At 67.7% G+C, this 55,975-nt stretch carries 50 protein-coding genes, 1 tRNA gene and 2 pseudogenes (1 of these 53 cut by a window edge); 14 read left to right on the top strand and 39 right to left on the bottom strand.

Features of this window, described 5'->3' with window-relative positions:
• On the top strand, positions 1-491 hold the final stretch of the coding sequence (locus AC3WQZ_RS21110; RefSeq protein ID WP_492301193.1) for a thioredoxin domain-containing protein. The gene continues 1,528 nt to the left of window position 1, outside the view; the window shows 491 of its 2,019 coding nt (coding positions 1,529-2,019); its start codon lies off the left edge, out of view; its stop codon occupies positions 489-491.
• A 79-nt stretch (positions 492-570) separates the two neighbouring features.
• On the opposite strand, the gene AC3WQZ_RS21105 is transcribed toward AC3WQZ_RS21110, so the two are convergent.
• Positions 571-4,485 (bottom strand): ATP-binding protein, encoded by a 3,915-nt coding sequence (locus AC3WQZ_RS21105; protein ID WP_492301189.1) that lies wholly within the window; start codon positions 4,483-4,485, stop codon positions 571-573.
• A 257-nt stretch (positions 4,486-4,742) separates the two neighbouring features.
• Here AC3WQZ_RS21105 and AC3WQZ_RS21100 point away from each other — a divergent pair, with 257 nt between their 5' ends.
• Positions 4,743-6,116, top strand: a complete 1,374-nt coding sequence (locus AC3WQZ_RS21100) for a tetratricopeptide repeat protein (protein ID WP_010808922.1) — start codon at positions 4,743-4,745, stop codon at positions 6,114-6,116.
• Between the two features lie 123 nt (positions 6,117-6,239).
• Here AC3WQZ_RS21100 and AC3WQZ_RS21095 read toward each other — a convergent pair whose 3' ends face one another.
• Positions 6,240-6,887, bottom strand: coding sequence for a ShlB/FhaC/HecB family hemolysin secretion/activation protein (locus AC3WQZ_RS21095; RefSeq protein WP_492301191.1), 648 nt, complete (start codon positions 6,885-6,887; stop codon positions 6,240-6,242).
• Positions 6,888-7,235: 348 nt separating this feature from the next.
• Here AC3WQZ_RS21095 and AC3WQZ_RS21090 point away from each other — a divergent pair, with 348 nt between their 5' ends.
• The gene (locus AC3WQZ_RS21090; RefSeq protein WP_010808924.1) at positions 7,236-7,589 is read left to right on the top strand and encodes a hypothetical protein; all 354 of its coding nucleotides are present in this window, start codon (positions 7,236-7,238) and stop codon (positions 7,587-7,589) included.
• A 31-nt stretch (positions 7,590-7,620) separates the two neighbouring features.
• Here AC3WQZ_RS21090 and AC3WQZ_RS21085 read toward each other — a convergent pair whose 3' ends face one another.
• From AC3WQZ_RS21085 to AC3WQZ_RS21075, 3 genes are read right to left on the bottom strand one after another with little or no spacing between them, the layout of a single operon-like run.
• Complete coding sequence (locus AC3WQZ_RS21085; RefSeq protein ID WP_492301187.1) at positions 7,621-7,989, bottom strand: hypothetical protein; 369 nt, start codon at positions 7,987-7,989, stop codon at positions 7,621-7,623.
• Positions 7,986-8,903, bottom strand: coding sequence for a DUF2950 domain-containing protein (locus AC3WQZ_RS21080; RefSeq protein ID WP_010808926.1), 918 nt, complete (start codon positions 8,901-8,903; stop codon positions 7,986-7,988). The genes AC3WQZ_RS21085 and AC3WQZ_RS21080 overlap by 4 nt, the downstream gene beginning before the upstream one ends.
• 20 nt (positions 8,904-8,923) lie before the next feature.
• On the bottom strand, positions 8,924-10,345 hold the full coding sequence (locus tag AC3WQZ_RS21075; protein WP_010808927.1) for a DUF3300 domain-containing protein: 1,422 nt from the start codon (positions 10,343-10,345) through the stop codon (positions 8,924-8,926).
• A gap of 340 nt (positions 10,346-10,685) precedes the next feature.
• Here AC3WQZ_RS21075 and ppk2 point away from each other — a divergent pair, with 340 nt between their 5' ends.
• Complete coding sequence (gene ppk2 / locus AC3WQZ_RS21070; protein ID WP_010808928.1) at positions 10,686-11,570, top strand: polyphosphate kinase 2; 885 nt, start codon at positions 10,686-10,688, stop codon at positions 11,568-11,570.
• Here ppk2 and AC3WQZ_RS21065 read toward each other — a convergent pair whose 3' ends face one another.
• From AC3WQZ_RS21065 to AC3WQZ_RS21045, 5 genes and pseudogenes are all read right to left on the bottom strand, one after another.
• Complete coding sequence (locus AC3WQZ_RS21065; RefSeq protein WP_010808929.1) at positions 11,571-11,972, bottom strand: hypothetical protein; 402 nt, start codon at positions 11,970-11,972, stop codon at positions 11,571-11,573. It abuts the gene before it with no gap.
• 83 nt (positions 11,973-12,055) lie between these two features.
• Entirely contained in the window at positions 12,056-12,310 is a 255-nt protein-coding gene (locus AC3WQZ_RS21060; protein ID WP_010808930.1) for a hypothetical protein, read from the bottom strand.
• A gap of 196 nt (positions 12,311-12,506) precedes the next feature.
• A pseudogene (locus tag AC3WQZ_RS21055) lies at positions 12,507-13,022 on the bottom strand (phosphotransferase); the annotation flags it as partial.
• Positions 12,995-13,087 (bottom strand): annotated as a pseudogene (locus tag AC3WQZ_RS21050) (hypothetical protein); the annotation flags it as partial. The pseudogenes AC3WQZ_RS21055 and AC3WQZ_RS21050, both read right to left, overlap by 28 nt.
• 145 nt (positions 13,088-13,232) lie before the next feature.
• Positions 13,233-14,963 (bottom strand): SulP family inorganic anion transporter, encoded by a 1,731-nt coding sequence (locus AC3WQZ_RS21045; RefSeq protein WP_439668699.1) that lies wholly within the window; start codon positions 14,961-14,963, stop codon positions 13,233-13,235.
• Between the two features lie 292 nt (positions 14,964-15,255).
• Between AC3WQZ_RS21045 and AC3WQZ_RS21040 the strand changes: the two genes are divergently transcribed.
• The gene (locus AC3WQZ_RS21040; protein WP_010808933.1) at positions 15,256-15,603 is read left to right on the top strand and encodes a hypothetical protein; all 348 of its coding nucleotides are present in this window, start codon (positions 15,256-15,258) and stop codon (positions 15,601-15,603) included.
• Positions 15,604-15,688: 85 nt separating this feature from the next.
• Here AC3WQZ_RS21040 and AC3WQZ_RS21035 read toward each other — a convergent pair whose 3' ends face one another.
• Positions 15,689-19,192: a pyruvate carboxylase gene (locus AC3WQZ_RS21035; RefSeq protein WP_492301186.1), complete on the bottom strand. Its 3,504-nt coding sequence runs from the start codon at positions 19,190-19,192 to the stop codon at positions 15,689-15,691.
• Between the two features lie 200 nt (positions 19,193-19,392).
• Here AC3WQZ_RS21035 and AC3WQZ_RS21030 point away from each other — a divergent pair, with 200 nt between their 5' ends.
• On the top strand, positions 19,393-19,689 hold the full coding sequence (locus AC3WQZ_RS21030; protein WP_439668696.1) for a hypothetical protein: 297 nt from the start codon (positions 19,393-19,395) through the stop codon (positions 19,687-19,689).
• Positions 19,690-19,816: 127 nt separating this feature from the next.
• On the opposite strand, the gene AC3WQZ_RS21025 is transcribed toward AC3WQZ_RS21030, so the two are convergent.
• From AC3WQZ_RS21025 to AC3WQZ_RS21000, 6 genes are all read right to left on the bottom strand, one after another.
• Positions 19,817-20,536, bottom strand: a complete 720-nt coding sequence (locus tag AC3WQZ_RS21025) for a glycine-rich domain-containing protein (RefSeq protein WP_010808936.1) — start codon at positions 20,534-20,536, stop codon at positions 19,817-19,819.
• A 53-nt stretch (positions 20,537-20,589) separates the two neighbouring features.
• Positions 20,590-23,997, bottom strand: a complete 3,408-nt coding sequence (locus AC3WQZ_RS21020; protein WP_492301183.1) for a bifunctional diguanylate cyclase/phosphodiesterase — start codon at positions 23,995-23,997, stop codon at positions 20,590-20,592.
• A 147-nt stretch (positions 23,998-24,144) separates the two neighbouring features.
• Positions 24,145-24,309 (bottom strand): YciI family protein, encoded by a 165-nt coding sequence (locus AC3WQZ_RS21015; protein ID WP_176844228.1) that lies wholly within the window; start codon positions 24,307-24,309, stop codon positions 24,145-24,147.
• Between the two features lie 23 nt (positions 24,310-24,332).
• Positions 24,333-24,773 carry a nuclear transport factor 2 family protein gene (locus AC3WQZ_RS21010; protein WP_492301182.1) on the bottom strand — a complete coding sequence of 147 codons (441 nt, stop codon included), beginning with the start codon at positions 24,771-24,773 and terminating at the stop codon, positions 24,333-24,335.
• A complete protein-coding gene (locus tag AC3WQZ_RS21005) occupies positions 24,766-25,485 on the bottom strand; it encodes an ABC transporter ATP-binding protein (protein WP_010808940.1) in 720 nt (239 codons plus the stop codon). The genes AC3WQZ_RS21010 and AC3WQZ_RS21005 overlap by 8 nt, the downstream gene beginning before the upstream one ends.
• Positions 25,486-25,487: 2 nt before the next feature.
• Entirely contained in the window at positions 25,488-26,294 is an 807-nt protein-coding gene (locus AC3WQZ_RS21000; RefSeq protein ID WP_010808941.1) for an ABC transporter ATP-binding protein, read from the bottom strand.
• An 89-nt stretch (positions 26,295-26,383) separates the two neighbouring features.
• Here AC3WQZ_RS21000 and AC3WQZ_RS20995 point away from each other — a divergent pair, with 89 nt between their 5' ends.
• Positions 26,384-27,526: an RNA-guided endonuclease InsQ/TnpB family protein gene (locus AC3WQZ_RS20995; RefSeq protein WP_246840210.1), complete on the top strand. Its 1,143-nt coding sequence runs from the start codon at positions 26,384-26,386 to the stop codon at positions 27,524-27,526.
• Here AC3WQZ_RS20995 and AC3WQZ_RS20990 read toward each other — a convergent pair.
• From AC3WQZ_RS20990 to AC3WQZ_RS20945, 10 genes are all read right to left on the bottom strand, one after another.
• Complete coding sequence (locus tag AC3WQZ_RS20990; protein ID WP_010808943.1) at positions 27,447-28,394, bottom strand: branched-chain amino acid ABC transporter permease; 948 nt, start codon at positions 28,392-28,394, stop codon at positions 27,447-27,449. The genes AC3WQZ_RS20995 and AC3WQZ_RS20990 overlap by 80 nt on opposite strands.
• 2 nt (positions 28,395-28,396) lie before the next feature.
• Positions 28,397-29,284, bottom strand: coding sequence for a branched-chain amino acid ABC transporter permease (locus AC3WQZ_RS20985; protein WP_010808944.1), 888 nt, complete (start codon positions 29,282-29,284; stop codon positions 28,397-28,399).
• A gap of 29 nt (positions 29,285-29,313) precedes the next feature.
• The gene (locus AC3WQZ_RS20980) at positions 29,314-30,468 is read right to left on the bottom strand and encodes an ABC transporter substrate-binding protein (protein ID WP_492294173.1); all 1,155 of its coding nucleotides are present in this window, start codon (positions 30,466-30,468) and stop codon (positions 29,314-29,316) included.
• Positions 30,469-30,504: 36 nt separating this feature from the next.
• On the bottom strand, positions 30,505-31,422 hold the full coding sequence (locus AC3WQZ_RS20975; RefSeq protein WP_439668694.1) for an NAD(P)-dependent oxidoreductase: 918 nt from the start codon (positions 31,420-31,422) through the stop codon (positions 30,505-30,507).
• A gap of 11 nt (positions 31,423-31,433) precedes the next feature.
• A complete protein-coding gene (locus AC3WQZ_RS20970) occupies positions 31,434-32,426 on the bottom strand; it encodes a Bug family tripartite tricarboxylate transporter substrate binding protein (protein WP_010808947.1) in 993 nt (330 codons plus the stop codon).
• 67 nt (positions 32,427-32,493) lie between these two features.
• Positions 32,494-33,132 (bottom strand): 3-isopropylmalate dehydratase small subunit, encoded by a 639-nt coding sequence (gene leuD / locus AC3WQZ_RS20965; RefSeq protein ID WP_010808948.1) that lies wholly within the window; start codon positions 33,130-33,132, stop codon positions 32,494-32,496.
• A 21-nt stretch (positions 33,133-33,153) separates the two neighbouring features.
• Entirely contained in the window at positions 33,154-34,569 is a 1,416-nt protein-coding gene (gene leuC, locus AC3WQZ_RS20960; RefSeq protein WP_492301181.1) for a 3-isopropylmalate dehydratase large subunit, read from the bottom strand.
• A gap of 37 nt (positions 34,570-34,606) precedes the next feature.
• A complete protein-coding gene (locus AC3WQZ_RS20955) occupies positions 34,607-35,551 on the bottom strand; it encodes a hydroxymethylglutaryl-CoA lyase (RefSeq protein WP_439668692.1) in 945 nt (314 codons plus the stop codon).
• Between the two features lie 36 nt (positions 35,552-35,587).
• Positions 35,588-36,799, bottom strand: coding sequence for a CaiB/BaiF CoA transferase family protein (locus tag AC3WQZ_RS20950; RefSeq protein WP_058696895.1), 1,212 nt, complete (start codon positions 36,797-36,799; stop codon positions 35,588-35,590).
• A gap of 121 nt (positions 36,800-36,920) precedes the next feature.
• Positions 36,921-37,808 carry a LysR family transcriptional regulator gene (locus AC3WQZ_RS20945; RefSeq protein ID WP_010808952.1) on the bottom strand — a complete coding sequence of 296 codons (888 nt, stop codon included), beginning with the start codon at positions 37,806-37,808 and terminating at the stop codon, positions 36,921-36,923.
• Between the two features lie 83 nt (positions 37,809-37,891).
• Between AC3WQZ_RS20945 and AC3WQZ_RS20940 the strand changes: the two genes are divergently transcribed.
• Positions 37,892-38,746, top strand: coding sequence for an IclR family transcriptional regulator domain-containing protein (locus AC3WQZ_RS20940; protein ID WP_010808953.1), 855 nt, complete (start codon positions 37,892-37,894; stop codon positions 38,744-38,746).
• A gap of 18 nt (positions 38,747-38,764) precedes the next feature.
• Here AC3WQZ_RS20940 and AC3WQZ_RS20935 read toward each other — a convergent pair whose 3' ends face one another.
• The 4 genes from AC3WQZ_RS20935 to AC3WQZ_RS20920 all read right to left on the bottom strand — a co-directional run bounded on the left by AC3WQZ_RS20935 (position 38,765) and on the right by AC3WQZ_RS20920 (position 42,498).
• Positions 38,765-39,604, bottom strand: a complete 840-nt coding sequence (locus tag AC3WQZ_RS20935) for a dioxygenase family protein (protein WP_011614945.1) — start codon at positions 39,602-39,604, stop codon at positions 38,765-38,767.
• 22 nt (positions 39,605-39,626) lie between these two features.
• Entirely contained in the window at positions 39,627-41,279 is a 1,653-nt protein-coding gene (locus AC3WQZ_RS20930; RefSeq protein WP_058696896.1) for a class I adenylate-forming enzyme family protein, read from the bottom strand.
• Positions 41,276-42,064, bottom strand: a complete 789-nt coding sequence (locus AC3WQZ_RS20925) for a citryl-CoA lyase (RefSeq protein ID WP_439668689.1) — start codon at positions 42,062-42,064, stop codon at positions 41,276-41,278. Before AC3WQZ_RS20925 ends, AC3WQZ_RS20930 begins: the two co-directional genes overlap by 4 nt.
• Positions 42,065-42,204: 140 nt before the next feature.
• Entirely contained in the window at positions 42,205-42,498 is a 294-nt protein-coding gene (locus AC3WQZ_RS20920; protein ID WP_011614942.1) for a hypothetical protein, read from the bottom strand.
• A 252-nt stretch (positions 42,499-42,750) separates the two neighbouring features.
• Here AC3WQZ_RS20920 and AC3WQZ_RS20915 point away from each other — a divergent pair, with 252 nt between their 5' ends.
• Complete coding sequence (locus AC3WQZ_RS20915; protein ID WP_051398466.1) at positions 42,751-43,401, top strand: TetR/AcrR family transcriptional regulator; 651 nt, start codon at positions 42,751-42,753, stop codon at positions 43,399-43,401.
• 139 nt (positions 43,402-43,540) lie between these two features.
• Here AC3WQZ_RS20915 and AC3WQZ_RS20910 read toward each other — a convergent pair.
• The 6 genes from AC3WQZ_RS20910 to cysS form a co-directional block, all read right to left on the bottom strand.
• A tRNA-Ser gene (locus AC3WQZ_RS20910) sits at positions 43,541-43,634 on the bottom strand.
• A 129-nt stretch (positions 43,635-43,763) separates the two neighbouring features.
• Positions 43,764-45,014, bottom strand: a complete 1,251-nt coding sequence (locus tag AC3WQZ_RS20905; protein WP_010808959.1) for an aspartate kinase — start codon at positions 45,012-45,014, stop codon at positions 43,764-43,766.
• A gap of 122 nt (positions 45,015-45,136) precedes the next feature.
• Positions 45,137-46,588 (bottom strand): tRNA lysidine(34) synthetase TilS, encoded by a 1,452-nt coding sequence (gene tilS / locus AC3WQZ_RS20900; RefSeq protein ID WP_492301179.1) that lies wholly within the window; start codon positions 46,586-46,588, stop codon positions 45,137-45,139.
• Positions 46,554-47,525 carry an acetyl-CoA carboxylase carboxyltransferase subunit alpha gene (locus AC3WQZ_RS20895; protein WP_010808961.1) on the bottom strand — a complete coding sequence of 324 codons (972 nt, stop codon included), beginning with the start codon at positions 47,523-47,525 and terminating at the stop codon, positions 46,554-46,556. Before AC3WQZ_RS20895 ends, tilS begins: the two co-directional genes overlap by 35 nt.
• A gap of 115 nt (positions 47,526-47,640) precedes the next feature.
• Positions 47,641-48,468, bottom strand: a complete 828-nt coding sequence (locus AC3WQZ_RS20890; protein WP_010808962.1) for a DNA-3-methyladenine glycosylase family protein — start codon at positions 48,466-48,468, stop codon at positions 47,641-47,643.
• Positions 48,465-49,853 carry a cysteine--tRNA ligase gene (gene cysS / locus AC3WQZ_RS20885; RefSeq protein WP_011614939.1) on the bottom strand — a complete coding sequence of 463 codons (1,389 nt, stop codon included), beginning with the start codon at positions 49,851-49,853 and terminating at the stop codon, positions 48,465-48,467. Before cysS ends, AC3WQZ_RS20890 begins: the two co-directional genes overlap by 4 nt.
• Positions 49,854-50,136: 283 nt before the next feature.
• Between cysS and AC3WQZ_RS20880 the strand changes: the two genes are divergently transcribed.
• The 4 genes from AC3WQZ_RS20880 (at position 50,137) to AC3WQZ_RS20865 (ending at position 52,891) form a co-directional block, all read left to right on the top strand.
• Positions 50,137-50,847: a tetratricopeptide repeat protein gene (locus AC3WQZ_RS20880; RefSeq protein WP_011614938.1), complete on the top strand. Its 711-nt coding sequence runs from the start codon at positions 50,137-50,139 to the stop codon at positions 50,845-50,847.
• Positions 50,848-50,921: 74 nt separating this feature from the next.
• Complete coding sequence (locus AC3WQZ_RS20875; protein ID WP_010808965.1) at positions 50,922-51,503, top strand: peptidylprolyl isomerase; 582 nt, start codon at positions 50,922-50,924, stop codon at positions 51,501-51,503.
• 23 nt (positions 51,504-51,526) lie between these two features.
• Positions 51,527-52,027, top strand: coding sequence for a peptidylprolyl isomerase (locus tag AC3WQZ_RS20870; protein ID WP_010808966.1), 501 nt, complete (start codon positions 51,527-51,529; stop codon positions 52,025-52,027).
• A gap of 66 nt (positions 52,028-52,093) precedes the next feature.
• Complete coding sequence (locus AC3WQZ_RS20865; RefSeq protein WP_010808967.1) at positions 52,094-52,891, top strand: UDP-2,3-diacylglucosamine diphosphatase; 798 nt, start codon at positions 52,094-52,096, stop codon at positions 52,889-52,891.
• A gap of 30 nt (positions 52,892-52,921) precedes the next feature.
• Here the strand turns inward: AC3WQZ_RS20865 and cysE are convergent, their stop codons facing one another.
• Positions 52,922-53,665, bottom strand: a complete 744-nt coding sequence (cysE, locus tag AC3WQZ_RS20860; RefSeq protein WP_010808968.1) for a serine O-acetyltransferase — start codon at positions 53,663-53,665, stop codon at positions 52,922-52,924.
• 305 nt (positions 53,666-53,970) lie between these two features.
• Complete coding sequence (locus AC3WQZ_RS20855) at positions 53,971-54,801, bottom strand: RNA methyltransferase (RefSeq protein ID WP_010808969.1); 831 nt, start codon at positions 54,799-54,801, stop codon at positions 53,971-53,973.
• 191 nt (positions 54,802-54,992) lie between these two features.
• On the opposite strand from AC3WQZ_RS20855, the gene AC3WQZ_RS20850 reads away from it, so the two are divergent.
• Positions 54,993-55,811: an inositol monophosphatase family protein gene (locus tag AC3WQZ_RS20850; RefSeq protein ID WP_010808970.1), complete on the top strand. Its 819-nt coding sequence runs from the start codon at positions 54,993-54,995 to the stop codon at positions 55,809-55,811.
• Positions 55,812-55,975 lie beyond the last annotated feature (164 nt).

Here is a 55,975-nt window from a genome sequence, read left to right as displayed (position 1 = left end):
GGCTGTATTTCACGCCCAATGATGGCGAGCCATTGATACACAGGCCTCGCGCGCCGCACGACGGCGCCTGGCCGTCCGGCATTTCAGCCAGCGTGTTCTCCTTCCTGCGCTTGCATGAACTCAGCGGCGAGGATCGCTATCGTGACCTCGCCGAGCACGAATTCCAGCGCTACCGGGCTGCCGCCAGCGCGGCCCCGGCCGGCTTCGTGCACTTCCTGGCCGCCGCGGACTTCGCGCAGCGCGGCGCGTTCGGGATCATTCTTGCCGGCGACAAGGCGGCGGCCGCCGCCTTGGTGGAAAGCGTTCACCGCACCTATCTTCCGGCACGCGTGCTGGCATTCGCCGAAGACGTTCCCGTCGGCCAGGGGCGGCTCCCGGTGGACGGCCGGCCGGCAGCCTACGTGTGCCGCCATCGCGCCTGTAGCGCGCCCGTGACCAGCGGCGAGGCACTGCTTGAACGCTGCGCGGGGGTGACGGTGAGCCCTCAGTGAATCTGCATACCACGCATGGCATGAATCCGCTCATGATGCCTGCTGCTACAGGCGTTATCTGCGAGCGCAGGAATTTCGATCAGGACCGGCCTGATGCGTCCGACTCGATACGCGATGTCGCTGCCAGCCTCTCCAGTGCAGCATCGATGGCACCCAGGGACTCATTCAGACCTGCCGCATGCGCCTCGCCCCTGAGCAGCCGTAATCGGGCAAAAAGGGGCGGCGTGGTCCCGGCCCCCTGTTCCCGTCCGGCGCATATCAAGGCGCGGCCCCTGCGGATCAGAAAGTCTCCCCACGGAAACGGCTCATGCTGCATGTAATCCTGCAGCGCTGCCAGGTAGCGTTCGGCTTCCTGCCACCGGCGCGCCGCCAGTGAAACGTCGATCGCAGCTTCGAGCAGATCGACGTGGCAATGGCTCACGCAGCCCTGGGCCAGAATGGCCTCGCCCTGGCGCAGGGCGTCGAGCTGCTTGTCCGGATCGCGCGTAGTGCGCGCCAGGAAGGCCAGCACGGTTGGCCCTGAATACCGCACGCCGCTGGCGTGGCTCAGTTGCAGCGCCTCGTCGAGCACGGACTCCGCCTCGTCCACCTGGCCGAGCGCGCCAATGGCGAGGCCAAGCCGCGCCAGCACTTCCGCCTCGAAGCGCCGGGCCCCAAGCCGGCGCGTCAGCGCCAGTGCCAGCCGCGCGTGCGCTTCGGCACCCGGCCAGTCGCCGGCGAGCTGTGCGGTCGACGCCATCACGTCGTAGGCCAGCATCTCGCTGCGCGCATCGCTGATCCGCCGCGCCAGGCGCAGCCCTTCCTCGCAGCTGGCCTGCGCGGCCGCAAGTTCGTTGCGGAACAGTTCCACCGCGCCCACCATCGGCAGGTTGGCACATTCGATGCGGATGAAGCCGTGCGCCCGCGCCAGCTCGACGCAGCGGACAAAATGCGCATGCGCGGTCAGCATGCGGCCTTGCTGGTAGTACGCATCACCGAGGCCGCCCAGCGCACGCGCCTCGCCCAGCACCGATCCGGCCGCCCTCGCATGGCTGAGGGCGCGCTGGTGGGCGGCGAGGCACTCTTCCATGTCGCCCTTCGGGAAATAGAGATTGCCGCGCAGCGATTCGATCTCGGCCAGCCGCTCGGGCTGGCCCAGCGCGGCGGCGGCCTGCTCCGCCTCGCGCAGCGCCGCCAGGGCTTCGTCATAGCGGTCGAGCAGGCGCAAGGCGGCCGCCGTGCCAAGCCACACCCGGGCCCGCTGTGCCGCATCGCTCGCCAGCAACTGCGCTTGCCGGAACGCCTGCAGCGATTGCGTCGGCAGGCCCAGGTCAAGTGCCAGCTCGCCGTGCAGGCAGGCAAGCGTGTGCCTGCAGGCGTCGCCGCTATCCAGGCGCTGCGCACGCTCGACCAGGCGCAATGCGCGCTCGCTGCGGAAGTGCGCCGCCTCATGGCGCGCCGCGGCGGCATAGGCCTCGGGCGCGCCGGGATCGCCTGCGGCATCCAGGTGCTCGGCCGCCAGCGCCGGATTCCGGCCTTCGTACCAGGCAGCCGCGCGCCGGTGCAGATTCTGTCGCCGCGACTTGAGCAGCGAGGCGTACACCGCCTCATGGATCAGCGCGTGCATGAACAAATAGTCTTCGCCTTCCGGCCGGGCCATGGCCTCCTGCACCAGGCGCTCGCAAGCGTACGCGGGGTCCTCGAGCAAATGCCGCAGCGCGGCCGGGCCAAAGCGCTGGCCCAGTACGGCAGCGGCCTGCAGCGCCTGGCGGTCGGCGGTAGAGAACCGGTCCATCCGCGCCAGCACAATGCTCTGCAGCGTGCCGGGCAACTCGTCCGCACCCGCCTCCGCGCCGCGCAGCAACTGGTCGAGAAACAGCGGATTGCCCTCAGCCCGGCGAATGCAGGTAGCGGCCACGGCAGGATCGACCTGGCGATGGCAGGCTGCCAGTTCGTGCGCCTCGGCATCGTCGAGCGGCCCGAGGTCGATGGTGGTCAGCGATGCTCCCTGGCTGGTCGCCCGCCAGGCCGCATCGAGCGGGTCATGCTCGGGCCGTACGGTCAGCACCAGGATCAGCGCATGGCTGCGGGTTGCCGCGGCCAGCTGCGCCAGGCAATCGAGCACCGTGCGCTCGGCCCAGTGGACGTCTTCGACCACGATCAACTGCGTGCGCACCACGCTGCGGCGGGTGGCCAGCGTCACCATCAATCGCTGTGCGCCGCGTTGCCGGCTGGCGGCGTCCATCGCGGCCAGTGCAGCGGCCTGCTCCTGGGACTGGGGCTGCTCGAACATGTCGCGGGCGAACCCAAGCTCATCCTCGCCGAGTTGCCAGGCCGCGAGCGCTTGCTCGATGGCCGCGCCTGTCGCTACTTCGGCGGCGGCGCCATCCGCGCCCGTGCGAGGCGCGACGCCCAGCAGATTGCGCGCGAGCATGCGCAACGGATCGCCGCCGCTGCCGGCACCGAAGTCGAGCACCAGCGCCCGGTGTGCCTCCAGGCCATGCTCGCGCGCCAGCGCGACGAAGCGGTCGGCGAGCCGGCTTTTGCCGATGCCGGCCTCGCCGCGGATCAGCACGACCCGGCCATGGCCGGAACGCAGGCAGCTGTCGGCAACGCCGGCGAGCTGGGCCAGCTCCGCTTGCCGCCCGACGAACGCGTGCTGCGCCGGCGCCTGTTCCACCCCGAGAAAGCGCCGCACGCGCCAGAGCGGAATCGGTTCGGCCACGCCGGGGAGCACGGCGTGCGCCACGCAGTCCGCTTCCAGGCGTCCGGGCAGCGCCTGGTAGACCCGATTCGACACCATGGTTGCGCCAGGCTCGGCGCGCTCCATCGCCTGCAAGGCCACGCTAACCGGCCCGCCGGTCAGCGTCATGCCGCTTTCGCGGCAGGCGGCCAGCACCTGGCCGCTGGCCAGGCCTACGCGCGCCAGCAGCCTGGCGTTGGCGGATTCCGCCAGCCGCGCCAGACCGGCATGCAGCGCCCCGGCGGTATGCAGGGCGCGCTCGGCGTCGTTCCCATGCGCCACCGGAACGCCAAACACGATGGTCAGCCGGGTGCCGATTTCATCGGTGATATGGCCGCCGCAGGCGCTGGCCAATGCCCTGGCATGCTGGCGCCAGCGCGCAAGGGCATCGTGCAATGGCTCGGGCTCCAGGCCAGCGCTGCCATCGTCCAGGCTGGCTACCAGGACCACTGCGTGGCGCAGTTGCGGCTCGGCAGCCATCACGGCGCAAGCAGGTGGCACCGCGGCACCGTCGTCACCGGCCGCAGCCATGCCAGCCACCGGCTCGCGGCGGGCCCGCAGCATTGCCTGGTACAGCGCCTCGGTCTCGGGCTCAGGCGATACCCCGAGTTCGCGTTGCAGTGCCGCCCGGCACAAGCGGTATTGCTTGAGCGCCAGCGCCTGCCGGCCCTGGCGCTCATACAGCCGGATCAGCGTCCGGTGCACGTCTTCCTGCAACGGATCGAGGGCAAGGAGCCGGGTGGCAGTGGCGATGGCCCGCTCTGTCTCGCCAGCCTGCTCGTGGTGCGCCAGCAACCTGGCCATGACCGCCAACGCCACGCCGCGCAGACGCTCGCGTTCGATCGCCAGCCAGTGGTCGAACGCCGGCGCGGCGGCATGAAAGCCCTCCAGCAAGTCACCCCGGTACAGCGCCGCGGCGCGCTCCAGCGACGCGGGCGTGGCTTCCCGGGCACACTGCTCGAACTCGCACACGTCGACCTCGATCTCGCCTAGCGTCACGCTGTCGCCTTCTGCCAGCACCACGTGCTGGCCAGCTTCTTCCAGTGCGCGCCGCGCCGCGCTGAGTGCCTGGCGCAGGCTGCTGCGCGCCTGCTCGGTATTGCTTTCGGCCCAGCACAGTGCGGCCAGCTTGTCGCGCAGCTGGGCGCGCCCTTGCGCCAGCGCGAGATAGGCCAGCACGGCGCGCGCCTTGCGGGCAGAAAGCGAAATCGGCGTTCCGTCTGCAGAACTCAGCTGGAAGCCGCCGAACAGGTCAAGACGGGCACGGGCCATGATAGGGAAACCGGAAAACCCATCATTTATAGGCGACGGCACGGGCCAACGCGCGCCTCGCCAGCGCAAAGAGATGAAGCCGGTACTTCCTTGGCCTGCCGCAATTTTCACGCTTCTTTCACGCTGGATTGCCGGGCCCGTTCACGGCGGCTCCCTAGTATGACGACAACCCCGGGCCGCGTGGCTCCGACATAGCGGACGAACAGGGGCTGCCATCGAGGCAAGGGCTGCCTCGGTCACACTGGAAGGATTGCGTCATGACACATACTGACTCGCGCGGTGTTTCGGTCTCGAGCACCAACACCAACTCGCTGGAGCGCTTCGAAGCCGCCCTGGAATTGCTGCATGGCTACTATGGCGACCCGCTTACGGTGATCGACCATGCCCTGGCCGACGATCCGGGCTTCGTGATGGGCCATGCGATGCGCGCGGGGATGATGATCACGGCTGGCGATGGCACCGTGGAGCCGATGCTCAGGCAGAGCGTCGAGGCAGGCGAAGCGCTGTCCGCCAGCGCCAACGAGCGCGAGCGCCGGCATATCGCGGCGGCACGCGCCTGGCTGGATGGCCACTTCGCGCGCTCGATCCAGCTGTACGGCGACATCGTGGTCGACTATCCGCGCGACAGCCTGGCGCTGCAGATCGCCCATATCGGGGATTTCCTGCTCGGGCAGTCCACCCTGCTGCGCGACCGCATCGCCCAGGTGCTGCCCCACTGGACTACGCGCGTACCCGGCTTCGGCTACGTCCTGGGCATGCATGCGTTCGGCCTGGAGGAAACGAACTTGTACGAGCAAGCGGAGGAACGCGGCCGCTTCGCCCTGGAACTGAACCCGCGCGATCCCTGGGCCATTCATGCGGTCGCCCACGTGATGGAAATGCAGGGCCGCCAGGATGAAGGCATCGACTGGCTGAGCGGGCGCGCCGCCGACTGGTCGCAGGACAATATGATGGCCGTGCACAACTGGTGGCACCTGGCGCTGTTCCATCTCGAACTCGGCCATACCAGGCAGGTGCTGGACATCTACGACGCGCATATCCGCGAGAACCACTCCGCGGTGGCGCTGGAGCTGATCGATGCCTGCGCCATGCTGTGGCGCCTGCACCTGCGCGGCATCGACGTGGGCGAGCGCTGGAACGAAGTCGCCGACACCTGGCAGGCACGCGGCGCCGAAGGCTACTACGCCTTCAACGATACCCATGCCGCCATGTCCTATCTCTGCGCCGGGCGCGACAGCGCCCTGGCCGGCCTGCTTGCCGGCATGCGCGCTGCGGCAGGTGGCAGTGGCTCCAACGCGATGATCACCCGCGAGGTCGGCCTGCCGGTGACCGAGGCCCTGCTCTCCTTCTCGCGGCAAGACTACGACCACGCCATCGAGCTGCTGCTGCCGGTGCGCCAGATCGCGCATCGGTTCGGCGGCAGCCATGCCCAGCGCGATCTCATCAACCTGACGCTGATCGAGGCGGCGTTGCGAGGCCAACGCGCCAACCTGGCCTGCGCGCTGGCGGCCGAGCGCATGGAACTCAAGCCGATGAACCCCAGCCTGAGCAAGCTGGTGCAGCGCGCTTCAGCGCTCCAGCGCGAAGCGGCGGACGGCCAGGGGGAGGCAGTCGCGGCGAAGGTGGCGTAGCGGAAACCCGACAGGTCGATATCGCCGTCAAGGTGCAGGTCGCCGTCCGGCGTGGCGCTGACGATCTCGACTCCGGGGCGCAGATGACGCCCAGCTGGCCGCGCTCGGTCTGGGTGAAGCCCGCTAGGCAAGCGTGATCGGCGCGTACTTGAGCGGCACGGTGTCGCCGGCATTGCCCAGGCGCGTGACCTCTTCGTTGTCCTTGAAGTCCACGCCCAGGCTCAGCGTATGCCACCATGCCCCGGTGTCCGGCACGGTATAGGTGCCGCGCAGGCCGACGGCGTGGCCCTTGCCCAGCACGCTGGTGCCGTTCACCGTGGCCACGTTGCTGTCGGAAAGATAGCCCGACGCCTCCACGCTCCAGTTGCTGCCGCGGATCGGCGCCACATAGGAGCCGGACCACACCTGGGTCTGGTTCAAATCCTGTGGCGCGCCGAAGAAGCTCACTGAGGCGCTATGGCCCAGCTGCCAGAGGTTGTCGCGGCCGAGCGAGGCGAAGGCGCGCAGCTCCTTCGTATCGGCGCTGTAGTCGTTGTTCAGGCCAACGCTGGCGCGCCACGGACTGCTGTCGTCGACCTTCAGGTCGACGTCCATGGTGCCCGGCATCGCGCCCTGCCACACCAGCGCCACCACCTGGCGCTTGGCACTACGGTTCAACGCGGTCAGCTCTGTCTGCGCCTGCGTGAAATCAGGCACCACGCCTTCCGCCAGCGCCGGCACCTGCTCGCGCACCTCCCGCGGCGAGTTGTACTCGGCACCGACCACGCGCATGCGGCCCACGCGGGGTCATGCATTGGATTGACTCAAGCTTCTTGTTCGAATCGATTGCCGCCGCGCCCGTGCCGCAACGCCCTGACCAAGGGCACGGCAGGCGCGCATCCGATCGCAGGACATGATGGCGTGCCCTCATGTCAGCATTGCGCACGGTGCCTAGACGGACGGCACTGGCGCCGCCTGTCGTTTGTCACAAAAGATTCATCGAGGAAGAAGGAGGGAGGCGCGGGGACAGAGTCAACGGCAAATCCCTGCGCGAGGATGGTCCCCGCGAGCGCAGCCTGCTGGCTATACTGCAGCGGCTTCGCCGGCGTCCTGCCTGGCGGCCAACGAAGGAGGTATCGGATGCGGACCTGGCTGACGCTATGCGCCGTTGCGGCGCTTGGACTGGTCGACATGGTACCCGCCGCCGCTGCGGGACCCGCGCCCTGCGTCGAGGTCGAGGTCAACGGCGAGCGCGCGCCTTCGTTCCCGTGCCTGACGCAGAAGCTGCAACCTGCCAACGCAGGCAGGCCGGCACGGCCTGACAGCGGACTGGCGGCCGAGGCGATCGCGCAGCGGCCCTCGAACCAGCTCGGCCTTTATAACGAGGCGGCCACCAGCCATCGCATGGGCAACACCTTCGGCACGTCGGTGTATCCGCAGCGCCCGGCCAGTCCGGCGCCGGGGGCGCCGGTCATTCCGCGCGCGCAGCCTTGACTGGTAGGCGGCAACGGCGGCGCAGCGCGCCTCAGCGGCCCATGCGCGCGTCGTAGCTGCGCGAGATGCGCTCCAGCAGACGCGGATCCGACGGGTCGGTGCCGTCGAACTGCACCCGCACCGTGCCGTCGGCCTGGCGACGCACGCTGGCCCTCACCGGCAGGTTGTTGCGGGTTCCTTCCACCGTGCCGGCCATGGCATCCTCGGTGCTGATCGCCACGCCCTGGTCGCGCATGGCGCCGGCGGCCGCGGCAAAGGCGCGGTCGTAACGGCTGGGCTGCAGCCCCGGGTAGGTGGTCGGGACCACCTCGGCAGGGTAAGGGTAGGGATAGCATGCCGTCAGCACCGGCACTGCGGCGAACACGGCGACGCCCGCCAGGAGCCCGAGCCCATGCTTCATGGCGTCACCTTGCTCCAGCCAGGGCCGGGATCGAAGGTCTTGGTCGCCGCGGCCTTGCCGGCGCTGTCGGGCCCCAGGTCGCGCTCATAGACCTGGCCATCGTGGCTGACCATGAAGCTCTTCACGCCGGTATCGCCATACCGCACCGGCCAGGCCAGCACGGCGAAGCCGCCGAACAGCTTGCCATTGACGACATAGTTGTACGCGCCGCCGGGTGCGTTGGGGCCCTGCGCGGTCAGCAGCTTGTAGTGATAGCCGTAGTAGCCGCCCTGCCCGGGGTTGCGCTGGCCGGCCGTGAGGAACGCGGCCCCGAGCGGGCTGGGCGGTGCGCCATCCGATGTCGGCCAGTACAGCCCGTCCTGCTTGCCCGGCGTACTCGCAAGCTTGCCCGCGTAGGCCAGCAGGCCGTCGCCGTCATGGTCGGTCCGGGCGTATTCGCGCTGGGCGTCATAGACCGCGAGCATGGCCTGGATCACCGCGAGTTCATTGCGGCCGATGCGGCGTATGCGCATCTCGTCGACCCCGGCACGCGTATCGAACTGCCAGCCCTTCGATGTCTTCACCAGCGGCACTGGCAGGGTCCAGCCGTCATTGCCTACGGCGATGCGGGCATGGCTGTCGCCCTCTGGCTTGACCGCATGCGAGATCCGCCAGGCCTCGAGAAAGCGGTATCGGATGTCGGCGCCGACTGGCGGGATCAGGTCGTGGAACCTGGCGCCCAGCAGCACCTTCATGGCATCGTCGTCGCTGGTGGCGACCGCCTCGCCAAAGGCGTTCATGGCGGCCTCGGGGGTTTTGAAGGGCTTCTGCGCGTGCGCGGCGTGCATGCCGGCAACGGTCAGCGCGAGCGCAAGCGCCAGCGCGCAGGCCAGGCGGCCAGGCAGGGATCGGGCAAGGCTTAGTGGTGACGTCATGATCGAGGCTCCCTGGTCCGCTAGCGCCTGCCACCGCGTCCGCCACCGCCACGGCCGCCGCCGCCGAAGCCGCCGCCACCACGGCCCCCGCCGCCGCTGAAGCCGCCGCCTGCGCGGCCTCCGGCCGACTGCATGCTGGAGCGTCCGCGATCAAAGTCGCGCTGCGACGCCGCGCCGCCGCCCACGCCCTGGAAGGCGTTGTCCCGCCCGCCACCGCCGCCGCGGTCGGCTACGGTGGTGGCCCGTTCACCGCCGCCCCGCGACCGGTCGGCGGCCCCCGCGCGGTCCGATGCACCGGCCCGGTCAGATACGCCGCCTCGATCGGAAACTCCGGCCCGGTCAGAGACCCCGGCCCGATCACCACCCCGTTCGCCAGCGCGATCTCCGACCCGGTCTCCTGCCCGATCACCCGCCCGGTCTCCGGCCCGATCCCCGGCACCCGGCCGCTCCTGCCCGCCTGCCCGGTCGCGCGCCGCGCGGTCGGACACGCCGGCACCGCCCTCGCGACCGCGGAACTCATTGCGCCGGTCCCCGCCTGGCACATCGCGCGAGAATTTCTCGCGGGTGGCGTTGTCGCGGTAGGCCACGCCCTGGCGGTGACTGGCGTCATGCTGCCAGCGCCCGCCCGCCTGTACCTTGGTGCGGTCAAAGTTGCGGTCGATATTGGTGGCCCGGTTGACATTGATGTTCACGTCGCCGCCGCCCCAGTTGCAGTTGCCGAAGATCGCCCCGGCGGCGGCCAGCCCGATGCCCCAGGCAAAGCCCGTGGCCAGCGCGGCGCCCGGGTAGTAGGCGGGATAAGGCGGCCAGTAGTACGGCGGGTAGGACGGATAACCCCAGGAGCCGTAGACCACGGTGGGGTTGTAGGCCGGGACGTAGATGACCTGCGGGTCGGCCGGTTCGATGCGCACCACGGTCTGCACGCCTGGCGCCGCCGTGGTCGCGGGCTCGACAATGACCTTCTGCTGTTCGGTGGTCTTGAGGTTGCCGGATTGCTGGGCCTTGTTGCGCAGCCGCTGGACCGCGGCCAGCACGTCTTTCTCCTGGGCCAGGAAGGCATCGCCCAGCTTCTGCGTCCAGTCGAGCTTGTCGTTCATCGGCTCAAGCACCTGCGGGAAGGCCACCAGCGACTTCACGCTGACATCCCAGGGCTGGTCGGCCACGGCCTTGACTGCGGCGTCGCCCTTGACCTTGGGATTGGCCTTGACCCAGCGCGCCGCGTGCACGATCTCCAGCGGATAGGTGGAGGCCATCAGCACCTGCGACAACACGGAATCGGGATAGAGCGCGATCGGCGCGACCAGCGCCTCAAGCTCCTCGGGCTTGAAGGTGGGTGGCGGGTTCTGTAAGTCTTGGGCAGCGGCGCCGCCCGCTCCCGCCACCAGCGCGACAAACAGCCATGCGCAGCCGGACCTGAGCAGCCGCCTGACCAGAAAGGCCATGTTCCCTCCTCGCAGCCGGTGACGGAGCCATCCGAGGCGTACTGGGGCAGCGCGCCGGGCTGGAGGATGTTCCCCTGCCGCGCGCCATTGCCAGCCGGCATACAGAGCGGATATTGCTCCATACGCGCTACGAAGGTAGTACGGAAGACATTGAAATTCAACCGAATTCCGGTCGCCGCCCGGCAAGGGTTGCGACAGGAAAACGGATCGGCATGAGGATTTCCCCCGATTTTGTTCCTATCGTGGAAACGAGCCGCCAGCGCGCATGCAAGCGGTACCCCCAGGTTTGAAGGTGCATGACCGGACCCTCAAGGCACCGGTACGTCAGTGGAGGAAGATCATGGCCAAGCGAAAAGGGAAGCGCCACGGCGGCAACGGGAGCCAGGCGGAGCCGCCCCGCGAACCAGGCCCGGCTGACAGCCTCGACGAAAAGCCGGACCAGCAGCAGCGCGAGCGCATGTCGGAGAAGGAATACCAGAAGGCGCTCTTCACCCTTCATGTCGAGCTGGTCAAGCTGCAGCAATGGGTGCAGGCCAGCGGCAGCAAGGTCTGCGTGGTGTTCGAAGGGCGCGACGGTGCCGGCAAGGGCGGCGCTATCAAGGCCATCACGGAACGCGTCAGCCCGCGCATTTTCCGCGTGGTCGCCCTGCCCGCGCCGACCGACCGCGAAAAGAGCCAGATGTACGTGCAGCGCTACCTGCCGCACCTGCCCGCCGCGGGAGAGATCGTCATCTTCGACCGGAGCTGGTACAACCGCGCCGGCGTCGAACGCGTGATGGGATTCTGCACCGAAGCGCAGGCCGACGAGTTTCTGCGCGCCGTCCCGCTGGTCGAACGCGCCATCGTGCATTCCGGCATCATCCTGATCAAGTACTGGCTCGAGGTCAGCCCGGAGGAGCAGACCCGCCGCCTGCAGGGACGCATCAAGGACGGCCGCAAGGTCTGGAAGCTCACTGACATGGACTTGCGCTCGTACAGCCGCTGGTACGACTATTCACGCGCGCGCGACGCCATGTTTGCCGCATCCGATACCGACTATGCCCCATGGCATGTGGCCAATTCCAATGACAAGCGCCGGGCGCGCCTGAACATCATCACGCACCTGCTGGCACAGATCCCGTACCAGGCGATCGAACGCAAGCCGGTCAAGCTGCCTGCCAGGCAGAAGGCGGGCGGATACCGGGAGCCCGACTATCCCTATCGGTACGTCGAAGACCGGTACTAGCTACTTCGGCAGCTTGCGCGACCTCCAGTTGCCGTCCTTCTCCTTGCAGTACCACCCGGTCCAGGCTTCGGTTTCGCCGGCCCGGCGGAATTCACTGCGCAGTTGCCGGCAGCGGTCGCCGTGGTCGCGCCGGGACTGCAATGGCGTGAAGGAACCTTCGACCTGCCGCTCGCGCGTGTCGGGCGGCAGCCTGAACGTCATGCGGGCGCCGTCGGCGCCCTGCTCCAGGGTCCTGCGGAAGACAGCCGTCAACGCCGTGAGCTGGTCCTGGGTAAGCGTGCCGACGATGGTGCCGCCCAGGTAGTGGTCAAAATAGGCAACGGCCGGCCCCGCCGACATTGCACCCGCCAGCATTGCGGCACTGCATGCCAGCGCGTGCAGGATCGTGTATCGCCTGTTCATCTTGCCTCCTCCGCCATGGCACGCCCCCAATCGGGCAAGCGCGGAAGCACCGGACCCACATGCCCGCCAGCCGCAGCAGCGGCCTATTCGAAGCGCTCGGTCAGCACCATCGCGTCCACCTTGCGCTGCTTCCAGAACAGGTGGTTGATGCGCGGCTGCAGCAGCCGCAGCGCGGCCCCATCGACCGAATTGAAATGCAGCGACACCGCCGGGCGAGTGCCGTCTCCCGGAACGCGCTCGATCTCATCGCAGGCCGGGAAGCCGTAACGACCGATGAACTCCTGGATTTCCTCGTCGGTTGTCGCCGTATCGATATTCACAAGCATCAGCACACTCATTGACGTCTCCTGAAGGCTCGGGATGCCAGACAGCCCGGTTCCGATGCGGCCCTTGAATCCGCGGGCCCATCTCCCCTTCCTATCTTTAAGCCAGGCCGGATCGGAAGGCAAACTTTGATTCCCGATAAGGAGCCCAGGGCAGATTCCGTCACCTGCGGCGGCTTCGATCCGGCTGGCGCCGGACCGTGCGCCGACGCTAGCGCCCTGCCGCGCGGTAGCGCATCGCGAATTGCCACCCCAGTTCGGCCAGCGGCGCCGCCTTCCTGCCTGTCTCCACGGCATCCGCCGCGGCGGCGTTGCCGCTCCTGGCTCGCTGCCCGATGCCGTGCATGATCGCCGCGAGCCGGAAGAAGTTGTAGGCAAGATAGAAGTCCCAGTGCTCGAGCGCGTGCGTGCCGTTGGCCTCGCCGTACCAGCGCAGGTAGGTCGCCTCGTCGGGAATGCCCAGCGCCTGCAGGTCGAGCCCGCCGATACCGCGCCACAGGTCGGCCGGGATATGCCAGCTCATGCAGTGCTAGGCCAGGTCCGCCAGCGGGTGGCCGAGCGTGGACAGCTCCCAGTCGAGCACGCCGATGACGCGGGGCTCGGTGGGATGGAAGACGAGGTTGTCCATGCGGTAGTCGCCATGTACCACGCTGGTCTGCTCCGCGTCCGGGACGTACTGCGGCAGCCACTCTGCCAGCGCCGCCAGTCGGAGGCCTCGATCACCGCGCCCAGCCGCTTGGCGGTCGCAATGGCCTGCAGGCCGGCGACGCCGGCAAGAAGGGCAGCAGGTCGCTATGAACCGGCCAGCCAGAGCTCTCCGGACCAGTTTGCGACGTTCATGGCGGCAGAGCAGAAGAAATGGGCGCTCGCCATCAAGCAGACCGGGTTCCGGCTGGAGTAGCCGGCGCGCGGCGCAACCAGCCTGGACCGTAACGGTTCAGGCTGGCTTGCCGACGTAGTCATCCACCGCACTGCCCACCGTGGGGTGGAAGTTCTTGTCGCCGATCGCTTCCATCAGCTCGAAGCGCTTGAGCTTGTCGCGCACCGGGTCCTTCATCTCGGCAAAATGCAGCGCGATGCCGCGCTCGCGCAGGATGCCGCTCAGTTCACGCAGCATGTCGGCCGAGGTGACGTCGACGCTGGTCACCGGTTCGGCCGCCACCACCACCCTGCGCACGGGTGTCGGCGATTCGTCGATCGCTTCCATCAGCCGCGCCTGGAACAGCTCGGCATTGGCGAAGAACAGCGGCGCATCCCAGCGGAACAGCAGCAGCCCGTCGATGCGCTCGGCATCCGGGTAGCGCTTGGTGTCGTGGTAGCCGCGCAGGCCCTCGACACGGCCGAGCACGGCATAGTGTGGCCGCCAGCCGTCCCACAGGAATTCGATCACTGCAAGGACCACGGCCAGGATGATCCCCGGGATCGCCCCGAACACGGCAACCGCGGCAAAGCAGACCATCGACAGCCAGAACTCCCACTGCTGGATGCGGTAGATGCGCTTCAGGTCCGCGAACTCGAACAGGCCTATGGCCGCCGCGATCACCACCGCGGCCAGTGCGCTGTTTGGCAGGTACTGCAGCAGGTTGGGCGCGAACATCAGCAGCAGCGCCACGGCCAGTGCGCCCACGACTCCGGTGAGCTGGGTCTTCGCGCCCGCGGCTTCGGCCACCGGCGTACGGGACGCGCTGCTGCTGATCGGAAAGCCCTGGAAGAATCCCGCGGCCAGGTTGGCGGCGCCCAGGCCGACCATCTCCTGGTTCGGGTCGACCCGGGTGTTGGTGCGCGCGGCAAAGGTGCGCGACAGCACGCTGGTATCCGCGAACGAGATCAGCGCGACGGCAATGCCGCCCAGCAGGATCGCAACCAGGTCCGCGCCACTGACCCAGGGCACGACAAAGCCCGGCAGCCCTTGCGGGGTCTTGCCCAGCACTTTCACCCCGTTCTGGTCGAGATCGAACATGCTGACGGCCACCGTCGCGACGATCACGGCAATCAGGATGCCGGGCACGCGCTCGAAGCGCTTCAGCAACAGGATCAGCACCAGGCTGCCCGCGCCGACCGCAAAGCTGTACCAGTTGGTCTCGCCGCCCAGGATCGCCCGGCCGAGGCTGATCATCTCCCGCAGCGGGCCGGCGTCTTCGATCGAGATGGCGAACAGCTTGGGCAACTGGCTGACCAGCACGGTGAGCGCGATCCCGTTCATGTAGCCGTAGCGGATCGGCTTGGACAGCAATTCGGTAATGAACCCCAGCCGCAACAGCCCCATCACGATGCAGACCACGCCCGACACGATCGCCATCATGCTGGCCACCATGACCGCGCGCCCCGGATCGCCGCCGGAGACCTGCAACACCACCGCCAGGATTGGCGCCGCCAGCGCCGAATCCGGCCCCAGCACGAGGATCCGGCTCGGGCCAAGCAGGGCATACACCAGCAGCGGGACCATGGTGGCGTAGAGCCCGTAGACACCGGGCACGCCGGAGGCCTCGGCGTAGGCGATGCCGACCGGCACCAGCATGGTCGTGAGCACCAGACCGGCGGCGAGGTCTTTCGGCAGCCAGGCCGGCTGATAGTTCTTCAACACCAGCAGTCCCGGGAGCCAGCGCAACCATCCGGGTGCCTTGTCGACTTCGCGCTGCGCGGCGGGGGTCAGGTTCTGGGGCTGCATGGGTCGAGTTATGCCCTGGGCAGGCAAGGAGTATGCATCGACTATAGGAGGTCGCGCTTCGACAAATGTGCATCGAAGCAAAGAAAAAAGGATTTTGGATTGCGCTGGCGGCACCAGGCCGAGGCCCCCGCGAGCCGCTCCGATGCTGCATCGCAACACCTCCTCGTGCTGCCATGCTGCCTGCGCAGGTCTGCGCGCTGTCGACAACCATCAGGTTCTGACAATCCCGCGACGGGCACATATGATGGTTGTCTGGCGGGCATGCCCGTTATCCATCACCGGGGAGAGAACGATGCCGATATCCAAGAGATGCCTGGTAGCCGGCCTGGTGGCACTGGGTTGCGCCTCGGCGGCGCTGGCGCAGCGCGCATCGACCGAGGGTGCCGCGAGCGCCATATCGGATGCCGTTCAGGGCGGGACCAATCCGTATCGCCCCCCGTCGGCCGCCACCCAGGATCCCGAAGAGGCCGCACGCGCGAAGTGCGAGGAGCTGAAGGAGCAGTACAACGCCACATCAAAAAGGCGTTCGTACCATTCCGCCCCGGGCACGCAGAACGCGCAGGGCCGGACCATCCCCAAGATCGAACGCGACAAGACGCGCAAGCAACTGCAGCAGGCGTACCGCGACAATTGCACGTAGCCGGGATCTGTCTGAACGGCGTGGTGGAAGTGGCGGACGGTTCGCTGCAGGATGCAAATCGGAGCCTGCGCCCTGCCGGCCAACGTCAGCCCTTCAGTTCGATCAGCAGATCCTTCGCCGCCACGCGATCCCCCTGCTGAACATGGACTGCGGCGATCTCGCAGTCCCGCTCCGCCGCGATATGGGTTTCCATCTTCATCGCCTCCAGCGCCAGCAGCGTCGTGCCCGCGGCCACGCGCTGCCCCGGCTGCACCGCCACCGTCACGATCGAGCCCGGCATGGGCGCGGCGACATGCAGCGGATTGTCGGGTTCGGCAACCGGACGGCCATGGCGCGCTGCCGCCGCTTGCGTGGTGCTGCGCTGCTCGACCAGCGTGGTGCGCGACTGCCCGTTCAGCTCGAACTGGACCTTGATGACACCCTCTTCGGCATCGGGGTGCGTGCCTTGCAGCGAGACCAGCAGGGTCTTGCCGGCAGCGATGTCGATCGCCACTTCTTCCTGCGGCTGCAGGCCGTACAGGTATGCCGGCGTGGGTATCACCGAGGTGTCGCTGTAGTTGCGCACATGCGCGTGGTACTCGCCGGCCTGCTTCGGGTACATCAGGTACGAAGCCAGCTGGCGGTCGTCGAGCGGCTGCTCGCACGCCGCTTCGGCCGCGGCGCGCGCCGCGTCGAGGTCGACCGGCGGGATCTGGTCGCCGGGCCGGTACGGCACGGGCGGCTCGCCGCGCAGCACCTTGCGCGACAGTTCCGCGGGGAAGCCGTCCGGCGGAAAGCCCAGCTCGCCCTTGAACAGCGACACCACCGATTCAGGGAAGGCAGTCTCCCTGGCGGGATCGCACACATCGGCGGCGCTCAGGTCGTTGGCCACCATCATCAAGGCCAGGTCGCCGACCACCTTGGACGTCGGCGTCACCTTGACGATGTCGCCGAACATCTGGTTGACCTCGGCATAGGCCCGCGACACCTCGGTCCAGCGATGCTCGATGCCGAGCGAGCGCGCCTGCTCGCGCAGGTTGGTGTACTGGCCGCCGGGCATCTCGTGGCGGTACACGTCGGCGGTGCCGGCGCGGATTTCGGATTCGAACGGCGCGTAGTAGCGGCGCACCCCTTCCCAGTACATCGACGCCTCGTGCAGGCGCTCCAGGCTGAGGCCGGGATCACGCTCGCTGCCGGCCAGGGCCGCGGCGATGCTCGACAGGTTGGGTTGCGAGGTCAGCCCGCTCATGGCGTCGAGCGCGCCGTCGACCGCATCGCAGCCGGCCTCGATCGCGGCCAGCGCCGAAGCGGCCGAGATGCCGCTGGTATCGTGGGTATGGAAATGCACCGGCAGCCCGGTCTCTTCCTTGAGCGCCCTGACCAGTGCCGCCGCGGCCTGCGGACGGCAGATGCCGGCCATGTCCTTGATGCCCAGCACGTGCACGCCGGCCTGCTTCAGCTCGCGCGCGATGCCTACGTAGTACTTCAGGTCGTATTTGGCGCGCGACTTGTCGAACAGGTCGCCGGTATAGCAGATCGCGCCTTCGCACAGCGCGCCGCTCTCGCCGACAGCATCGATCGCCACGCGCATGTTGCGCACCCAGTTCAGTGAATCGAACACGCGGAACACATCCACGCCGGCGCTGGCCGCCTGGCGCACGAAGAAACGCACCACGTTGTCCGCATAATTGGTGTAGCCAACCGCGTTGGAGCCGCGCAGCAGCATCTGGAACAGCACGTTGGGAACGCGCTCGCGCAGTTGCTCAAGGCGCTGCCACGGGTCTTCCTTGAGGAAGCGCAGCGCCACGTCGAAGGTGGCGCCGCCCCAGCACTCCAGCGAGAACAGCTGCGGCAGTTCGCGCGCATAGAACGGCGCGATCGGCAGCATGTCGGCGGTGCGCATGCGCGTGGCGAACAGCGACTGGTGCGCGTCGCGCATGGTGGTATCGGTCAGCAGCACCTGCTTCTGCTCCAGCATCCAGCGCGAGAACTTCTCCGCGCCCAGCTCGCGCAGCCGGTCGCGCGTACCGTAGGGCAGCGCGCCGCTGGTGTCGAAGGCGGGCAGCACCGGTGCGGGCAGCGGCAGCGATGGCAGCGTGCGGCCGCTCATCTCCGGGTGCCCGTTGACGCTGACCTCGCCCAGGTAGCGCAGCAGCTTGGTGGCGCGGTCCAGGCGCTTGGTGAACGCCAGCAGTTCCGGCGTCAGGTCGATAAAGCGCGTGGTGACGTCGCCGGACCGGAACGCGGGATGGTTGATGACGTTCTCGAGGAACTGCAGGTTGGACGCGACGCCGCGGATGCGGAACTCGCGCAGCGCGCGGTCCATGCGCCGGATCGATTCGGGCGCGGTCGGCGCCCAGGTGGTGACCTTGACCAGCAGCGAATCGTAGTACGGCGTGATCACCGCGCCGCCGTAGGCGGTGCCGGCGTCCAGGCGCACGCCGAAGCCGGCCGCGCTGCGGTAGGCAGTGAGGCGGCCGTAGTCCGGCAGGAACCCGTTCTCCGGGTCCTCGGTGGTGATCCGGCATTGCAGCGCGTGACCGTTGAGCGAAATCGCTTCCTGCACCGGCACGCCCGCGGCGCGCACGACGATCTCGCCGTTCTCATTGCGCGTGTTCTCGGTCATGCCGAGATGGCCGCCTTCGGTCACGCGGATCTGCGCCTTGACGATATCGATCCCGGTGACCATCTCCGTGACCGTGTGCTCGACCTGGATGCGCGGATTGACCTCGATGAAGTAGAACTGGCCGGAGTCGGCATCCATCAGGAACTCGACCGTACCGGCATGCGTGTAGCCGACCGCGCGCATCAGCCGCAGGGCCGATTCGCACAGCGCGGCCCGGCCGGCATCGTCGAGGTATGGCGCGGGCGCCCGCTCCACCACCTTCTGGTTGCGCCGCTGCACGGTACAGTCGCGCTCATAGAGATGCACGAGGTTGCCGTGCGTGTCGCCGAGCACCTGCACTTCGACATGGCGCGCGTTGCGCACCAGCTTCTCGACATACACCTCGTCGTTGCCGAACGCAGCCAGCGCCTCGCGCCGCGCCGCGGCGAGCGCCCCCTCAAGGTCCTGCTCGCTTTCCAGGACCCGCATGCCGCGTCCGCCGCCGCCCCAGCTTGCCTTGAGCATCAGCGGATAGCCGATGCCGGCGGCGAGGCGCTTGCACGTGTCCAGGTCATGCGGCAGCGGATCGGTTGCCGGCATCACCGGCACGCCCGCGTCGATCGCCGCGTTGCGCGCCGCCACCTTGTTGCCAAGCTTGCGCATGACCTCGGGCGACGGGCCGATCCAGCGGATACCCGCGTCGATCACGGCCTGCGCGAAGTCCGGGTTCTCTGAAAGGAAGCCATAGCCCGGATGAATGGCGTCGACCTTCGCCTGCCTGGCAATGCGCAGGATATCGTCGATGTCGAGGTAAGCCGCCAGTGGCTTCTTGCCCTCGCCGACCAGGTAGCTCTCATCGGCCTTGAAGCGATGGAGCGCAAGCCGGTCTTCCTTCGAATAGATTGCCACCGTGCGCACGTTCATCTCGGCGGCCGCGCGCATCACGCGGATCGCGATCTCGGAACGGTTGGCAATCAGCAGGGAGCGGATAGGGGCGTAGTCCATGGGATGCAGGGAAGCGAACCAGCCGCGCGCAACCGCCACGGCAGGATCAGGTGATCGGGGATGCAGCACGGGCGCAAGGCTTGCCCGGGCTGCTAGTCGTATTGGGCAAATGGGACGTGCGAGTCCATCCAGTCATAGTGCGCCGATGCAGCGGCCCACGCCCAGTTGGCCCGCTTTGGCGACTGCTGGTCCCGATCGCCATGCTCGCTTCGGTTCTGGCCGGCAAGTGGCTGATCGCCGTCCCCGGCAAGCTCGCGGCTGTGCGCGCGGGCTCCGATTCTTCCGTAGTACATCGTGGTGCCTTCCTCATCAAGACCAGGTTCGCCTGCCCACGACGCAGCGCGATGCAGGGCGACGGCAGGTTTGCAGGCACGATGAAATACGCGCCCGTCCCGTCCTGCTGCCGCAAGAACCGGGCCACGGCCGGTTCATGCACCATCCCTTTGATTTGGCAGAAGATTTTCTTCCGAGGCAGGCCTAACGAATTTCAGAAATGAAATTTTTCATTTCATGGGTGCCGCGGCCAATGCGCGATGCAGCACCTGTGCCTCGCGGCAACCGGGAGGGCCGGCGTGGGCAACGTGGCCAGGCTGACGACGCCCGCCCGGCCACGAATGCAGGCCTTCAGCAGGCCGCGGCCTGGGGCGAAGCCAGTGCGCAGTATGCGGGGGCGCCGGCCGTGGCAATGCGGGCGCAGTACGCCGGCTCTTCCGCCCTGGCGATACGTGCGCAATACGCGGGCTCTTCCGCCCTGGCCATGCGCGCGCAGTACGCAGGTTCGTCCGTCCTGGCGATGCGTGCACAGTACGCGGCCTCTTCCGCCTTGGCCATGCGTGCGCAGTACGCGGCCTCTTCCGCCTTGGCCATGCGTGCGCAGTACGCCGGTGCCTCCGTCCTGGCAATGCGTGCGCAGTACGCGGGCTCGTCGGCCGCTGCCCGGGCACAATATGCGGCAGACGTCAGCGGGCTGCCGAATTCGCGCATGCTCAGCGCATCGCTCGCAGCGGCCATTTGCAGGAGGCGGGCCTCGTCCTCCGGACCGTCGATGCCAACGTAGGGGTCATGGTGAAGGACATAGCCGAAGATGCGCTCGCAATCGCTCGCATAGCGCCTGGTGTCCAGGATGTGGGCATGCCAGAAGGCATCCACCTGCTCGCTGGGGACGGCGGGCGTGTCCGGATGCTTCGCCGCCAGCTTGAGGAATTGCCGGTAGCCGCTCTCCGCCTGCTCCAGCGATTCCGGCGACCAATGCGCATGCTTCTGATGCAGCAGCTTGGCCTTCATCCTGGAAAAGTCCAGGGCGTCGATGGCCTGCCACATGATTTCAATAGTACGGTCCTGCATGATCTAGCTCCCTGTTATTGGACTGCTTAAGCACGCACCGGACTGACGGGCAGTCAGGCGCGCATCGGTTGCGGTCCATGCTCGAGAGCGGGACCGTTCTCCATGCGGCTGGCCAGGAAGGCAGTGATCTTCGCCGGCGGCAGCGGATGGCTGAAGTAGTAGCCCTGCACTTCGTCGCAGCCTTCGCGGCGCAGGAACTCGAGTTGCACCTCGTTTTCCACGCCTTCGGCGACCACTTCGAGGCCAAGCCGGTGGCCAAGGCCGATCACCGCGCTGGTAATCTGCGTGTCGCTGCGGCTTTCCGGTATGTAGCGGACGAAGCTGCCGTCGATCTTGACCGTATCGATCGGGAAGCGGCTCAGGTAGGCGAGCGAGGAGTAGCCAGTGCCGAAGTCGTCGATCGCCAGCCGGACACCGGTGCGCTTCAGGCGCGAGAGCCAGCTGGACGCCTGTTCGGCATCGCGCATGACCATGCTCTCGGTGAGTTCAAGCTCCAGCAGGTTGCCGGGCAGCCCGGCTTGCCGCAGGGCATCGATGATGGTCAGCCTGAGCGACTTGTCGGCGAACTGCCGTGCCGAAAGATTGACTGAAACACGCACCGGCGGCAGTCCCTGCGCGCGCCATGCGGCATTCTGCCGGCACGCTTCGCGCAGGGCCCAGGCACCGATCTCGACAATGGCGCCGCTCTGCTCCGCGAAGGGAATGAAATCTCCGGGCATGACCAGGCCGAGTTCCGGGTGGCGCCAGCGGATCAGTGCCTCGACCGCCGTGCACGCTCCCGACGCGAGCGCAATGCGCGGCTGGTAGTAGAGGATGAATTCGTCCTGCTCGAGCGCGCGGTGCAGGTGCGACTCCATGTCGATGCGCCGCTGCAGCGACGCGCTCATGCCCCGGCAGTAGAACTGGTAGCCGTTCTTGCCGAGCTGCTTGGCACCATACATGGCCAGGTCGGCATGCTTGAGCAGGGTCTGCCAGTCGCTGCCGTCCTCGGGGAAGGAACTGATGCCGATGCTTGCCGTCATGCGCAGTTCCGACTCGTTGACGACGAAGCCTGGCGCGAGCGCAGCCTGGATCCGGGCAATGGTCCGGTCCAGGATCGTCGAATCGCCCTTGGGGTCCAGCAGCACGACGAATTCATCGCCGCCGAAGCGGGTGATCAGCTCCACCTCCTCCAGGCTGCCGCGCAACCGGTCGGCCATCTCGCGCAGCACGATGTCGCCGGCATTGTGGCCGATGGTGTCGTTCACGACCTTGAATTCGTCCAGGTCCACGAAGATGACATGCAGGGCCTGGCCGCTGGCGCGGGCACGGGTCAGCGCCTGCTCGAACTCGGCCTTGAACATGAGGCGGTTGGGCAGCCCGGTAAGGGCATCGTGATTGGCGATGAAGCGCAGGTTTTCCTCGGCCTGGCGCCGCAGCAGGAAGTGCCCGGTCTGATTGGCAATGCCGCTCGCCATCGCGAGCGCATGCGTATCGGGGCTGCGCTTGCTGCGGGAATAGAGTTCGACCACGCCGAGGCTCACGTGGCCCCGGCTCAGCGGGAAGGCGAACACCGTCCGGATACCGCCCGCGTCGAGCCACCTGGCTTGCGGATGCCGGGCCATCGCGCTGCGGCTTGCATACCATTGCGGCGCCGGCAAGACCGCGGCGCCGGCCGGCCCTGCAGGGCGCTCGGCGAGCCACGGCTGCAGCGTCTTGACGCGGGCCAGGTAGACCGGCGGCAGCTTCAGCCCCTGGCAGTCATCGCCCGGCCAGAAGGCACCGGCCTCCCAGTCCATGCCTTCGAGCAGCGTGTGGACAATCCCCTCCAACACCTCGATCTCGCTGGTGGCGGTGGCCAGGTGCAGGGCAATCTGGTGTTCCTGCGTCCTGGCCTGCTCGGCGGACCTGCGCTGGCTGATGTCCTGCGCGGTGCCCCGCAGCACTGCGCTGTCCGCCGCTCCATGCGCGTGGCCGATCAGGTGCAGCCAGCCCCGGCGTCCGCGCCGCGACCGGTACGGGCACTCGAACTCGAACGGCTGGCGATCCTGCAGGGCTGTCCGCATCCTTTCCCGCAGCACGGCGCGATGGCCGGCGTCGATCGCCTGGAACAGCGCTTCCGGAGTCGGCTTGTCGCCGCGCAAGCCTAGCAGGCGCGCCATTTCCTGGGAAAAGTGCGCGATGTCCTGGTCCAGGTCGATGCGCCAGTCGCCCAGGTGGGCAATCTGCTGCGCCTCGGCAAGCGCGGCCTGGCTGTCGCGCAGGCTGTGCGTCATCTGGTCGGCCACGGCCACGGCGCGCGCGCGCGAACTCGACAACGCGTAGGCCAGCCACCCCAGCAGCACGCTGATGATCAGGCCGGAAATCACCACCAGCCCCGGCAGGTAGCGCTGCGGACCACTGATGGCCTTGGCATCGGCAGCAAACGCAATCACCCAGCGCCGTCCGCCGAAATTCCGCACCACGCTCTTGGCCAGGTCATGCTGGCCCGGGGCCGCCTGGGCGTCCGCCAGTGCGGTCGCGCCATGCGCGGCACTGGCGTGGACGGTGCTGCCGCCAGCAACCCGGCTGCGTTCCCTGGCCGCCAGGCCGGTCACGCTGTCATAGAGCAGGTTGGCTGCAGAGAGCGGAACCGCCGCCTGCGCGAAGTCTCCGGCATCATGCACGCGGAACCGGATCCGGCGCAGGTTCTCATTGCTGACCAGGTCCTTCAGCAGGTCGTCCACCCGGATCCCCGCGCCAACCGAGCCGACATAGGCGCGCCGGCGCGCTTCCACGGAATCCAGGTCGGGCACCTTGCGGTACACCGGCAGGCGCAGCGCGATGCCCACATGCGGGTTCTTTGCCTCGCTGAAGATCAGGCGCCCGCTGCTGACTGGCTGCCCGGTATCGCGCGCGCGTTCCAGCGCGGCCAGGCGGCGTGGCTCGGCGCCCATGTCGATGCCGATCGACGCCAGGTTGAGGGCGAGCGGTTCGACATAGGTCAGCACGAAATGCCCCGGCCGCTGGCCGGGAGGGCGGACGTTGAACGTCACGCCGGCCTCGCGCAGGATCGGATCGCTGCGCTGCCGGGCGACAAAGGCGTCGATCTCGGCCGCCGGCACGTAGGGCGCGTAGTTCAGCGTCTGGAAACCGGGATAGCGCTGCGGCAGGTTCAAGCCGCTGACGAAATCGCGAAACTCGCCGCGCGAGACATGGTCGCTGGCGCCGAACAGCGCCTGCATGGTCACCAGAACATCGGTATAGAGGCGGATCCGTGTATCGATCTGCTGGATCACGTCGCCGGTATCGTTCTCAAAACGCAGGCGGACGTCCTTCTCAAGCAGGTCGGTGCAGAACGCATAGACGACAGCCGTCGTCATCACGCCAAGCAGCAAGGTGCCCGCGGTGATGGTGCGCGACCCAAGGCGTCCAAGCGGACGCAGCGCGCGCGCAAGCGTCTGGCGCAAGATTGTTTCCCCCCGGATGTCGATGGCAACCATGCGGCTGAACGGCCGTCACCAACGACTGATGCTAATAGTGCACTTATTGGCTGGGGTTCTATGCGAAACCCACGCTCTTATATGTCTTAACAATCTATAACAAGCGGGGAAAAACGGGCCCTGATTTTCGTGGCACAAACCCCCAACTTAAGTGGGGTGGCAGTTCTGCGAGATATGGACATGAACATTCAGGTTCAGCCCCAGGGTGGCAAGTGTCGCGCTGCGGTGCGCGTCATGGCTTGCCAGCCGGCGCGGCAGCGCGTCGGCATGGTCCGGGCAATGGATGATGACGTACGTGTCGTCCGGGTCCATCGGTGCTGCTCCGCATGCTGCCGTCAAGAGGCTACGGGCACGGGCGGCGCGCTCGCGGCCGGCATCGGCGTCGAGGCCCAGGCCAGCATCTGCCACGCGCCCTGATGGCGCCTCCACACGCTGAGAAAGCGGTTGTCGAGCGTGCGCTCCGTCCCGTCGACCACGGCCCTGAGCAGGGCCTTGCCCTGCATCACGGCCATGTCGCCGTAGACCGCCTGCCCCACCTCCGCCAGGCTCGCTTGCAGGTAGCGCACCCGCCCGCTGCGGATCGAGCCAAGGTACTCCGCCTTGCTCTCGCGCAATGCCGAGGAGTGCGTATAGGAAAGCTCGTCGGCCAACAGGGCATCGAGCGCAGCCAGGTCGCCGGACAGCATGGCGCGATAGCGCGCCTGATCGGCTTGCGTGAGTGCGGCAAGGTCCGCGGGTTCGCCCGATGCCATCGTCGTGGTCTCCAGGTCAGCCATGAAGGTAAGCCTTCACCAGGGTCTTGTCGTTCAGCAGCGCCTGCCATTCGCCGCGCCGGACTTCATGGATCACGCGCCCCACTGACAGCACGTAGGCGCGATCCGTCATGTCCGCGGCGATCGCCACGCTTTGTTCGACCAGCAAGATGCTCAGCCCGCGCGCGCGCAGCTGGTTCAGCACCGCCAGGATCTCCTTGACGATGCGGGGCGCCAGGCCGGTGGTGAGTTCATCCATGATCAGCAGGTCGGGCTGGAGCAACAGCGCGCGCGCGATCGCCACCATCTGCTGCTGCCCCCCGGACAGCAGCCCGACCGCGCTGTCGGCACGTTCGCGCAGCAGCGCAAACAGATCGCATACATCGTCATAGGTGTAGCGCAGCGCGCCGCCGCGGGCGCGCTTGCCGGCCTGCTCGGCCAGGCGCAGGTTGTCGCGCACCGACAGCTCGGCAAACAGGTTGCGGTTTTCCAGCACTACGCCGATGCCATGCCTGAAGCGGCGATGCCCGGGGACATGGCCGATCTCCGCCCCGTCCTTGACGATGCTGCCGGCCATCGGCCGGATCAGGCCGGCCAGCGTGCGCACCAGCGCGGTCTTGCCGGCGCCGTTGGCGCCCACCACCGCCACCGCCTCGCCCGGCGCGACCGTCATGTCGACATCGTGCAGCACCGGCACCGCGCCGTAACCGGCGCGCAGGCCTTTCACGTTGAGCATGGTCAGACTCCCAGATAGGCTTCACGCACGCGCGGATCGGCCTGCACCTCGTGCAGCGCCCCGCTGGCGATGATTTCACCGTAATAGAGGACATGGGCCGTACCGCAGATCGTCATCAGCCCCATGTCGTGCGAGACCAGCAGGATGGTCATGCCCTCCTGGTGCAGGCGCACGATCCATGCGCGCAGCAGTTCGATCTCTTCGCTGTTCAGCCCCGACGACGGCTCGTCCAGCAACAGCAGTTCCGGATTGCCGATGCAGGCACGCGCCAGTTCGACGATGCGCCGCTGGCCCGCCGGGAGGGTGCCGGCCCGGTGCTGCAGCAAGCGCTCCAGCCCGAATTTGCCGGCGCATGCCAGCGCGGCGTCGTGCATGGCCGCCAGCTCGCGGCGCGACGCCGGCGTGCGCAGCATCGCCTGCAGCACGCCAGCGTGGGTGGCCTTGTGGCAGCCTGCCATCAGGTTCTCGAGCACGGTCATGTGCTCGAACACCTGTGGCGTCTGGAAGGTGCGCACCAGGCCGGCGCGGCTGCGCTGCTGGACGGTGTCGGCGGTGATGTCCCGCCCCGCCAGCGACACCTTGCCCCCCTTCGGGCGCAGAAAGCCGGAGACGATATTGAAGCAGGTGGTCTTGCCGCTGCCGTTCGGACCGATCAGGCCGACGATATGGCCGGCCGGCACGTCGAAGCTGACATTGCGCAGCACCTCCAGCCCGCCGAAGCTGTGCGCGACCGCGTCGAGGCGCAGTAATGCCTGCGCCGGGCGCACGGCTTGTGGCGCCGCGCCAAAAGCAGGAACGGGATGGTTCATCAGACTTGCTCCGAAAAACCTCGCCCTTCAGGGCGGGGAGTGAAAGGAGTGCTGCCGGCAGCAAGCAATCCCAAATTAGAATGACCGGCATGCCTCTGGTCTATCGCTACCGGGTGAAGTCGCTGAACGGCCTGCTCAATCAGCAGAGCCGCGCGGTGAACTACGTCTGGAACTTCTGCAATGACACGCAGAAGCACGCGCTCAAATGGGGCAAGAAGTGGCCCACGGGTTTCGATCTGAACGTGCTGACGACCGGCAGCAGCAAGGAACTCCGTATCCATTCCGGCACAATCAACGCGGTTTGCGAGCAGTACGCCAAGTCGCGTAGCCAGCACCGCCGGCCGTGCCTGCGCTATCGCGGCCGCAAGTCGCTCGGTTGGGCACCGCTCAAGGGCCGGGATCTCAAGCGCTCGGGCGACGGATTCCGCTTTGCCGGCAACACGTTTCGCGTGTTCAGCTTCCGCCCCCTTCCCGAGGGCAAGATCAAGGACGGCACCAATTTCTCCCGCGATGCGCGAGGCAACTGGTTCCTGAACATCGTGATTGAAGTTGCCGACACCCAGGCCCGCCCCCCGGAACGCGGCGTCGGCATCGATCTTGGCTTGAAGGACCTTGCCCCGCTGTCCACCGGCGAAAAGGTCGAGAATCCGCGCCACCTTGGCCGACTCGAGCAAGCGCTGGCCAAGGCGCAGCGTGCGCGCAAGAAACGACAGGCCACGAACCTCGACGCGCGCATCAAAAATGGGCGGCGTGACTTTCTGCACAAGCTCTCGCATCGCATCGTGCGGGACTTCGACTACATCGCGGTGGGGAATGTGAACGCCGCCGGCCTCGCCAAGACCAGCGTGGCGAAGTCCGTCCTCGATGCGGGCTGGTCGTCCTTCCGCACAATGCTCGCGTACAAGGCGATTGTGCATGGCGCGTGGTACGAGGAAGTCGACGAACGTTTCACCACCCAGGTTTGTTCTTCGTGCGACGCGATGCCGCCGGAGACGCCGAAAGGTATCGCAGACCTTGGAATAAGGCAGTGGGTATGCAGTGGATGCGGTGCTGTACATGATCGCGATGTGAACGCTGCGCTAAATGTCCTTGCCCGATCGGGACATCGATCGCCTGCAGAGGGAATCTCCTCCCTTTCGGGAGGGGAGGATGTCAACTTGCCGCCTTCAGTCCGCGCATGCGCTGCAGCGCACCAGCGATGCCGCCCGTCATCCCGCCGGGCATCAGCGTGACCACCAGCACCAGCACCGCGCCGAACAGCACCTGGTGGAAATCCCCCAACCCGCTCAGCAGTTCCGGCACGAGCGAGACGAACAGCGCACCAAGGATCACGCCATAGGTGGAGCGGGCACCCGCCACCACCGGCACCAGCAGAAACACGATGGAGCGCTCCACCGTAAAGCTCTGCACGCTGACGAACGACACATAGTGGGCAAACAAGGTCCCGGCCAGCGAGCCCAGCATGGCCGACAGCACGAACATCGAGGTCTTCAGCCGGTGCATGTCCACGCCCAGCACCTGCGCCGCCGGCGCGGCATCACGCATCGCCCGCATGGCCAGGCCCGGGCGGCCCTTGACCAGGTTGTCGACCAGCCACAGCAGCACCGCGAGCAGCGGCCAGACGAAGTAGTAGTAGCGCTCCGGGGTGTCCAGCACATAGCCGAACCAGGACAGCTTGGGAATGCCGCCGATTCCCAGCGTGCCGCCGGTCAGCCAGTCCCACTCGAAGAACAGCACGTTGGCGATGCTTCCCACCGCCAGCGTCGCCAGCGCCAGGAAGAAGCCGCCCAGGCGCAGCACCGGCACGCCGATGGCCGCAGCCAGCGCGGCGCTAATGACGAGTCCGGCGGCCGCACCGGCCAACGCCGGCCAGCCCAGCGCCGTGGTGCAGTACGCCGAGGCATATGCGCCGATGCCGTAGAACGAGGCCTGCGCCAGATTGACGATGCCGCACTGCCCCAGCAGCAGGCCCACGCCGAGGCCGCCCACGGCCAGGATGGCGGCGAAGTTGAGCAGGTCGACGTGGTGCCGCGACAGCAGCTGCCCGGCCGCCACCCACAGCAACACGCCAGCCAGGATGAACGCGCGTGACGGGTTCATGGTTATCCTCCCTTGCGCCCGGCCCGGCCCAGCACGCCGTTGGGCAGCAGAATCATGATGACGATCAGGATCGACAGCGCGATCACGTCGCGATAGCCAGACGGGAAACCCACCACCGCCAGCGATTCCGCCAGGCCGAGCAGCAGGCCTCCCGCCACGGCCCCGAGCGGATTGCCCAGGCCGCCGAGAATGGCCGCGGCAAAGCCCTTCAGCGTGAGGCCGATGCCCATCTGGTAGTTCATCGACAGCAGCGGCGTGACCAGCACGCCGGCGATCGCGCCGAACCCGCCGCCGAGCAGGAACGTGTACGTGCGCATGCGGCGCACGTTGATGCCGGTGGTGGTGGCGCCATCCGGATCGAGCGAGGCAGCGGTCATGGCCAGGCCCGCCAGGGTCCTGGTGTAGAACAGGCGCAGCGCACCGACCAGCAGCACCGCAATGCCGGTCAGCGCCAGCGCATGCACGGGCGTGGTAGCGCCGAACAGCTCCACCACCCCCTCCCCGCCGAGCGCCGGCAGCAGGTGCGAATCCCGGCCGCCGAAGTAGAGCGCCGCGGCCGACAGCGCAAAGGCCAGGCCAATGGTCAGCAGCAGGAAGCTCTCTTCGCCGGCGCCGCGGCGCAGCATCGGCCGCACGAACAGCACGTCGATGGCCAGGCCGCTGACGGCACCGGCGGCAATGCCGCCGGCAATCGCCAACGCATATGGCAGGCCCAGCGCCTTCAGCGCGAACACCGCCACCAGCGCGCCGATCACCGCGAACTCGCCCTGCATCGCATTGACGATGCGCGTGCCCTTGAAGATGATGGCCATGCCCACGCCGATCAGCGCGTAGACAAAGCCATTGGTGATCCCGGACAGGATCGCCTGGAATACGAGGGTAGTGGACATACCAGCTCCTTTCCCGCGAGCGTCGCAGGCTATGGTTTGGCCTTGTAGGGCAGCCGCTCGAACCGGCCGTTCTGCAGCTTCGAGTACGTGAAGCCGGCCAGCGTCATGCCGCCCATGTCGGGCGCGGCGAAGTCGTAGCCGCTGGTGACGCCCTGGTAAGGCCGGCGCAACGCGCTGCACAGCTTGTCGCCCGGCGCATCGGCACCGGCCGCCTTCAGGCCCGCGGCCAGGGCCATGACCGCATCCCAGCCCACCGCCGAGAAATGCTTGGGCAGCTTGCCGTACTCCTTGCGGAAGGCCTCGACGAATTCCTTCTGTCCCGGCAGCGGGTCTTCGGACACGATGAACTCGGGATGGATGATGTTGTCCGCGGCCTCGCCCATGGCCTTGACGGTCTCGTAGGTAGCCGTGCCATGCACGGAGATGACGGGAACGCCGACCTTCAGCTGGCGCACGTTGCGGAACGGCGCGGGCGAGGTCGAGATGACGATGATGGCATCCGGCTTGGCCGCCTTGATCTTGGCCGCCTGCGTGGTGACATCGGTGGCGGCGATCTCGAACTTCTCCACCTGTATGAAGCTGACGCCGTACTCGCGATCCAGCGTCTTCAGGCTGGTCCATACCACCTGCCCGTAGCCCGAGTCATGCAGCACGCCGACGCGCTTCAGGCCGTTGTCGCGCGCATAGGCCAGCACGGCACGCGCGTTGAGCTCCTGCGACGGCGTCAGGTGGAACACGCAATGGCGTTCGCGCTCCACCGCGGGCCCCAGTCCCGAGAACGAGAACAGTGGCACCTTCTGCGCCTGTGTGATGCCGCCGATGGCAACCGTCTGGGCAATGCCCGATGGCCCGACGATGGCGCGAACCTTGTGCGTATGGAGCAGCGCGTTCGCCTTGGCGACGGCGGAATCCGGGCTGGAGCCGTCGTCTTCGACAATCATTTCCAGCGGCCGCCCGCCAATACCCCCACGGGCATTGACGACCTTCTGCGCCAGCAGCGCGCCTTCGCGCTCGGCCTGGCCCACGGCGGCAAGGCCGCCGGTGATCGAGAACAGGCCGCCGATGCGGACCGGTTCGGCGCCGGGCGTGCCCTGGGCCAGCACCGGCGGCATCGCCAGGACCAGGGCAAGCCCGGCGGCGGCAAACAGGGCGCGCGGCGCCCGGGTGATCGGGTTGTGGTTCATGTCTCCGTCCTTGTTGTAGGTATCGGGTTGGCCCGATTACACTGCGCCGGGCACGCCTGCCCACTCGAGCACATCGGCCAGCGCGGCGATGTCGAGATGGCCCTGCCGGCGCTGCTGCATCAGCGCCAGGTATTGCCGCACCAGCGACGACATCGGCAGCGCGACCGCGTTGTCGCGGGCCACCGCCAATGCCAGGTCGAGGTCCTTCACCACCAGCGAGATCGGGCCGACGGCGGCGTAGTCGCGCTGCTTGAGCTGCTCTGCCTTGGTGCGGTAGTGGGCGCTGCCGACGATGCTGTCGTTGATCGCATCGACCATCAGCGCGCGGTCCAGCCCGGCGCGCGCGCCGAAGGCCAGCCCCTCGCCGATCACCGCGGTGCTCATGAACACCATCATGTTGATCATCAGCTTGATGACGCGGGCCTCGTCCGCGCCGCCCACGTATGACTGGCGCGCGGTCAGGCACGCGAGGACGGGCTGCACCGCGTCGAAGGCCGGCCGCGGCCCGGATACGAAACAGCTCAGCTGCGCGCTCGCCGCCAGCGATACCGTGCCCGACACCGGCGCGCGCAGAAAAGCGGCGCCGCGCCGCGCGAGCGCGGCAGCCACCTCTGCCGAGGCATCGGGCGAGACCGTGCTCATGTCGACAAAGACCTTGTCCGCCGTCGCGGCGCCGGCAACGCCGCCGGAGGCCAGGAACAGGTCGCGCAGCCCGCCATCGTCAAAGATCGTTGAGAACACCACATCCGAGTCCGCCACCAGTGCCTGCGCGGCAGGCGCCACTGCCGCCCCTGCGGCGGCCACCGCCTCGCACTGCGCCGGCACGCGGTCAAAGACCGTGAGCCGGTAGCCGGCTTTCAGCAGGTTCAGGCACATCGGTCGGCCCATGGCACCAACGCCGATCCATCCAAGCCGCGGTGATTGCACCGCGTGCGCGTTGCTTGTGTTGATCATGGCCCGCCCCCCTACTCGACCCTGACGCCGGACAGCTCGACCAGCTTGCGCGTCTGGCGCGTCTGCGTCTCGATGTACTGCGAGAACTGCGCCGGGCTCAGCTTCATCGGCACCATCCCCTGCGCGGCGAAGTGCTTCTCGACGAAGTCCTTGTCGTCCAGGATCTCGCGGATGGTGGCGTTCAGCTTGTCGACCACCGCGCGCGGCACCTTGGCCGGGGCCAGCACGCCGTAGACGGCCGAGATGTCCATGTCCTTGTAGCCGGCCTCGGCAAAGGTGGGCACCTGCGGCAGCGCGCGCGTGCGCTTGTCGCCGCTGACGGCGAGCACCTTGAGTTTCTTTGCCGCAACAAAGCTCTGGATCGTCGGCAGCGCCGGGAAGGTCATCAGGATCTGGCCGCCGACGACGTCTGCCACCGCCGGCGCCGAGCCCTTGTACGGCACGTGGACCAGGTCGGTGCCGGCCAGCTTGTTGAACAGCGCGCCCATCAGGTGCGGCTGGCTGCCGCTGCCGAACGAGCCGTAGCTGAGGGCTTGCGGACGGCCCTTGGCATATGCGGCCAGGTCCTTGACGCTGTCCACCGGCAGGCTGCCCGAGACGGCCATGACGAGCGGCACGTAGCCGATCGTCGCCACCGGGGCAAAGTCGCGCGCGACGTTGTACGACACCGACGGCAGCACCACCGGGTTGAGCACGAAGGTGGCATCGTTGGTCAGCAGCAGCGTGTAGCCGTCGGGCTGCGCCTTGGCCACCGCGTCGGCGCCGATCACGGTATTGGCGCCGCTCTTGTTTTCCACCACCACCGGCTGGCCCAGCTTCTCGGACATGCGCTGCGCCAGTTGCCTGGCGATGATGTCGGTGGTTCCGCCCGGTGCGTAAGGCACCACCATGCGGATCGGCTGCGCGGGATAGGTCTGCGCCAGTGCGGCGCCCGTGCCTGCCAGGCAGGCCAGGCCGAAGGCTGCGGCACGCAGCGCGTGGGTCGTATGAAATTGCCAGGACATAGGGTCTCCATCCATTGTCTGTGTCGACGGTGCCGGCTCGGACGGCCGGCTGCCGTCAGGGGATCATTCAGTCAAAGAGCCAGGGCTCCAATTGCCGCCGCGCCTGCTCGTAATCCCGGATCTGCCCGGCATGGCGCAGCGCCAGCGCGATATCGTCCAGGCCGTTCAGCAGGCAGTGCTGCTTGAACGGATCCAGCGTGAAGGCAATGGCCTCGCGCGACGGCGTCACCACCTGCAGCGCGGCCAGGTCCACCTGCAGCCGGTAGCCCGGCGTGGCCGCGATCTCGGCGAACAGGCGCTCGACCACGTCCGGCGCCGCCACGATCGGCAGCAGGCCGTTCTTCAGGCAGTTGTTGTAGAAGATGTCGGCAAAGCTGGGCGCGATCAGCGCGCGCAGGCCGAAGTCCTCCAGCGCCCACGGCGCATGCTCGCGCGATGAGCCGCAACCGAAGTTCTCGCGCGCCAGCAGGATCGAGGCGCCGCGGTAGCGCGGCTGGTTCAGCACGAAATCCGGGTTGAGGGGCCGGCTGCTGCAGTCCTGCCCGGGCTCGCCGTGGTCCAGGTAGCGCCAGTCGTCGAACAGGTAGGGGCCGAAGCCGCTGCGCCGGATCGACTTCAGGAACTGCTTGGGCAGGATGGCGTCGGTATCGACATTGGCTCGGTCCAGCGGCGCCACCAGGCCATCCAGGGTGGTAAAGGCTCTCATTGCTCGGTTTCCTCCGGTGGTCTACAGCGAGCGCACATCGATGAAGTGGCCCGCCACCGCGGCTGCGGCCGCCATCTGCGGGCTGACCAGGTGGGTGCGCCCGCCCGGCCCCTGCCTGCCTTCGAAGTTGCGGTTGGAAGTGGAAGCGCAGCGTTCGCCGGCCGCCAGGCGGTCATCGTTCATGCCCAGGCACATCGAGCAGCCCGGTTCGCGCCATTCGAAGCCGGCGGCGATGAACACCTGGTCCAGCCCCTCGGCCTCGGCCTGCGACTTGACCAGCCCGGAGCCCGGTACCACCAGCGCCTGCCTGATGCGCGGCGAGACATGGCGCCCGCGCAGCACCGCCGCCGCGGCGCGCAGGTCTTCCAGGCGCGCATTGGTGCATGAGCCGATGAATACCTTGTCCAGCGCGACCGCCTCGATCGGCGTATTCGGCAGCAGGCCCATGTAGTCCAGCGCCTGCTCGATGCTCTTGCGCCGCACCGGGTCGCGCTCGTCGCGCGGATCGGGAATGCGCTCGCCGACGGCCACCACCATTTCCGGCGAGGTGCCCCAGGTCACGTGCGGGCGGATCGCGGTGGCATCCAGCTCCACCACGGCATCGAAGGCGGCGCCCGGATCGCTGCGCAGCGTGCGCCAGTAGCCGGTGGCGGCGTCCCACATCGCACCGGCCGGTGCTTGCGGGCGGCCGTCCAGGTAGGCCAGCGTGGTTTCATCCACCGCCACCATGCCGGCGCGCGCGCCCGCTTCGATCGCCATGTTGCACACGGTCATGCGCGCCTCCATGCTGAGGCCGCGGATCGTGCTGCCGGCAAACTCGATCACGTGGCCGGTGGCGCCGGCGGTGCCGATGCGGCCGATCAGCGCCAGCGCGATGTCCTTGGCGGACACGCCACGGGGCAGCTCGCCGTCCACCCGCACCAGCATCGACCTGGGCTTCTTCATCCACAGGCATTGCGCGGCCAGCACCTGCTCCACTTCGGAGGTGCCGATGCCGAACGCAAACGCTGCGAACGCGCCGTGTGTTGACGTGTGCGAGTCGCCGCAGGCAATGCTCATGCCGGGCAAGGTGGCGCCGCGCTCCGGACCGACCACGTGCAGGATGCCCTGGCGCGGATCGTCCATGCCGAAGTTGACGATGCCGGTGTCTGCGCAGTTCTGGTCCAGGGCCTCGACCTGCGCGCGGCTGACGGGATCGGCAATGCCCAGCTTGCGCGCGGTGGTCGGCACGTTGTGGTCGGCCGTTGCCAGCACGGAAGCGGCGCGCCACACCTTGCGCGCGTTCAGGCGCAGGCCTTCGAAGGCCTGCGGGCTGGTCACCTCGTTGACCAGGTGGCGGTCGATATAGATCAGCGCGGGTCCGTCCGGATCCTGGTGGATCACGTGGCTGGCCCAGAGCTTGTCGAGCAGGCTCGCCGGGCGGTCGGGTTCAGTCATGGGGGTCTCTCCTTGTATTTCTCGTGGCGGACGCGGGTTACCTTGCGCCCACCCACTCAGGCACCGGATGCAGCTCGGTGGTCTTGCCGGCCTTGACCACCTGCCCGGAAATATCGTGTCCGACCAGCGCCGGCAGCTCGCGCGCCGCGCCGAGCAGCCGGTCCAGGTCGACACCGGTGTCGATGCCGGAAGACTCCAGCATGTGCACCAGGTCTTCCGTGCAGATGTTGCCGGTCGCGCCCGGCGCAAAGGGGCAGCCGCCCAGCCCGCCCAGCGACGCATCGAAACTGTCCACGCCCGCCGCCAGGCCGGCCAGCACATTGGCCAGGCCCATGCCGCGCGTGTTGTGGAAATGCAGGGTCAGCGGCACGCCCGGGAACCAGCGCAGGAACGCCTCGACCAGCTTGCTCACCTGGCGCGGGTCGGCCATGCCGGTGGTATCGGCCAGCGTGATGCTGTCCATGCCCAGTTCCAGGTAGCGGCCCGCGGCCCACTTCACCCGTTCCGGCGCGATCTCGCCTTCGAACGGGCAGCCGAACGCGGTCGCCACGCAGCCGCTGACGGCCAGCTCGGCCGACTGCGCCAGCTGCATCACGCCGCGGAACTGCTCCAGCGACTGGTCGCAGGTCATGCGCATGTTGGCCAGGTTGTGCGTCTCGCTGGCGGACATCACCAGGTTGATCTCGTCGAGGTCGCACTCCAGTGCGCGCTCGCAGCCGCGCGCATTGGGCACCAGCGCGGTGTAGACCACGTCCCGTTGGCGGCGGATGCCTTTCGCGACCGCCTCTGCATCGCGCAGGTTCGGGATCGCCTTGGGCGAGACAAACGAGGTGATCTCGATCCTGGCCAGGCCGCTTTCCGAGAGGCGGTCGATCAGCGCGATCTTCTGTTCGGTGGGGACGAATTCCGGCTCGATCTGGAAGCCGTCGCGCACGGACACTTCATTGATGCGCACGCGCCGGGGGGCGTTAGGAAGCCACATGGTTCTTTCCTTTCTTTCCTTTTCGTTGGGGCGGGCTCAGACCACGCCGGCGGCGCGCAGCGCGCGCAGCTCGTCGCCGGCAATACCGATGCCCGCCAGGATCTCTTCGGTGTGCTGGCCCAGTTCGGGGCCGATCCACCTGGTGCGCCCCGGGGTCCCGCTGAGCTTGGGCACGATGCCGGACAGCTCCAGCGGCGAGCCATCCGGCAACTGGTGCGGCTCGATCATGTCGCGCGCGCGGTAGTGCGCGTCGCTGCTGATCTCCGCCGCGGTGTAGATCTTTCCGCAGGGCACGGCCGCGGCTTCCAGCGTTGCCAGCACTGCGTCGAGGTCATGCGCGGAGGTCCACGCGGTGATGGCGTCGTCGAGCATGGAGTTGTGCTGCACGCGCCCGTCGTTGTGCGCCAGGCGCGGGTCCTGGCCCAGGTCGTCGCGGCCGATGGCGGCCATGAAGCGCCGGAAGATGGCGTCGCCGTTGCCGGCAATGATCACGTACTGGCCATCCTGGCACGGATACGTATTCGACGGCGAGATGCCCGGCAGGCTGGCGCCCGAACGCTCGCGCACATGGCCGAACTTGGCGTACTCCGGCACCAGGCTCTCCATCACGGCAAAGACCGACTCATAGAGCGCCACGTCGACAAACTGCCCTTCGCCCTGGTTGGCGCGCAGGTGGTGCATGGCCAGCAAGGCGCCGATGACGCCATACAGCGATGCCAGCGTGTCGCCGATGCTCACGCCCGAGCGCACCGGCGGCCGGTCGGGATAGCCGCTGACATAGCGCAGCCCGCCCATCGATTCCGCAATCGCGGCAAAGCCGGGGCGGTCCTTGTAGGGTCCGGTCTGGCCGTAGCCGGAGATGCGCACCATGACCAGCGCGGGGTTCACCTTGCGCAGGTCCTCCCAGCCCAGGCCCCATTTCTCGAGCGTGCCGGGGCGGAAGTTCTCGATCACGATATCGGCTTCGGTGACCAGCTTGCGCACGATCTCCTGGCCCTGCGCCGAACGCAGGTCCAGCGTCAGCGACTTCTTGTTGCGGCTCTGGCTATACCACCAGAGCGAGGTGCCTTCATACAGCTTGCGCCACTTGCGCAGCGGGTCGCCGTCCTTGGGCGATTCGATCTTCAGCACTTCGGCGCCGAACTGCGCGAGCAGTCCGCCCGCATACGGGCCTGCGATCAGCGAGCCGAGTTCGATCACGCGGACGCCCTGCAGCGGCATCGTTCCGTTGTTCGCTTCGTTAGCCATGGCGGTTTGCTGCTCCTGTGGATACGGTGGTCTGTGATGCAAGATTGGAAGAACCCGCGCGCGCGGTAAAGCAACCATTGGCGAGCCCGCCATCGCGAAAAACGATGGCAGCGCTGGCGCGCTATTCATCCTCGCGCAGCCGGTCCACCAGCAGCCGCGCCACCGCGGACAGGCCCTCATACGCACGCACGCCGATCACCAGCTGGCGCGCGGCCCACGCTTCATCGAGCGCGACGGTGCGGATGCCAAGGGTCTGCTGGTAAGGCCCGGCACTGGACCTGGGCAGGATTCCCAGGCCCAGTCCCGCCTGCACCATCAGGCACAGCGCGTCGTAGCCGGGCACGTGGATGCGCGGCTTGAACACGCGGCCGGCCTCGCTGGCAGCCTTGGCCAGCTGCAGGTGGATCTGGCTGCCTGCGTGCAGGCTGACGAAGTCGTAGTCGAAGGCCTCGCGGATGGTCACCGAGTGCCGCCCGGCCAGCGGATGCGCGCCGGGCACCACCACGACCAGTTCGTCGCGCCGGTAGGGGAACGTCTCCAGCTCCGCACCCACCGCGCCCGCGGTGAAGATGCCGATGTCCGCGGCGTTCTCGGCCACCGCGCGCACGATGGCGGTGCTGACGCGCTCTTCCAGGTGCACGTCGATCAGCGGGTACTCGGCCAGGAACGACTTGAGCTGCGCCGGCAGGAACTGCGTGATGGCCGAGATATTGGCCATCACCCTCACCTGCCCGCGCAAGCCGCCGCCGTAGTCGCGCATGCGCACCAGGATGTCATCGAGGTTGTGCAGCACGCCGCGCGCCAGGTGCGCCAGCTCCATCCCGGCCATGGTCGGCTGCACGCCCTTGTTGCTGCGCATCAGCAAGGCGGTGCCCAGCCCCTGCTCCAGTTCGCTCACGCGCTTGCTGACCGCGGCCGCGGCAAGGTGCGCGTGCTCCGCCGCCGCGGCGATGGAGCCGGTTTCGGCCACGGCGACAAACAGGCGCAGCGAAGTGGGGTCGAGTCTCATGATGCGATGTCTCCCGGATCCGGTGGCCTGCGATGGCCCCGGCCCTTGTGTTGCATGCGGTCCGTTGCGGCTAAAATACGGCCATGACCTCCGCCGCCAAACCGTCCGCCCCCGTCGACAACGACGCTCCGCCGAAGCTCGAGGAAGGCCACCGCGACTACGTCGCGGCGCTGGCGCGGGGCCTGGCGGTGATCCAGGCCTTTACCGAGACCACGCCGGAACTGACGCTGAGCGAAGTGGCGCAGGCCACCGGCATGACGCCCGCGACCGCGCGCCGCGCGCTGCTGACGCTGCAGGCGCTGGGCTATATCGGCGCCAACGGCCGCCGCTTCGTGCTGCTGCCCAAGGTGCTGTCGCTGGGCGCCGCCTTCCTCAGCTCGATGAACCTGCGCGACATCGTGCAGCCGTTCCTGCAGGAGGTGGCCGAGCGCTTCCGCGATTCGGTCTCGCTTGCCATCCTCGACGGCGACAGCGTGGTCTACCTGGCGCATGTGCCCAGCCGCCGGCGCATCGCCTTCCGGGCTTCGGTGGGTTACCGGCTGCCGGTCCATTGCACCTCCCTTGGCCTGGCCTTGCTGGCGCACGCGCCCAAGGCCCAGCAGAACAAGATCCTCGACAAGGCGCCATTCCAGAAATTCACCCCGCTGACACTCAGCGATGCCGACGCGCTGCGCGCGGCGCTGGCACGCGCGCTCGAGCAGGGCTATGCCATCCAGGACAGCCAGCTGGAGCTGGGCGTGCTGTCGATCGCCGTACCGGTGCGTGACCCGCAACAGCGCGTGATCGCCGCCATCAACTGCTCCACCGAAACCGAGCGCACCAGCCCGGACGAACTGGTCGCCACCCGGCTGCCGGCGCTGCGCGAAGCCGCCGCGTCGATCGAGGCGGCGATCCGGCGCGCACCGGCGCTGGCGCACTCCATTACCGCCGCCTCCTGAGCGGCCTCGCGCGCCGGCTTACTGCGCCGTTTCAGGCTGCAGCACGATATCCAGGTTGACCAGCTGGTAGCCGTCGCGCTCCGGGTGCGGCAGCGCGTCGACGATGTGGTCGTCGATGGTTGAGAAGATGCAGTCGACCGGATTGGCCGGATCACCGGCGAAATACAGCTGCGACGTCAGGTTCCGGTAGCCTGGCTGCATCACCCGGTAGTGGATGTGCGGCGCGCGCTGCCGGTTGCGGCCCAGCCGCTTCATCAGCACGCCCACTTCGGTATCCTCGCGGCCGATGATGTAGCCACCCGGGCGGATGGTGAACACCTGGAAGCTGCCATCGGCCTCGCAACGCAGCTTGCCGCGCAGGTTGTCTTCCGACTGCGAGTCATCTTCGTTCTCATAGCGGCCGAACTGGTTGGGCTGCCATACGATCATCATCGCGCCCGGTACCGGCTTGCCGGTGGCGGCATCCAGCACGCGGCCGCGCACCTCCAGCCGCTGGCCAGGCTCGTCGTCGGTGGCGATATGGCATGGGTTGGAGCCTTCGGCGATCTCGTCCTTGGGGAACGGACCGGTCACGTTCTGCGGCGTGGCGTGGTCATCGGTGCGTGCCAGGTCCAGCGCGCGCATGGTCAGGCCCATCATGTCGCACAGCATGATCAGTTCATCCTGCTGGGCCACCTTGCCTATCCAGGTGGCGATCCGGTAGAGCTGCCGGTCGGTCAGCTTCAGTTCGTCCAGCATGGCGTGGAAGTGCTTCAGCGCCACGCGGAACTGCGCCTGCAGGACCGGGTCCGCGCCGGGCGCATCGCTGCACATGGCATCGAAGGCGCGTTGCAGGGTGTAGTTGTCGGGGTTGTTCATCGCTGTCTCCGGTGATTCTGTGTCAGTGGCTGGCGGCGGCCATGTCGATGGCGCGGGCGAACAGGGTTCCATCCGCTTTCAGCTTGTGCTTGGCCGGCTTGTGCGTCGGGGTGTGCGGAATGGCATCCACGGCGACGACATAGCGCGGCAGCTTGTGCACGGCCAGCCGGTCCCGAGCCCAGGCGAGCAACTCGCCCGGCTCGACCGACTGCCCGGGGCGGAACTGCACCGCCAGCAGGATCTCTTCTTCGCCCAGGTCCGCCGGCACGCCGATGGCCGCCGCTTCCTCGACTGCGGGGTGCTCGCCGAAGATCCGGTCGAGCTCGGCACCGGACACGTTCTCGCCCTTGCAGCGGATCACGTCCTTCTTGCGCGCGACGAACACGTAGTAGCCATCGCTGTCCTGGCGCACCAGGTCGCCGGTGGCGAACCACCCGTCGCGGAACGCGGCCTCGGTCTGCACGGCGTCGCGGTAGTAGCCCTGCATCAGCGTCGGGGTGCGGATCAGCAGTTCGCCCGCGGCGCCGGGTGCCACGTCGTGGCCGTCGTCATCGACGATGCGCGCCTCGGGCACCGGCACGGCCGGGTCCGGGTGCGGCGAGATCAGGCCCATGGTGCCGAGCTTGTGCGGGCCGTTGAACGGATTGGCGATGACGCCGGGGATTTCCGTCATGCCGTAGCACTCGATCAGGCGCGGCACGTGGAATTCCTGCTTCATCACCCGCACCATCTCCTGGGTCTGCGGCGCAATGAACATCTTGGTAATGCGATGGCCCGGCACGAATTCCGCGCGCGGGCGCCGCGCCAGGATGCTGCCGGCGGCGGCCACCAGGTTGACCTCGGTCGCGCCGCTCTCGGCCGCGAAGCGCCAGAACGACGACGCCGAGAAACGGCGCATCAGCACCAGGCAGCCGCCGCAGGCCAGCGCCCCGCCCACCGAATACATCAACGCATTGATATGGAACAGCGGCATCACGCACATCACGCGCTCGTCCGGCTGCAAGTGCAGGCGGCCGACAAAGGCCTCGGCGGTCAGCACGTAGCCGCGATGGCTGTGCATGGCGCCCTTGGGAAAGCCGGTGGTGCCTGAGGTGTAGATGATCAGGGCGGTGCTGCGGTCGCTGTCGACGCCCGGGGCTGCGTTGGCCGGCTGCGCCGCATGCGCCGCGATCGATGCGGCCAGCGTCGGCACGCCGTGATCGCCATCCTCGTTGGCGCGCAGCCAGACGTCACCGCCCAGGTCCGCGGCCACGGCGGCGCCGGTCGCCAGCGTGCCGGGCGCGCACACCAGGCCGCACACCTGCGCGTGCCGGAATACGTACAGCGCCTCGTCGAGCCGGTACTCGGGATTGGCCGGCACCATGGTCGCGCCGATACGGGCCAGCGCGAACATCAGCACCACGGTGGACGGATGGTTGGTCGAGAGCACGCCGACACGGTCGCCGGGTCCGACTTGCATCGCCTGCGCCAGCCAGTCCGCGGTGAGGCCGATCCGTTGGTCGAGCTGGCGATAGCTCCAGGTCTCGCCCTCGAACACAAGCGCCGGCTTGTCCGGGTGCGCCGCCACGCGGGCGGCAAGGAAGCCGGTGAGCGTGGCATCGTGGGCGCGGTACTGCCTGAGCACATCGAGCGGCGCCACCAGCGCGTCGCCGGCAGGGAGTACGGGCGGCTTCATGATGCTTGCGCCGGCGCGGCGCTGTAAGTGATGGCGTGTTCGGCGGCGTCGGCCAGGATAAAGCCGATGGGTTGCGCGCGCTCTTCCTGCAGGTGGGCGATCAGGCTCGCCACGCGGGCCAGCATCGGTACGCCCTTGAGCGCGCTGGCGGGATAGCCGGCATCGAGCAGCACCGCGGGGATCGCGCCCGACACATTGAGCGGCAAGGCCTTGCTGTAGTGCTCGGGGACCGCCGCGGCCACCGCCTCGAGCGCGGCGACGTGGTCGCCCGCGATGCCGAGTTCACGCGCGAATGCCAGCAGGCGGTGCGCGCGCGGATCGCCCTGCTTGTGCGTGGGGTGGCCGAAGCCCGGCAGCGGCTGTCGCGCCTGCCGCAAGGCCCGCACCACCGCGTGCGCGCTGTCTGCCAGCGTGCCGGCGTCCCGGCCGGCCAGCACTTGCGCCAGCATCTGCCCGGCGGTTTCCGAGGCCCCCAGGATCACCGAGCCGCAGCCCAGCACGCCCGCGGCCACCGCGCCCTGCAGGGCGTCGGGGGCGGCGGCGAGCGTCATGCGCGCGGCCTGCACCGACGGCACCAGTCCGTGTTCGGCAATGGCGACCAGGCAGGCATCGGTGATGGCCACCAGCTTTTCGTCCGGCTGGCGGCCGGTAAGCAGGAACAGAAAGTAGGCCGTAAAGCCGATCTTGCCGATCAGTTCCTGGCTGAGATCCTTGCCATGCACCGACACCCCGTGGAGTTCCACATGGGCAATGGCGGTGTGGCCGGTGCGTTTGGCATCCGTCACGTTGTCTCCTATTTTTGCGCTACGCGCAATCTAATGCGTTATACGAATTATTCTAGGGCGTGCCACAGTGCATTGCAAGGTCGGGAATACCTGCACCGGGAGCCAGCCGGCACTGCGCCAGGCGCAGCGCCGGCACATCATCAGGCACGGTCCGACGGATCGGTCTCGCCGATCCGGGCGAGCGCGCCATCGGTGAAGGGATCGACCTCGCGTACCGCGCCGTCCAGATACGGATCGGCCTTGCGCGCTGCGACCTTGCGGAACTGCTCGTCCACCAGCCGGCCCGGCTGCGAACGCTGCGCCGACCCGGCCGAGGGGATCGAGCCATGTGCCGCACGTGCGCCATCTGTATAGACATCGGGCGACCGCACCGCGGCCTGGGCCGCCGAAGCCATCACCAGCACCACTGCTGCGCCAAACATTGCCGTTTTCATCACTTGCTCCTGTTAAGCATCGAAGAGAAGAGCGCCGGTTCTGGCCGGGGTCTGGGGTCCAGCCCTTCAGCGCGTCGCCCATGGTGGCAAATATAATTAAAACCGTACCGTATGGTATTCTTAAATTCGAAATGAGTCGTTCTGATTTATTGAAGCCATGAGCTTGTCACATGGGGAAACGCAGCAGCCTGCCGGCTTTTGGTAGACTGCGCAGGGCCCCCGGCATGGGGTGCGCCGCCACGCCTGCACCAGATGAACTCTCCAGAAAGCGCTTCCCCCCCTGTGGTCCACCACCCGCCCGTGCGCATCACGCGCCGCGGCGAAGAGAAACGCGCGCTGATCCTGAGCACCGCCGCGGACATGTTCCTGGAACATGGCTATGACGGCGTCAGCCTGGATGACATCGTCAAGGCGTGCGGCGGCTCCAAGACCAACGTGTACAGCTATTTCGGCGGCAAGGACGGACTCTTCGTCGCGGTGGTGGAGCGGCTATGCGACCGCTTCCTGGAGAAGACAGAGAAAGGACTGGACCTGTCGCGCTGCAACGCCGCGCAGGGCCTGCACAGGATTGCGCACAGCTTCCTGCATTCGCTGCTGGAAGAACGGCACCTGGCGTTCCTGCGGCTGATCTTTGCGGAGTCGCGGCGCTTTCCGGCGCTGGGCAATGCCTGGTACACGCGCGGCCCGGAGGCAACGTGCGCCTATATCGCGGCCTTCCTGTCCGCGCAGCAGGCCAACGGCATCCGTCTTGCGGCAAGTCCCGAGGCCAGCGCCCGGCTCTTCCACGGCATGGTGCTGGCCAGCGTGCTGCACCGGACGCTGGCAACCGGCATGCGGCCGGACGAAAGCGAGACCGGTGCGCTGATCAACAACGCCATCGCCGTGATCGTGCCGCAGGACTGAAATCGCAGCGCGGATCGCTCATCGCGCCGGGATGTCCGAGATGCCTTGAATGCGCGATCCTCTGGCACAAGGCATCTGATGGGCCAGAAAAACAAAAACCCCGGAAGACCGCGATCTTCCGGGGTTTCGCCGCCATGACTGGCGGAGACGGAGGGATTCGAACCCTCGATCCAGGTTTTGGCCCGGATGCTCCCTTAGCAGGGGAGTGCCTTCGACCTCTCGGCCACGTCTCCCAAACTTGCGTTGTGTGAGGGAGCCACACAACGAAGCGCGTATTCTAGCGGCGCCGCACGTGTTGGTCAACGAAAAATCGATCACTCAACACAAAAATCGCGGCCCCGCCAGAAGTGTTCACGAACGGATCACGCCTGTTCCAGTTCGAAGGCCTTGTGCAGCGCGCGCACGGCCAGTTCCATGTACTTCTCGTCGATCAGCACCGAGATCTTGATTTCCGAGGTGGAGATCATCTGGATGTTGATGCCCTCCTCCGACAGGGTGCGGAACATCTTGCTGGCGATGCCCACGTGCGAGCGCATGCCCACGCCCACCACCGACACCTTCGATACCTTCGGGTCGCCCGACACGCTGCCGGCGCCGATATGCGACTTCACGCCGTCGTTCAGGATGGCCAGCGCGCGCTGGTACTCGCCGCGCGGCACGGTGAAGGTGAAGTCGGTCTTGCCGTCGACGGACTGGTTCTGGATGATCATGTCGACGTCGATGTTGGCGTCGGCGACCGGGCCCAGGATCTGGTAGGCGATGCCCGGCTTGTCCGGCACGCCCAGAACGGTGATCTTGGCTTCGTCACGGGCAAAGGCAATGCCGGAGATGACGGCTGCTTCCATGGTGGAGTCTTCCTCAAAAGTGATCAGCGTGCCCGAGTGCATTTCCTGCTCGAGCGGCATAAGCGGGTCGGTCAGCGACGACAGCACGCGAGTCTTCACGCGGTACTTGCCGGCGAACTCCACGGAGCGGATCTGCAGCACCTTGGAGCCGAGGCTGGCCATTTCCAGCATTTCTTCGAAGGTGATCTGGTCCAGGCGGCGGGCGTCTTCGACCACGCGCGGGTCGGTGGTGTACACGCCGTCGACGTCGGTGTAGATCAGGCACTCGTCGGCTTCGATCGCGGCGGCGATGGCCACGGCCGAGGTGTCCGAGCCGCCACGGCCGAGGGTGGTGATGTTGCCGTCGTCGTCGATGCCCTGGAAGCCGGTGATCACGACCACGCGGCCGGCGTCGAGGTCGGCCAGGATGCGCTCGTCGTCGATCGATTCGATACGGGCCTTGGTATAGGCCGAGTCGGTCTTCACCGGCACTTGCCAGCCGGTGTAGCTGACCGCGTCAATGTCTTCGCCGTGCAGCGCGATGGCCAGCAGTGCCACGCTGGCCTGTTCGCCGGTCGAGGCGAGCATGTCCAGCTCACGCGGATTGGGCTGCGGCGAAATTTCCTTGGCGAGTCCCAACAGGCGATTGGTCTCGCCCGACATGGCCGAAGGCACCACGACTACGCGGTGACCGGCGCGGTGCCATTTGGCCACGCGCTTGGCGACATTCTTGATGCGTTCCGTGGAACCCATCGAAGTGCCGCCGTATTTGTGAACGATGAGAGCCATCTTCTTGTCGACGCCAGCGATTATGCAAAGCCCTTGAAAATACACGAACAAGCCCTGTCAGGCAAGGCGGGAGCGGGATTCGGCTGCAGATCGGAAGTGATGCCGACGGCGATCCGGCCGCTTCAGTGCGGCGGCATCGCCACTGCCGGCGGCCGCGGATGCCACTCGACGCGCCAGCGCGGCGCCGCCGGGGCGTCCGGCCAGCGGCGGTGCATGCCGAGGCCGGCGGCCAGCACCAGGGTATCGCCAGACCACAGCAGCGGCAGCCAGGCGCGGCGCCAGGCCGGGATGCCGGCTTCCTGGCAGGCTTGCTTCAGGGCCCGGGCCGGACCGCCCGGGCGCAGCACGATACGCTCGCCGCCACTGCGGGCGGCCAGGCGCAAGGGCTGGCGCAGCGCCGCTTCGGGCACGCCGAAGGTGTCATCGCGGAAGAAATGGAGTTCGCCGCGCCAGCCGGGCACGACGATACGGGCCTCGCCGCGCCAGTCCAGCATCACGGGTGCCGGCGCGGCAATCGGTGGCGGCGTGCAGGCCAGCACGCGGTCGCGGAAGCGGCGCAGGACCAGCCCTTCATGCGCGATCGCGGGCTCGCCGCCAGCGTGGGCGACCAGTTGCTCGCGCATCGCCGCCAGCCTGGCGGTGGACGGCGCGCGCACGCCGAGGTCGCGCAGCCAGAAGCGCAGCACGGCATCGGCATGTGCCACGGGCAAGGCGCGCAGCCCTCCCAGGTCGAGTTCGGCAAGCGTGTCGGCATCGCGGCCGGGGCGTGCCAGCGCCGCCAGCGAGGCGGCTGCCAGTTCATCGATCAGTGCGCCTGCCTGGGCGAAATGCGCTGCCGCCTGCACCACGTTGGCCGACAACGCCGGAAAGGCCGCGACCAGCGCCGGCAGGTGCGCGCGCAAGGCATTGCGCGCATAGCGCTCATCGGCATTGGACGGGTCGTCGACCCATTGCAGCGCGTTGGCCGCGCAGTAGGCCTCGATCTCGGCGCGGGCCACATCCAGCCAGGGGCGCAGCAGCGTCACGCCGCTGCGCTCGTCGAGCGGGCGCAGCCCTGGCATGCCGGCCATGCCGGCCACGCCGGCGCCGCGGAACAGCCGCAGCAGCACGGTCTCAACCTGGTCGTCCTGGTGGTGGGCAAACAGCAGCAGGCGCGCGCCGCTATCGGCGCACATCGCCGCCAGCGCGGCGTAGCGCGCGCGGCGCGCGGCCGCTTCCACGCCCTCGCCCACTTCGGGCTGCACCGACACCCGCCGCACGAAATAGCCGACCTGCCACTGCGCGCACAGCGCGGCGCAGAAGCGGTCCCAGTCGTCCGCATCCGCCTGCAGGCCGTGGTGGACATGCAGCGCCACCACGCGCGCGCCAACGCCCCACTCCGCCGCGGCCGCACGGGCGGCATGCAGCAGCGCGACCGAATCGCGTCCGCCCGACAGGGCCACCGCGATCGTCGCCGCGCCCGTGCCGCCGCCAGAAACAACAAAGGCCGCACCGGCCTGGAGGGCCTGTGCGACCTTGTCGGTCAGCCGGGCGGACGGGTCAGTCCTGGGTGCCGGTTTCCTTGAACTTGCCATAGGCGAGCAGGCGCTCGTAGCGGCGGGCCTGCAGCTCCTTCACGCTCATGCCCTGGAACTGGCGCAGCGACTCGGCCAGCGAGCGCTTGAGCATCGCCGCCATGCCCTTGTAGTCACGGTGCGCGCCGCCCAGCGGCTCGCTCACGATCTTGTCGATCAGGCCCAGCGCTTTCAGGCGGTGCGCGGTCAGGCCCAGCGCCTCGGCGGCTTCCGGTGCCTTCTCGGCGGTCTTCCACAGGATCGAGGCGCAGCCCTCCGGCGAGATCACCGCGTAGGTGGCGAACTGCAGCATCTGCACCACGTCGCCCACGGCAATCGCCAGCGCGCCGCCCGAACCGCCTTCACCGATGATGGTGGCGATCAGGGGCACCTTCAGGCCGGCCATCACGTACAGGTTGTGGCCGATGGCTTCGGACTGGCCGCGCTCTTCGGCGTCGATGCCGGGGAATGCGCCCGGGGTGTCGACGAAGGTGAAGATCGGCAGGCCGAACTTGTCCGCCAGCTCCATCAGGCGCTTGGCCTTGCGGTAGCCCTCGGGCTTGGGCATGCCGAAATTGCGCATGGCGCGCTCTTTCGTATCACGGCCCTTCTGGTGGCCGATGACCATGCACGCCTGGCCGTTGAAGCGCGCCAGGCCGCCGATGATCGAAAGATCGTCGGCAAAGGTGCGGTCGCCGTGCAGCTCGTGGAAATCGGTAAAGATCTCGCGCACGTAGTCCAGCGTATAGGGACGCTGGGGGTGGCGGGCGATTTGCGCAACCTGCCACGGGGTCAGGTTGGCGTAGATGTCTTTGGTCAGCTGCTGGCTCTTGCCAGCCAGCCGCGAAATCTCTTCGGAAATATCAACAGCCGAATCGTCCTGCACAAAGCGCAGTTCTTCGATCTTTGCCTCGAGTTCGGCAATGGGCTGCTCAAAATCCAGGAAGGTGGTTTTCATAAAATCACACGTACCTGTCTGTGAAGGGGCGCATTCTACCGGAATTTGGTCGCTATCTTAGCGCCTGCCAGATAGCCCGGACTGCACCTGCCACTAAATTTTCTTGCTGCAATGCCTAATACGTCACTGGGAGCGGGTCAAGACTGCGCCACATATACCACGTGGCCACGGTTCGCCAGGGCTCCCAGTTGGCCGCCACCTCGCGCGCCTCGCTGCGCGTGACCGGCTCGCCGCTGAAGTAATTGGCGGAGATCGCGTTGATCAGGCCGATGTCATCGAGGGGCAGCACGTTGGGCCGCATCAGGTTGAACATCAGGAACATCTCGGCGGTCCAGCGGCCGATGCCGCGTATCTGCGTCAGCTCCGCAATTACCGCTTCGTCGTCCATCTGCGCCCATTCGCCGACATGCACCGTGCCCGCCTTGAAATGGTCGGCCAGGTCGACCAGGTATTCCCCCTTGCGCTTCGACAGGCCGCAACCGGCCAGCTTCTCGGGACCGGCGCGCAGGAACTGTGCCGGGGTCAGCCTGGGGCACAGGGCATGCAGCCGCTCCCACACCGACTGTGCCGCCTTGACCGAGATCTGCTGGCCCACCACCGCGCGCGCCAGCGTGACGAACGGATCCCCGCGCGACACCAGGTGCGCCGGGCCGTAGGTCGGAATCATCTTGCGCAGGATGCGGTCGCGCTTCATCAGGTCGGCGCAGGCCTCGTCCCAGTAGGCGGGGCGCACCGCGTCGATGACGGTTTCGACCGGCAGCGGCACCGCATCCGCTTCGGGCAGCACGGCCTTGGCGTTGCGCGTATCCCTGGCCGTGTCCTTGCCGTCAGGCAGCGGCGCCTCCTTGGCGCCAGCCTTGCCCGGGCGCGGACCGGCCGCCTTCACCCGGCCCCTCGTGGCGGGAGGCGTGGCGATGGCGGGCTTGCGCGCGGCAGCGTTCAAGCACGCCTCCACTCGGTGGCACCGCCCGGCTTGTCTTCCAGCACGATGCCAGCTTCCAGCAGTTGCGCACGGATGCGGTCCGCTTCGGCAAAGTTGCGCTCCACCTTGGCGGTCTTGCGCGCGGCGATCAGGGTCTCGATCTGTTCCGGCGAGATGCCGTCGTCGGACCTGCCGCCTTGCAGGAAGGTATGCGGATCGCGCTCGAGCAGGCCCAGCGTGCCTGCCAGCCCCTTGAGCTGGCGCGCAGCCGCGGTCGAGCCGGTGCGGTTGATCTCGCTGGCCAGATCGAACAGTACCGACATCGCAATCGGCGTGTTGAAGTCGTCGCCCATGGCCTCGGCAAAGCGCCTGGCGTGCGGCTCGTCCCAGTCCACCGCGCAGCCGCCCGGCTGGCTGTCCTTGAGCGCCGTGTACAGGCGTGTCAGGGCGTGACGCGCATCGTCCAGGTGCGCGTCGCTGTAGTTCAGCGGGCTGCGGTAGTGCGCGCGCAGGATGAAGAAGCGCACGACCTCGGCGTCGTACGACTTCAGGACCTCGCGGATGGTGAAGAAATTGCCAAGCGACTTGGACATTTTTTCGTCGTTGATGCGCACGAAGCCGTTGTGCATCCACATGTTGACGAAGGGCTTGCCGCTGGCGCCTTCAGACTGCGCAATCTCGTTCTCGTGGTGCGGGAACTGCAGGTCTGCCCCGCCGCCATGGATGTCGAAATGCTCGCCCAGCAGCGTGCAGCTCATGGCGGAGCATTCAATGTGCCAGCCCGGGCGGCCGGCGCCCCACTTCGAGTCCCACTTGCTCTCGGGCGGCTCGCTGGCCTTGGCGGACTTCCAAAGCACGAAGTCGAGCGGATCCTGCTTGGCGTCGTTGGCGCTGACACGCTCGCCGGCGCGCAGGTCTTCCAGCGACTTGCCCGAGAGCTTGCCGTAGCCGGCGAACTTGCGCACCGAATAGTTCACGTCGCCGTCGCTGGCCTGGTAGGCCAGGCCCTTGGCTTCCAGCTTGCCGATCATGTCGAGCATCTGCGGCACGTAGTCGGTGGCGCGCGGCTCGTGGTCGGGGCGGATCACGCCCAGCGCGGCGGCATCCTCGTGCATGTACTGGATGAAGCGCGTGGTCAGCTCGCCGATGGTCTCGCCGTTCTCGGCCGCGCGGCGGATGATCTTGTCGTCGATGTCGGTGATGTTCTGCACATACGTCACCTCGTAGCCGGCGGCACGCAGCCAGCGGTGCACCATGTCGAACACCACCATCACGCGAGCGTGGCCAACGTGACAATAGTCGTACACCGTCATGCCGCACACATACATGCGGACCTTGCCGGGTTCGATTGGCACGAATGGCTGTTTCTCACGCGCGAGCGTGTTGTAGATGTTCAGAAGCTGCATGAAACGAAGTGAGTGGTGAGAGGAGACTGCCGGGGTTCGCACAGCAGGCAGCACGGGCCGTGGCGCCGGTTGCCCGGCGCCTGGCAGGCCGCCGGCGGCAACGCGGCCACTGGCGCAATTCCGTCGCGCCCCATATCTTACCGGAAGGCGCTGCGCTGGTTGCCTCCGGCACGGCGCCGCCAGCGCCGCGCGAGATGCCGCGCCCGCTGCCCCGATGTCATCGCCTTCGTGCCGGACTTGCCGCTTTGCTAGAATGCCGCGGAGTATAACGGACCTGTCCTCAATGAGCCTGCCGCTGCCCTCCCCGTCTTCTGCCATGTTCGCCGCCCCCGCGCGCCGACGCGGCCATCGCGCCGTACTGCCCCTGCTGGCCCTGGCCGCCGCGCTGGCGGCCCCTGCCTACGCGCAGAACGGCCCGCTGTCGCTGGCCGCGCCGACGACGCCGGTCGGCGGCATCCAGTCGACCGATCCTGGCATGAGCGAGGCCCAGCAGGCGGCCAACGCGCGCCGTTACGACGAAGCCATCAAGGGCTTCGACCGCGTGCTGGCCGCCAACCCGCGCAATGCGCAGGCACGCTTCCAGCGCGCCTGGGCCCTGGCCCAGTCCGGCCGCGAGGACGCCGCCATCCAGGCCTTTGCCGAAATGGCGCAGGAGTTCCCGGAACTGCCCGAGCCCCACAACAACCTGGCGCTGCTCTACGCCAAGCGCGGCGACCTGAAGCGCGCCGAGGCCGAATTGCTGCTGGCCACCGAAGTCAAGCCGGGCTTTGCCATCGGCTATACCAACCTGGGCGACGTCTACCGCCGCCTGGCCGAGCAGGCCTACGCCGAAGCGCTGCGCCGCAATCCGGGCGATACCCGCGCCAGTGCCGGCCTGCGCCAGCTGAACCCTGATGCCGCGGCGCCGGCCAAGCCGGCGGCGCCCGCCGGCACCGGCCGCAAGGCGACGCCAACGCAGCGCCAGGCACCTGCCAGCGCCCCTGCAGCCAACTGACGGCCACTCATCCCAAGGTCCGGGCGCGGCGCGCCCGGACCATGTGCATCATCCAGACATACCGGAGTTCCTTCATGATCCGTTCCCGCCGCATCGTCCTGGCCGGCCTGACCGCAGGCGCCCTGGCACTGTACTCGTTCAGCGCGCTGGCTCAGCAGGCCGCCGAGCGCGTCCAGTTCGTCACCAGTGCCGGCAAGTTCACCGTCGAGCTCTACCCCGAGGCCGCGCCCAGGACCGTCGCGAACTTCCTGGAATATGTGAAGAGCGGCTTCTACAGTGGCACCATCTTCCATCGCGTGATCAATGGCTTCATGGTGCAGGGCGGCGGCTTCGACCGCGACATGAAGGAAAAGCCCACCCGTGCTCCGATCCCGCTGGAAGCCCGCGGCGGCCTGAAGAACAAGGCCGGCACGGTGGCCATGGCACGCACCAGCGACCCCAACTCGGCCACCGCGCAGTTCTTCGTCAATGTGGTGGATAATCCGAATCTCGACTACCCGCAGCCGGACGGCAACGGCTACGCAGTGTTCGGCAAGGTGGTGGAAGGCATGGAGACGATCGACAAGATCAAGAGCGTGCCGACCACGGCCTACGGCCCCATGCGCAATGTGCCGGCCGCGCCGATCGTGATCGAGTCGGCCACCGTCGTCAAATAACACTACCGAACAGAGGAAATCCCATGTCCAAGGTCCAGCTCCACACCAACCAGGGTGTCATCACCATTGAACTCGACGCCGAAAAGGCCCCGAAGTCGGTCGAGAACTTCCTGTCGTACGTGCGCAAGGGCCACTACGACAACACCATCTTCCACCGCGTGATCAAGAACTTCATGATCCAGGGCGGCGGCTTCGAGCCCGGCATGAAGCAAAAGGGCACCGACGCCCCGATCGAGAACGAAGCCGGCAACGGCCTGAAGAACGACCGCTACACCGTGGCCATGGCGCGCACCAACGCCCCGCACTCGGCCACCGCGCAGTTCTTCATCAACGTGGTCGACAACGACTTCCTGAACTTCTCCTCGCCCACGCCGCAGGGCTTCGGCTATGCCGTGTTCGGCAAGGTCGTGGAAGGCACCGACGTGGTCGACCAGATCAAGGGCGTGCGCACCGGCAGCTCGGGCTTCCACCAGGACGTGCCGCTGGAAGACGTGGTGATCGAGAAGGCCGTCATCGTCGAGTAAGCCGATGCCTGACGATTGCGGTTCCGTGCGCATCCACGTGCCGGCATTCCCCTTCCGACACCGCGCATGACCGCAATCTCCCACACGCCGGTGGCCGGTCCCTTCGAGGCACAGGCGCCGGCGTGGTTCATTTCAGACCTGCACCTGACGCCCGGCATGCCCCGCACGCTGGCGGCCTTCGAGCGCACGCTCGAGCGCGCCGCGCAGCACGCGCGCACGCTGTTCATCCTGGGCGACTTCTTTGAATTCTGGATCGGCGACGAAGAAACCGACTCGCCCTTCGCGCAGCGCGTGACCGCAGCCCTGCGCGCACTGGCAGCGCGCGGCGTGGCTGTGTACCTGATGCACGGCAACCGCGACTTCCTGCTGGGCCAGCGCTTCGCCAGCGCTGCCGGTGCCAGCCTGCTGCCCGACCCCGCCGTGATCCACTGTGCCGGCCAGCGCGTGGTGCTGAGCCACGGCGACATGCTGTGCATCGACGACGAACGCTATAACCGCTTCCGCCGCTGGACCCGCAAGCGCTGGGTGCAACGCGTGTTCCTGGCACTGCCGCTGAGCGCGCGTCTGTCGATCGCCCGCAAGCTGCGGGCAGACAGTGAAGGCAACCGCGCCAGGCAGTTGAGCGCGGGAGCGGCCGTTCCGGTGATTTATGGTGACGTGGCGCCCGCGGCCGCGGCCGAGTTGCTCGGCGCCGCCGGTGCGTCGCTGCTGGTGCATGGACACACGCACCGCCCGGCACGGCATGAGGAAGCCGCCGGCGTGCGCTGGGTACTCACTGACTGGGACCTGGACGGCGCCCATCCGCGCGCCGCGGTGCTGCAACTGGATCGCGACGGCTTCCGCCTGTTGCCGCAGACCGACTGAGCGGCAGCGCCGGCCCGGCCCCTTTCCCGCTCACTTCATCAGCCTGCGCAGTTCGCTCGCATCGAAGGGATCGTTTGGCGTATTCTCCAGGTGTTCGCCAAGCCGGTCGAGCGCGGCCAGCACCGCCTCGATGCGGTCGTGCTGGCGCCCCGCATTGTCGATCAGGCTCTTGAGCGCCAGCGACACCGGATCGTCCGCATTGGGCGTGATGCCATAGGCCGAGAACTCCTGCTTGGCACCCTGCTGCGCCGATGGCGCATCCGGCAGGATGATGCGGGCCGGGATGCCCACGGCGGTCGCGCCCGGCGGCACCGGCTTGAGCACCACCGCGTTGGAGCCCACGCGCGCGCCGTCGCCCACCACGAATCCGCCCAGCACCTTGGCGCCCGCGCTCACCACCACGTTGGCGCCCAGCGTGGGGTGCCGCTTCTGGCCCTTGTACAGCGAGGTGCCGCCCAGCGTCACGCCCTGGTAGATGGTGCAGTCATCGCCGATCTCGGCGGTCTCGCCGATCACCACGCCCATGCCGTGGTCGATGAACACGCGCCGGCCCAGCTTGACCGCCGGATGGATTTCGATGCCGGTGAAAAACCGCGCCCAGTGCGAGATCCAACGCCCCAGCCAGTGGAAGCCCGCGTTCCAGCATCGATGCGCAAAGCGGTGGAACACCACGGCATGCAGGCCGGGGTAGCAGGTCAGCACTTCCAGGCGGCTGCGCGCGGCGGGATCGCGCAGCATGATGGTGTCGATATCTTCCTTCAGGCGAGAGAACATCTTGGTCGTGTCGTGTTGCCGCGCCGTGCGCCGCGCCACGCGGGCTGGTGCCCGGGGCAGGGTCGCCGGCGAGGTCAGTGGCCGGTGGGGACGGGATCAGGGAGTGTAAGTGATTTGCCGGGCCCGCTTGGGGTACCGGTGTTTGGCCCCTGATCCGTCAGGGACATTGCGGCGATGCTGCGATCAACATCGCCCGGGCCTGCGCAAACCCGCAGCCGCGGGGCGACAGCACGCGCGCTTGCCGCGCGTGCCTGCCTCGCCCTGCATCGAATCGCTCCGGTTTGCTGCCACTGTCCTTGCTCCTGTCACCGGTCCTTGTGCGGGCCCGGCTGGTTCTGCGCGGCGATCAGCATATGCTTGGCGATGCCGCGCAGGATATTCACTTCCTCGCGCTCCAGGCCGCTGCGTGCCAGCAGCCGGCGCAGCCGGGTCATCAGCCTGCGCGGGTTGGACGGATCGAGAAAACCGATTGCCTCCAGGCCCGTCTGCAGATGGCCGAACATGGCCTCGACCTGCTCGGCCGTGGCCGGCTCACCAGCATAGCCGATATTGGCGCCGGCGTCCGGGGCCGCCTCCAGCAGCGCCAGCCGCATCTCGTAGGCGATGAGCTGCACTGCCTGCGCCAGGTTGAGCGAGGTATAGGCGGGGTTGGCGGGAATATGGGTGACTGCGTTGCAGCGCTCGACCACTTCATTGGGCAGGCCATAGCGCTCGTTGCCGAACACGAAGGCAACGCCGCCGCTGCCGGACAGCGTCTGGCGCGCACGTCCCGCTGCCGCGCGCGGCAGCAGCCGCGGCGGGCCGAATTCGCGGTGGCGCGCGGTCATCGCCACGGTCAGCGCGGCGCCGGCCAGCGCCGCGTCGACCTGATCGACGATGAGCGCGCCTGCCAGCACATCGTCGGCGCCGCTGGCCATGGCGACGGCGTCGGAGTGCCGCAGCACATCCGGCTCGCGTGGCGAGACCAGCACCAGGCTGCCGAAGCCCATGGTCTTGATCGCGCGCGCCACCGAGCCCACGTTGCCCGGGTGGCTGGTTTCGACCAGCACGAAGCGCACGCGGCCAAAAGCGTTGCCGCCGGTATCACCGCTGTTGCCATCGGCAGCGGGCTGGCTCGTATCAATTGCCGGGTTCATATACAATTCGGGGTTCTTCTTTGGCGCGGCGCCAGGTTTTTGCTTGCTCGCGAGACTCTCGCGGCACATTTGCAGCAGAACCGGCGACGCCCGACGTTCTTCTACAATCCGTTGTGTTGTCAGCTGCCCATGAGCGGGCGTGCGGCGCTTTTGCGCCCCGCCGCGTCGTCGTGGCCGGCCTGGAGAGATTCATGCATCCGATGCTCAATATCGCCATCAAGGCGGCCCGCAAGGCGGGATCCATCATCAACCGCGCGTCGCTCGACGTCGATCTGGTGCGCGTCTCGCGCAAGCAACACAACGATTTTGTCACCGAGGTGGACCGCGCCGCCGAAGCCGCGGTGATCGAGATCCTGCGCACGGCCTACCCGGAACACGGCATTCTAGCGGAAGAATCCGGCCAGTCCTGGGCCGAGGGTGAAGACTCCCACGAGTACACCTGGGTCATCGACCCGCTGGACGGCACCACCAACTTTATCCACGGCTTCCCGCAATACGCGGTCTCGATCGCCCAGCTGCACCGCGGCACGCCCGTGCAGGCCGTGGTCTACGACCCGACCCGCGACGAGCTCTTCACCGCCAGCAAGGGCGCCGGCGCCTTCCTGAACAACCGCCGCATCCGCGTTACGCGCCGCGACAAGCTGGCCGACTGCCTGATCGGCACCGGCTTCCCGTTCCGCGACCTGGAAGGCCTGGACGAATACATGGAATTGTTCGCGCTGATGACCCGCAACTGCGCCGGCCTGCGCCGCCCGGGCGCCGCCGCGCTGGACCTGGCCTATGTGGCCTGCGGCCGCCTGGACGGCTTCTTCGAGCGCGGCCTGCAGCCGTGGGACATGGCTGCAGGCATGCTGCTGATCACCGAATCGGGCGGCCTGGTCGGCAACTACGCCGGCGAGCCGCGCCAGATGGAACAGGGCGAAGTGCTGGCCGGCAATCCCAAGGCGTTCGCCCAGATGGTGCGCCTGCTGTCGCCGTTCTCGCTCGACAACGCCAAGCCCGCCGCCTGACACCGGCACATGGCCTGACGGCCAGATCAGCCACACCCCGACGCCCGCCGCACCCCGGCGGGCTTTTTGCATGGTGCGCCCCGCGTGCCACCGCACCCGGCACTGCAGACCTTTCTCATTCCCGAGACGGCCATGATCCTCGTCAAGGTCGCCCCACCCTGCCC

The organism is Cupriavidus sp. FW305-26 (assembly GCF_058787975.1).
Note: the sequence above shows the minus strand (reverse complement) of the source record. Positions and strands in the feature narration are given on the sequence as shown.

Coding starts and splice junctions, on each gene's coding strand:
- AC3WQZ_RS21060 (WP_010808930.1), bottom strand. CDS start 12,310: ATGAGTGTGCTGATGCTTGTGAATATCGATACGGCGACAACCGACGAG.
- AC3WQZ_RS21080 (WP_010808926.1), bottom strand. CDS start 8,903: ATGACGTCACCACTAAGCCTTGCCCGATCCCTGCCTGGCCGCCTGGCC.
- leuC (WP_492301181.1), bottom strand. CDS start 34,569: ATGACTGAACCCGACCGCCCGGCGAGCCTGCTCGACAAGCTCTGGGCC.
- AC3WQZ_RS21020 (WP_492301183.1), bottom strand. CDS start 23,997: ATGGTTGCCATCGACATCCGGGGGGAAACAATCTTGCGCCAGACGCTT.
- cysE (WP_010808968.1), bottom strand. CDS start 53,665: ATGTTCTCTCGCCTGAAGGAAGATATCGACACCATCATGCTGCGCGAT.
- AC3WQZ_RS21105 (WP_492301189.1), bottom strand. CDS start 4,485: ATGGCCCGTGCCCGTCTTGACCTGTTCGGCGGCTTCCAGCTGAGTTCT.
- AC3WQZ_RS20945 (WP_010808952.1), bottom strand. CDS start 37,808: ATGAGACTCGACCCCACTTCGCTGCGCCTGTTTGTCGCCGTGGCCGAA.
- AC3WQZ_RS20865 (WP_010808967.1), top strand. CDS start 52,094: ATGACCGCAATCTCCCACACGCCGGTGGCCGGTCCCTTCGAGGCACAG.
- AC3WQZ_RS20955 (WP_439668692.1), bottom strand. CDS start 35,551: ATGTGGCTTCCTAACGCCCCCCGGCGCGTGCGCATCAATGAAGTGTCC.
- AC3WQZ_RS20875 (WP_010808965.1), top strand. CDS start 50,922: ATGATCCGTTCCCGCCGCATCGTCCTGGCCGGCCTGACCGCAGGCGCC.
- AC3WQZ_RS21015 (WP_176844228.1), bottom strand. CDS start 24,309: ATGGACCCGGACGACACGTACGTCATCATCCATTGCCCGGACCATGCC.
- AC3WQZ_RS20880 (WP_011614938.1), top strand. CDS start 50,137: ATGAGCCTGCCGCTGCCCTCCCCGTCTTCTGCCATGTTCGCCGCCCCC.
- AC3WQZ_RS21000 (WP_010808941.1), bottom strand. CDS start 26,294: ATGAACCATCCCGTTCCTGCTTTTGGCGCGGCGCCACAAGCCGTGCGC.
- AC3WQZ_RS20935 (WP_011614945.1), bottom strand. CDS start 39,604: ATGAACAACCCCGACAACTACACCCTGCAACGCGCCTTCGATGCCATG.
- AC3WQZ_RS21045 (WP_439668699.1), bottom strand. CDS start 14,963: ATGCAGCCCCAGAACCTGACCCCCGCCGCGCAGCGCGAAGTCGACAAG.
- leuD (WP_010808948.1), bottom strand. CDS start 33,132: ATGAGAGCCTTTACCACCCTGGATGGCCTGGTGGCGCCGCTGGACCGA.
- AC3WQZ_RS21095 (WP_492301191.1), bottom strand. CDS start 6,887: ATGCGCGTGGTCGGTGCCGAGTACAACTCGCCGCGGGAGGTGCGCGAG.
- tilS (WP_492301179.1), bottom strand. CDS start 46,588: ATGGCAAGTTCAAGGAAACCGGCACCCAGGACTGACCCGTCCGCCCGG.
- AC3WQZ_RS20990 (WP_010808943.1), bottom strand. CDS start 28,394: ATGAACCCGTCACGCGCGTTCATCCTGGCTGGCGTGTTGCTGTGGGTG.
- AC3WQZ_RS20995 (WP_246840210.1), top strand. CDS start 26,384: ATGCCTCTGGTCTATCGCTACCGGGTGAAGTCGCTGAACGGCCTGCTC.
- ppk2 (WP_010808928.1), top strand. CDS start 10,686: ATGGCCAAGCGAAAAGGGAAGCGCCACGGCGGCAACGGGAGCCAGGCG.
- AC3WQZ_RS20855 (WP_010808969.1), bottom strand. CDS start 54,801: ATGAACCCGGCAATTGATACGAGCCAGCCCGCTGCCGATGGCAACAGC.
- AC3WQZ_RS20950 (WP_058696895.1), bottom strand. CDS start 36,799: ATGGCTAACGAAGCGAACAACGGAACGATGCCGCTGCAGGGCGTCCGC.
- AC3WQZ_RS21085 (WP_492301187.1), bottom strand. CDS start 7,989: ATGAAGCATGGGCTCGGGCTCCTGGCGGGCGTCGCCGTGTTCGCCGCA.
- AC3WQZ_RS20970 (WP_010808947.1), bottom strand. CDS start 32,426: ATGTCCTGGCAATTTCATACGACCCACGCGCTGCGTGCCGCAGCCTTC.
- AC3WQZ_RS21025 (WP_010808936.1), bottom strand. CDS start 20,536: ATGCAGGACCGTACTATTGAAATCATGTGGCAGGCCATCGACGCCCTG.
- AC3WQZ_RS21040 (WP_010808933.1), top strand. CDS start 15,256: ATGCCGATATCCAAGAGATGCCTGGTAGCCGGCCTGGTGGCACTGGGT.
- AC3WQZ_RS21100 (WP_010808922.1), top strand. CDS start 4,743: ATGACACATACTGACTCGCGCGGTGTTTCGGTCTCGAGCACCAACACC.
- AC3WQZ_RS20980 (WP_492294173.1), bottom strand. CDS start 30,468: ATGAACCACAACCCGATCACCCGGGCGCCGCGCGCCCTGTTTGCCGCC.
- AC3WQZ_RS21065 (WP_010808929.1), bottom strand. CDS start 11,972: ATGAACAGGCGATACACGATCCTGCACGCGCTGGCATGCAGTGCCGCA.
- AC3WQZ_RS21075 (WP_010808927.1), bottom strand. CDS start 10,345: ATGGCCTTTCTGGTCAGGCGGCTGCTCAGGTCCGGCTGCGCATGGCTG.
- AC3WQZ_RS20985 (WP_010808944.1), bottom strand. CDS start 29,284: ATGTCCACTACCCTCGTATTCCAGGCGATCCTGTCCGGGATCACCAAT.
- AC3WQZ_RS20870 (WP_010808966.1), top strand. CDS start 51,527: ATGTCCAAGGTCCAGCTCCACACCAACCAGGGTGTCATCACCATTGAA.
- AC3WQZ_RS20895 (WP_010808961.1), bottom strand. CDS start 47,525: ATGAAAACCACCTTCCTGGATTTTGAGCAGCCCATTGCCGAACTCGAG.
- AC3WQZ_RS21005 (WP_010808940.1), bottom strand. CDS start 25,485: ATGCTCAACGTGAAAGGCCTGCGCGCCGGTTACGGCGCGGTGCCGGTG.
- AC3WQZ_RS21090 (WP_010808924.1), top strand. CDS start 7,236: ATGCGGACCTGGCTGACGCTATGCGCCGTTGCGGCGCTTGGACTGGTC.
- AC3WQZ_RS21035 (WP_492301186.1), bottom strand. CDS start 19,192: ATGGACTACGCCCCTATCCGCTCCCTGCTGATTGCCAACCGTTCCGAG.
- AC3WQZ_RS21030 (WP_439668696.1), top strand. CDS start 19,393: ATGCTCGCTTCGGTTCTGGCCGGCAAGTGGCTGATCGCCGTCCCCGGC.
- AC3WQZ_RS20940 (WP_010808953.1), top strand. CDS start 37,892: ATGACCTCCGCCGCCAAACCGTCCGCCCCCGTCGACAACGACGCTCCG.
- AC3WQZ_RS20920 (WP_011614942.1), bottom strand. CDS start 42,498: ATGAAAACGGCAATGTTTGGCGCAGCAGTGGTGCTGGTGATGGCTTCG.
- AC3WQZ_RS21010 (WP_492301182.1), bottom strand. CDS start 24,773: ATGGCTGACCTGGAGACCACGACGATGGCATCGGGCGAACCCGCGGAC.
- cysS (WP_011614939.1), bottom strand. CDS start 49,853: ATGCAGCTTCTGAACATCTACAACACGCTCGCGCGTGAGAAACAGCCA.
- AC3WQZ_RS20915 (WP_051398466.1), top strand. CDS start 42,751: ATGAACTCTCCAGAAAGCGCTTCCCCCCCTGTGGTCCACCACCCGCCC.
- AC3WQZ_RS20905 (WP_010808959.1), bottom strand. CDS start 45,014: ATGGCTCTCATCGTTCACAAATACGGCGGCACTTCGATGGGTTCCACG.
- AC3WQZ_RS20930 (WP_058696896.1), bottom strand. CDS start 41,279: ATGAAGCCGCCCGTACTCCCTGCCGGCGACGCGCTGGTGGCGCCGCTC.
- AC3WQZ_RS20975 (WP_439668694.1), bottom strand. CDS start 31,422: ATGATCAACACAAGCAACGCGCACGCGGTGCAATCACCGCGGCTTGGA.
- AC3WQZ_RS20850 (WP_010808970.1), top strand. CDS start 54,993: ATGCATCCGATGCTCAATATCGCCATCAAGGCGGCCCGCAAGGCGGGA.